Here is a 57,671-nt window from a genome sequence, read left to right as displayed (position 1 = left end):
CGCCGGCAGCGACACCACCATCGTCAGCCCGCCGCCCGGGGTGTCCTCGGCGACCAGCGTGCCGCCCATCGCCTCGGTCAGGCCCCGCGCGACGGCGAGGCCGAGACCCACGCCCTGCCCGCGCGGGGAGTCGCCGAGCCGCTGGAACGGCGCGAACACCCGCTCCCGGTCGGCCGCCGGGACGCCGGGCCCGCGGTCGGCGACGCGCAGCTCCACCCGGTCGCCGAGCGCGTCGGCGCGCACGGTCACCGGCCCGGTGGGGGCGTGGCGCACCGCGTTGCCGGCCAGGTTGGCCACCACCCGCTCGAGCAGCCCCGGGTCGGCGAGCGCGGGCGGCAGGTCGGCCGGCCACCCGCACGTCACCCGCGAGCGGTCCTCCAGCTCGTCCAGCGCCCGGGCGACGACGGCGGGCAGGTCGGTCGGCGCGAGCGCGGGGCTGACCACGCCGGCCTGGAGGCGGCTCATGTCGAGCAGGTCGTCGACGAGCGCGGTCAGCCGGTCGGCCGACTCGTCCACCGTCTCCACCAGCTCCGCGCGGTCGTCGTCGGTGAGCGCGAGCCCGCTGCGCAGCGCCGAGGACGCCGCCTTGATCCCGGCCAGCGGCGTGCGCAGGTCGTGGCTCACCGCGGTCAGGAGCGCGCGCCGCATCCCGTCGCCGGCGGCCAGCCGGTCGGCCTCGGCCGCCTGCGCGGCGAGCCGGCCCTGCTGCAGCGCCACCGCCGCCTGCTCGGCGACGGCGACCAGCAGCCGCCGGTCGGCCGCGGGCAGCACCCGCCCGCACCAGCGCAGCACCAGCCCGTCGGTCACGGCGACCTCGTCGACGGCGGTCCCCTCCGGCCGGCCGCACGTGCCCACGACCGAGCCGCGCTCGACCATCGTCACCGACGCCAGCCCGAAGCCCTCGCGGATCCGCTCCAGCAGGGAGGGCAGGCCGCCGTCGCCCTCCAGCACCGCCCGGGACAGCGACGCGAGCATCGCCGTCTCCGCGCGGGAGCGCGCCGCCGCCGTGGCCCGCCGGGCCGAGCGGTCGACCACCGTGGCCACCGCGACCGCCACGACGAGGCCGCCGCCGAGCGCCAGCACGTCGTCCGGGCTCGTCACGGTCAGCCGGCCGGTGGGGGAGACGAAGAACCAGTTCTCCGCGAGCCCGCCGAGCACCGCCGCGACGAGGGCCGGCCACAGCCCGCCGACCAGCGCCACCGCGAGCACGAGCAGCAGGAAGGCGAGCAGCACCAGCGGCAGCGACACCGCGCTCCCGGCGGCCAGGCACAGCGCGGTCAGCACCGGCACGCCGGCGAGCGCCAGCGCCGCGCCGAGCCACCGGCGGCGCGCCGTCAGGGCGCCGGTCAGCGGCGGCAGCCGCCAGCCGCGGGACCCGGCGGCGGCGTGCGTCACGATGTGGACGTCGATGTCGCCGGCGTCGGTGACCACCGACCCGCCGATGCCGCGGCGCAGCGCCCGCGCCCACCGCGAGCGCCGCGAGGTGCCGACGACGAGCTGGGTGGCGTCGGCGCCGCGGGCGAACTCCAGCAGCGCTGCCGCGACGTCGTCGCCGACCACCTGGTGCCAGCTGCCGCCGAGGCTCTCGGTGAGCTCGCGCAGGCCGCGCAGCGCCGTCGGCGAGGCGCCGGTGAGCCCGTCGGTGGCGACGACGTGGACGGCGAGCAGCTCCCCGCCCGAGCGGCGGGCCACCCGCGCGGCCCGGCGCACCAGCGTCTCGCTCTCCGGCCCGCCGGTCAGCGCGACGACGACCCGCTCCCGGGCCTCCCACACGGCGTCGATGGCGTGCTCCGCGCGGTAGCGGCGCAGCCCCTCGTCGACCCGGTCGGCCAACCACAGCAGCGCCAGCTCGCGCAGCGCGGTCAGGTTGCCGACCCGGAAGTAGTTGCCGAGCGCCGCGTCGACCCGCTCGGCCGGGTAGACGTTGCCGTGCGCCATGCGCCGCCGCAGCGCCTCCGGCGACATGTCGACCAGCTCCACCTGGTCGGCGCGGCGCACCACCGCGTCGGGCACCGTCTCCTGCTGCACGACGCCGGTGATCGACGCGACGACGTCGGTGAGGCTCTCCAGGTGCTGCACGTTCACCGTGGTCAGCACGCTGACGCCGGCGGCCAGCAGCTCCTCGACGTCCTGCCAGCGCTTCTCGTGCCGCGAGCCGGGCGCGTTGGTGTGCGCCAGCTCGTCGACGACGACCACCTCGGGGCGGCGGGCGAGCACCGCGTCGACGTCGAGCTCCTCCAGCACGACGCCGCGGTGCGCCACCCGCCGGCGGGGGAGCACCTCCAGGCCCGCGAGCTGCTCGGCGGTGCGCGGCCGGCCGTGCGTCTCGACCAACCCGACGACGACGTCCGCGCCCCGCTCTGCCCGGCGGTGCGCCTCGCCGAGCACGGCGAAGGTCTTGCCCACGCCGGGCGCCGCGCCCAGGTAGACCCGCAACGTCCCGCGACTCACGGCGCCCATGATCACCCTCGACGGCGGGGGAGCGGCGCCGGCCGGCGTCAGGATCGCGTCAAGACCGCGACCCGGGACCCTGCGATGCTGCCCCGCGTGACCCGGGCGAGCGAGGACTCCAACCGGCGGATGCTGCGGGCGCGCGACGAGATGGACCGCTCCTACGCCGAGCCGCTCGACGTCCCGACGCTGGCCCGGATCGCGCACGTCACCGAGGCGCACTTCATCCGCACCTTCAAGGCCACCTTCGGCGAGACGCCCAACCGCTACCTGCAGCGCCGCCGCGTCGAGCGGGCGATGTTCCTGCTGCGCACCACCGACCGCAGCGTCACGGACGTCTGCATGGCCGTCGGGTTCGCCAGCCTCGGCACGTTCAGCCGGGTGTTCGCGGAGATCGTGGGCGAGCCGCCGAGCGTGTACCGGCGGCGCGGCCCGCTCGCGCCGGTGCCGAGCTGCTTCGGCATGCGCTGGCTGCGGCCGAGCGAGAGGACAGCAGTTCCGGAGAAGCCCGGCGACGACGCCCGCCCCTAGCGTCCTGCCCATGCTGACCTCCATCTCGATCACCTCCCTCTACGTCCTCGACCAGGACCAGGCGCTGGACTTCTACGTCGGCAAGCTCGGCTTCCAGGTGCAGACCGACCAGCAGTTCGGCCCGATGCGCTTCCTCACCGTCGCGCTGCCCGGCGACCCCGGCCACGCCGTCCTCCTCGAGCTGCCCGCCCCGCCGTCGATCAGCCCGGAGATCGCCGAGACCGTGCGCGACCTGGTCACCAAGGGCGCCGGCGGCGGGCACCTGTTCTTCACCACCGACGACGCGCACAAGACCCACGCCACGCTCAAGGAGCGGGGCGTCGACCTGCCGGAGGAGCCGGTCGTGCAGCCCTACGGCATCGACTTCGGCCTGCGCGACCCGTTCGGCAACTCCGTCCGCATCGCGCAGATGACGCCGCCGCCCGGCGCCTGAGGCCCGCCGGCCGGGCCCGTCAGGACGCCGTCAAGGTCCGCGGGCCCGGCCGTCAAGGAGCCGTCAACGAACGGCGGTCCCCCTCCGGCGCGCTCCTAGCGTCGCCGCCCGGTGCGGACGACGACGGGTCGCCCGCTCGGACCGGATCGGGGGATCGACGTCGTGGGCGACGTGCTCCACATCGCGCTGACACTGGCCGTCTTCGGCCTGCTGGCGCTCGCGCTGCGCGGACTGGAACGCCGGTGACCGGGGCCGGGGTCGAGGCCTGGGTCGGCCTGGCCGTGGCGGCCGGGCTGGTCCTCTACCTGCTGGCCGCCCTGCTCTTCCCGGAGCGGTTCTGATGGGCGGCACCGCGGCCGGCTGGCTGCAGGTGGCGCTCCTGGGCGCCGCGCTGGTGCTCGCGCACCGGCCGCTGGGCGACTGGATGGCCCGCGTCTTCACCAGCGAGACGCACGGGCGGGCCGAGCGGCTGGTGTACCGGGCGGTGGGCGTCGACCCCGCGGCCGAGCAGCGCTGGCCGGTGTACGCGCGCAGCGTGCTCGCGTTCTCCGCGGCCGGCGTCCTGCTCCTCTACGGCCTGCAGCGGGTGCAGCAGTGGCTGCCGCTGGACAACGGCATGGCCGCGGTGGAGCCGTCGTCGGCCTGGAACACCGCGGTCAGCTTCGTCACCAACACGAACTGGCAGGGCTACGCCGGCGAGTCGACCATGGGCTCCCTGGTCCAGATGGCCGGCCTGGCCGTGCAGAACTTCGTGTCCGCCGCCGTCGGCATCGCGGTCGCCGTCGCCCTGGTGCGCGGCTTCGCCCGCACCCGCACCGACCGGCTGGGCAACGCCTGGGTGGACGTCACCCGCGCCGTCGGCCGCCTGCTGCTGCCGCTGTCGGTCGTCGGCGCGCTCGTGCTCGTGCTCGGCGGCGTGGTGCAGGACCTCTCGGCGGGCAGCGAGGCGGTGACGCTGGCCGGTGCGACCCAGCACCTCCCGAGCGGGCCGGTGGCCTCGCAGGAGGTCATCAAGCAGCTCGGCACCAATGGCGGCGGCTTCTTCAACGCCAACTCCGCGCACCCCTTCGAGGGCCCGGCCGCCTGGACCTCGCTGTTCTCGGTCTTCCTCATGCTGGTGATCCCGTTCAGCCTGCCGCGCACCTTCGGCCGGATGGTCGGCGACCGGCGGCAGGGCCTGGCGATCGTCGGCGTCATGGCCGGGCTGGCCGCCGCCTCGCTGGCGCTGACCACCTGGGCGCAGGCCCGGGCCGGCGGCGCCGCGCTGCAGCTGGCCGGCGCGGCCGCCGAGGGCCAGGAGGTGCGCTTCGGCGGGCCGCTGTCGGCGCTCTTCGGCGCGGCCACCACGCTGACCTCCACCGGGGCGGTCACCTCGCTTCACGACTCCTGGACGCCGGCCGGCGGTGGGCTCGTGCTGTTCAACATGATGCTCGGGGAGATCGCGCCCGGAGGGGTCGGCTCCGGGCTCTACGGCATGCTCGTGCTCGCCATCGTCGCCGTGTTCGTCGCGGGCCTCATGGTCGGGCGCACGCCGGAGTACCTCGGCAAGAAGCTCGGCCGCCGCGAGATGACCCTCGCCTCGCTGTACATCCTCGCCACGCCTGCCGTCGTGCTGGTGGGCACCGCGGTCGCGCTCGCCACCGACACCGGTCGTGGCTCGCTGCTCGACGAGGGTCCGCACGGCCTGTCCGAGGCGCTCTACGCCTTCACCTCCGCCGGCAACAACAACGGCTCCGCCTTCGCGGGCCTGTCGGCGAACACGCCCTTCTACAACACGGCGCTGGGCCTCGCGATGGCGTTCGGGCGCTTCCTGCCGATCCTGCTCGTCCTCGCCCTGGCCGGCCGCCTCGCCGCCCAGGGCCGGACCCCGGTCACCGCCGGGACGCTGCCGACGCACGAGCCGCTGTTCGTGGGCCTGCTCGCCGTCACCGTGCTCGTGGTCGTCGGGCTCACCTACTTCCCCGCCCTGTCCCTGGGGCCGTTCGCCGAAGGACTGTCATGACCACCGCACTGGACCGCGCGCCGGTCCGCACCCCCGGGCCGCGCGCGCCGCGGCGCTCCCGGATCGAGTGGGGGCCCGCCCTGGCCGGGGCGGTGCGCAAGCTGGACCCGCGGGCGCTGGTCCGCCAGCCCGTCGTCTTCGTCGTCTGGGTCGGCTCGGTGTTCTCCACCGTGCTGGCCGTCCTCGACCCCTCGGTGTTCGGCTGGCTGGTCACCGTCTGGCTGTGGCTCACGGTGCTGTTCGCCAACACCGCCGAGGCGGTCGCCGAGGGGCGCGGCAAGGCCCAGGCGGCCACGCTGCGCAAGGCCCGCACCACGACCGTCGCGCACCTCCTCGACGGCACGGAGGTGGCCGCGGCCGACCTGCGCCCGGGCGTGCGCGTGGTCGTCACCGCCGGGCAGGTCGTCCCCGGTGACGGCGACGTCGTCGAGGGGATCGCCAGCGTCGACGAGTCGGCCGTCACCGGCGAGTCCGCGCCGGTCATCCGCGAGTCCGGCGGCGACCGCTCGGCGGTCACCGGCGGCACCACGGTGCTGTCGGACCGGATCGTCGTGGAGATCACCAGCCGGCCGGGGGAGACCTTCGTCGACCGGATGATCGCCCTGGTCGAGGGCGCGCAGCGGCAGCGGACGCCGAACGAGATCGCGCTGGACATCCTGCTCAGCGCCCTGACGATCGCCTTCCTGCTCGCCGTCGTCACCCTGCAGCCGCTGGCGCTGTACAGCGGGGCCGGGCAGTCGGTGACCGTGCTCATCGCGCTCGTCGTCTGCCTGATCCCCACGACGATCGGGGCGCTGCTGTCGGCCATCGGCATCGCCGGGATGGACCGGCTGGTGCAGCGCAACGTGCTCGCGACGAGCGGGCGCGCGGTCGAGGCCGCCGGCGACGTGGACACCCTGCTGCTCGACAAGACCGGCACCATCACCTTCGGCAACCGGCAGGCGGCGGAGTTCGTCCCGGCCGCCGGCGTGACCGAGGAGGAGATGGCCGACGCCGCGCAGCTCGCCTCGCTGGCCGACGAGACCCCCGAGGGGCGCAGCGTCGTCGTCCTGGCCAAGACGCGGTACGGGCTGCGCGGCCGCGACGACCTCCCGGGCGCGGTGTTCGTGCCGTTCACCGCGCAGACCCGGATGAGCGGCGTGGACCTGCCCGACGGCCGGCAGCTGCGCAAGGGCGCGGCCGGCGCGGTGACGGCGTGGGTGCGCGCGCTCGGCGGCGTCGTGCCGCCCGGGGTCGGCGAGGTCGTCGACGGCGTCTCCGCCTCGGGCGGCACCCCGCTCGTCCTGGCCGAGGACGGCCCCGGCGGCGCCCGCGTCCTCGGCGTCGTCCACCTCAAGGACGTCGTCAAGGACGGCATGCGCGAGCGGTTCGCCGAGCTGCGCCGCATGGGGATCCGCACGGTGATGATCACCGGCGACAACGAGCGGACCGCCCGGGCGATCGCCGCGGAGGCCGGCATCGACGACGTCCTCGCCGAGGCCACCCCCGAGGACAAGCTGGCCCTGATCAGGCGGGAGCAGGAGGGCGGCCGGCTGGTCGCCATGACCGGCGACGGCACCAACGACGCCCCCGCGCTCGCCCAGGCCGACGTCGGCGTCGCGATGAACACCGGGACGACCGCGGCCAAGGAGGCCGGCAACATGGTCGACCTCGACTCCGACCCGACGAAGCTCATCGAGATCGTCGCGATCGGCAAGCAGCTGCTCGTCACCCGCGGATCGCTGACCACCTTCTCCATCGCTAACGACCTGGCGAAGTACTTCGCGATCGTCCCGGCGATGTTCGCGGGCGCCTTCCCGGGCCTCGACGCCCTCAACGTGATGCGGCTGGCCTCGCCGGAGTCGGCGATCCTCTCCGCCGTCGTGTTCAACGCGCTGGTGATCGTGGCGCTGGTGCCGCTGGCGCTGCGCGGCGTCCGGTACCGGCCGGCCTCGGCCGAGGCGGTCCTGCGCCGCAACCTGCTGGTCTACGGCGTCGGCGGCGTGGTCGCGCCCTTCGCCGGGATCAAGCTCGTCGACCTGCTCGTCTCCCTCGTCCCCGGGATCGCCTGATGTCCCCCCGCGTGCTCCTCGCCGCCGTCCGTGCCCTGCTCGTCGCCACCGTCGTCCTCGGCCTGGCCTACCCCCTGCTGGTCACCGGGATCGCCCAGCTGGTCGCCCCCGGCCGCGCCGGCGGCTCCCTCGTGACCGTCGACGGCGAGGTCGTCGGCTCCGCGCTCGTCGGCCAGGCGACCACCGACGCCGACGGCGACCCGCTGCCGCAGTACTTCCAGGCCCGCCCGTCGGTCTCCGGGTACGACGGCGCCGCCTCCGGCGGGTCCAACCTCGGCCCGAACGCGCCCGAGCTCGTCGCGCTGGTGCAGGAGCGGCGCGCCGCGGTGGCCGCGCTCGAGGGCGTCGACCCGGCCGACGTGCCGCCCGACGCACTGACCGCCTCCGCCTCCGGCCTCGACCCCGACATCTCGCCGGCGTACGCCGCGATCCAGGTGCGGCGGGTGGCCGAGGCCCGCGGCGTCCCGGCGGAGGAGGTGCAGGCGCTGGTCGAGGCCGCCACCGCCGGGCGCGACCTCGGCTTCATCGGGGCGCCGCACGTCCGGGTCCTGCAGCTCAACCTCGCGTTGGACCGGGAGTTCGGCCGGGTCTAGCGTCCGGTGTGACCGCCGCCACCGCCCCGAGGGGAGGCCGCCCGTGCCGCTGAGCCGGAGGTCGTTCCTCGCCGGGGCGGTGGCCGCGCCGGCGCTGGCGGCCGCCGCCGGGGCCCTCGGCGGCTGCGCCGGCACGGTGGTGCAGCCCGGCGACCTGTCCCGGCTGCGGGTGATGGCGCCGGCGAGCCCGGGCGGCGGCTGGGACACGACCGCCCGCGTGCTGCAGCGGGTGATCCAGAGCAGCGGCCTGGCCCGCAACGTGCAGGTGTTCAACGTCGAGGGCGCCGGCGGCACGATCGGCCTCGGCCAGCTGTCGCGGGAGACCGACGACGCGCTGCTCATGATGATGGGCCTGGTCATGGTGGGCGCCGTCGACACCAACGACTCCGCCACCCGCCTGACCGACGTCACCCCGATCGCCCGGCTGATCGGCGAGACCGAGCTGATCGTGGCGCCGCCGGACGCGCCCTACACCGACATCCAGGGCTTCGTGGAGGCCTGGGCGGCCGACCCGGCGGGCACCCCGATCGCCGGCGGCTCGGCCGGCGGCACCGACCAGATCCTCGCCGGCCTGCTCGCGCAGGCGGCCGGCATCGACCCCGCCCAGGTCAACTACATCGCCTACTCCGGCGGCGGCGAGTCCCTGGCGGCCCTGCTCGGCGGGCAGGTCGCCGCCGGCATCTCCGGCACCGCCGACTACGGCGAGCAGGTGCGCACCGGCGACCTCGTCGGCCTCGCCGTGTCGACGGCGGAGCGCTCCCAGCAGGTGCCCGACGTCCCCACGCTGGTCGAGTCCGGCTTCGACGTCGAGGTCGACAACTGGCGCGGCCTCATGGCCCGGCCCGGGATGTCCGCGGGCGCCCGCGAGGACCTGATCGCCCTCGTCCAGGACACCCACGACACCGAGGAGTGGGCGCAGGCGCTGGAGGACAACGGCTGGGACGACCTGCTGCTGACCGGCGACGAGTACGGCGAGTTCCTCGCCGAGGAGGAGCAGCGGGTGCTGGCGATCCTGCGGGAGATCGGGCTGGTCCAGTGAGTGTGTCGCCCGACCCGGACGTCTCGACCACCGACGCCACCGGGTCGCACGCCGCGGCCGAGCACCGGCACCCGCCGCGGCCGCGCACGGGGATCAGCCGCGGCGAGCTGGCCATGGTGGTGCTGCTGGGGGCGCTGGGCGTCTACCTGCTGCTCGACGCCGCGAACATCGCCGTCCCGGGCTCCGCGAACACCATCGGCCCGCGCTTCTTCCCTTACCTCGTCGGCGGCGTCGTGCTGGCCACCGCGCTCGCGCTCGGGTTCCGGGTGCTGCGCGGCGACCGGGGGCCCTCCGACGAGAGCGAGGACATCGACCCCGACGCCCCGACGTCGTGGGCGAACGTGGGCGTCGTCGTCGTCGGCTTCCTCGCCCACGCGCTGCTCATCAACGTCGTCGGCTGGCCGCTGGCGGTCACGCTGATGTTCGCGCTGGTGGCCTGGGCGCTCGGGGCCCGCGGCGTCGTCCGGCCGCTGCTCACCGGCGGCGTGCTGTCGGTCGTCGTCTGGCTGGTGTTCGTCAAGGCGCTCGACGTCGCGCTGCCCGGCGGGATCCTGCTCGAGCTCGCGACGGACTGGTTCTGATGGGCGCCCTCGGCGACCTGGCCGGCGGTCTCGCCGACGCCCTCGCCCCGGTCAACCTGCTCTTCGCGCTGCTCGGGGTGCTGCTCGGCACGGCGGTCGGCGTGCTCCCCGGCATCGGCCCGGCCATGACCGTCGCGCTGCTGCTGCCGATCACCTACGCGCTGGAGCCCACGGCGGCGCTGATCCTGTTCGCCGGCATCTACTACGGCGGCATGTACGGCGGGTCGACGACGTCGATCCTGCTCAACACCCCCGGCGAGTCGAGCTCGATCATGACCGCGCTCGAGGGCAACGCGATGGCCAAGTCCGGCCGCGGGGCCGCCGCGCTGGCCACCGCCGCGCTCGGCTCGTTCGTCGCCGGCACGATCGCCACGCTGCTGCTGGCCCTCGTCGCGCCGACCGTCGTCGACCTGGTCATCGGCATCACCGCCGCCGACTACTTCGCCCTCACCGTGCTGGCGTTCGTCGCCGTGGCCACCGTGCTCGGCTCGTCGCCGCTGCGCGGGCTGGCCTCCCTCGGCGTCGGCCTGTACCTCGGCCTCGTCGGCACCGACGTGCTCACCGGGCAGGAGCGGTTCACCCTCGGCATCCCGCAGCTGTCCGACGGCATCGACGTCGTCGTGGTCGCCGTCGCGCTGTTCGCCGTGGGGGAGGCGCTGTACGTCGCGTCCCGGCTGCGCCGGGGCCCGGTGCAGGTGATGGCCGCCTCCGGGCCCTGGTTCACCCGCCGCGACCTGCGCCGCTCGGTGGGCCCGTGGCTGCGCGGGACGGCGCTGGGCTTCCCGCTGGGCGCGCTGCCCGCCGGTGGGGCGGAGATCCCGACGTTCCTCTCCTACGCCACCGAGCGGAAGCTCACCAAGCACCCCGAGGAGTTCGGCCGCGGCGCCATCGAGGGCGTCGCCGGGCCCGAGGCGGCCAACAACGCCGCCGCCGCGGGCGTGCTGGTGCCGCTGCTCACCCTCGGCCTGCCCACCTCGGCCACCGCGGCGATCATCCTGGTCGCGTTCCAGAGCTACGGCATCCAGCCCGGGCCGACGCTGCTGTCCACCGAGTCCACCCTGGTCTGGACGCTCATCGCGGCGCTGCTCGTCGGCAACCTCATGCTGCTGGTCCTCAACCTGCCGCTGGCCCGCGTGTGGGTGCAGGTGCTGCGCGTCCCGCGGCCCTACCTCTACGCCGGGATCCTGCTGTTCGCCTCGCTCGGCTGCTACGCGGTCAACGCCGACCCGCTGGACCTGGTGCTGCTGCTGGTGCTCGGCCTGCTCGGCTTCGCCATGCGCCGCTACGGGTGGCCGGTGGCGCCGGCGATCGTCGGGCTCATCCTCGGCCCGGTCGCCGAGACCAACCTGCGTCGCGCGCTGGCCATCAGCAGCGGCGACCTCGGTGTGCTGCTCGACACCTGGTTCAGCCGGATCGTGCTCGGCCTGGCCCTGGCGGCCCTCGTCGTGCCGATCGTGCTCCGCGCGGTCCGCGGCCGGCGGGCCACGCCGGAGGAGGTCCAGGCGGGGGAGGGGCTGCGGCACCGCGAGAGCGTCGGCGCGGGCCCCGGTGAGGAGGAGCGGTGACCCAGCAGCAGCCGGTGGTCGTGGTGGGGCACGTCCCCACCCCGCGCGGGCGCGCCGCGCTCGAGCACGCCCTCGCGGAGGCCGAGCGGCGCGGCGCGCGGCTGGTGGTGGTCAACAGCAGCCGCGGCGACGCCCTCGTCGACGAGGAGTACCTGCAGGGCGACCCGCTGCGCCGGCTGCACGACGAGCTCACCGTCTCCGGCGTCCCCTTCGAGCTGCGCCAGCCGGTCGGCCGCGACGTCGCCGAGGAGCTGGCCGACGCCGTCGCCGAGACCGCCGCGGAGGTGCTGGTCATCGGCCTGCGCCGGCGCAGCGCCGTCGGGAAGCTGCTGATGGGCAGCGCGGCGCAGCGGATCCTGCTCACCGTCGAGTGCCCGGTCCTCGCCGTGAAGGGACCGCCCGCGACCACCACTTGAGCGGAACCGGCCCCGGGCCGTATCGTCCGTGTGACGGACGTCACGCCGTCGGACCGGCGTGGCGGTGCCTCGACGAGGGAGACGCCCATGAGCGCGCTCACGCCCGACTGCGACCCCGACCTCGCGCACTGCGGCCAGCCCCGGTCCGGGCACGGCATGACCTCCACGCTCGTGCTCGTCGGCCTGGTCACCCTCGGCACCCTCGCCGTCACCGGCGGGTCGGTGCCCGGGGTCGTGGCGTTCGTGGCCGGCGGCGTCGGGGTGATGGCGGCCGTGGCGCTCGCCGCCCGCGTCGTCCGCCTGGGCCAGCGCGCCGTCGCCGCCGTGCACCTGCCCGCGCTGCACCGGTCACGCCCCGTCGGCTGAGCCTCCTGCCCGGCCGCCTCCGCCTGACCGCCCCCGCCTGACCGCCCCCGTCCGACCGTCCCGCCTGGCGCCCGGCCGGGCCGGGCGGCAGGCTGCGCCCGTGACCGCACCCACCTACACCGAGGCAGCCGACGGCGTCCGCCTCGCCGAGCGCCGCTGGACCCCCGACGGCGAGGTCCGCGCCGTGCTGCAGGTCGTCCACGGCCTGTCCGAGCACGCCGGCCGCTACGCGCGGCTCGCCGCCGCGCTCACCGCCCGCGGCATCGCCGTCGGCGCGCTCGACCAGCGCGGCCACGGGCTCACCGCCGCCTCCACCGGCCCGGGCGGCTTCGGTCCCGGCGCGGGCAGCGACGCCGTCCTCGACGACGTCCGCGACCTCGGTGCCCGGCTGGCCGCCGACCACCCCGGCGTCCCGCGGTTCCTGCTCGGCCACTCGCTCGGCTCGGTCGTCGCGCTGGCCTCCGCCGAGCGCGACGGCGACGTCCTCGACGGGCTCGTGCTCTCCGGGCCGATCGGCGTCGCGCCCCACTTCGCCGCCGCCGCCGAGCAGCTGCGGGCCGCCGTCGCCGCCGGGTCGGGGGAGCAGCCGATGGACGCCCTGACCGCCTTCAACGCGCCGTTCGAGCCCGCCCGCACGCCGTACGACTGGCTGTCCCGCGACCCCGCCGAGGTGGACGCCTACCTGGCCGACCCGCTCTGCGGCGACGACGTCCCGCCCACGTACGCCTACGGCGCGGAGATGTTCGCGCTGGCCGCGCGCGTGGCCAGCGAGGAGGCCGTCGCCGGGCTGCCCGACGGGCTGCCGGTGCTGCTGCTGGCCGGGCAGCGCGACCCGGTGGGCGGGGAGGACGCCGCCCAGGTGGCCGCGCTCGCCGACCTCGTGCGCGGCCGCGGGCACGACGTGGACCTGCGCGTCTACCCCGACGCCCGCCACGAGGTGTTCAACGAGACCAACCGGGACGAGGTGACCGCCGACCTGCTCGCCTGGCTCGAGGCGCGCCTGGCCTGAGCGGGAGGAGCCGAATCACACCGGTGGAGTTCCCCGGCAGACCGTCGGCGTGTCCACCTAGTGTGGAGGTGTGCCCGACCCGTCCACCTACCGACCGGCGGTCGGCTCGATCCCGGAGAGCCCGGGGGTCTACAAGTTCCGCGACCCCAACGGGCGGGTCATCTACGTCGGCAAGGCCAAGAGCCTGCGGCAGCGGCTGAACAGCTACTTCGCCGACGTCGCCGGGCTGCACCCGCGCACCCGGCAGATGGTCACGACGGCGGCCGGCGTGGAGTGGACCGTCGTCGGCACCGAGGTCGAGGCCCTCCAGCTCGAGTACAACTGGATCAAGGAGTTCGACCCCCGCTTCAACGTCCGCTACCGCGACGACAAGAGCTACCCGTCGCTGGCCGTGACGCTGAACGAGGAGTACCCGCGGCTGCAGGTGATGCGCGGGCCGAAGAAGAAGGGCGTCCGCTACTTCGGCCCCTACGCCCACGCCTGGGCCATCCGCGAGACCCTCGACACGCTCACCCGCGTCTTCCCCGCCCGCACCTGCTCCAACGGCGTCTTCAAGCGCGCCGGGCAGATCGGCCGGCCCTGCCTGCTCGGCTACATCGGCAAGTGCGCCGCCCCCTGCGTGGGCCGGGTCAGCGCCGAGGAGCACCGCGCGATCGTCGACGACTTCTGCGACTTCATGGCCGGCCGCACCGACCTCATGGTCAAGCGCCTCGAGCGCGAGATGGCCGAGGCCGCCGAGGCGATGGAGTACGAGCGGGCCGCCCGGCTGCGCGACGACCTCGGCGCGCTCAGGCGGGCCCTGGAGAAGCAGGCCGTCGTCCTCGGCGACGGCACCGACGCCGACGTCGTCGCCTTCGCGCAGGACGAGCTCGAGGCCGCCGTCCAGGTCTTCCACGTCCGCGGCGGCCGGGTGCGCGGGCAGCGCGGCTGGATCATCGACAAGGTCGAGGAGGTCACCACCGGCGAGCTGGTGGAGCAGTTCCTCCTGCAGGTCTACGGCGGCGTCGACGAGCAGACGGGGGTCACCGAGGGCGGCGAGACGGTGCCCCGGGAGGTGCTCGTCCCCGAGCTGCCCGACGACGCCGACGTCTACGAGGAGTTGCTCACCGAGCTCCGCGGCTCTCGGGTGTCGCTGCGGGTGCCGCAGCGCGGCGACAAGCGCAGCCTGCTGGAGACCGTCGAGCGCAACGCCAAGGAGGCCTTCGCCCGGCACCGGGTGAAGCGCTCCAGCGACCTCACCGCCCGGTCCCTCGCGCTCTCGGAGCTGCAGGAGGCGCTCGAGCTGCCCGAGGCGCCGCTGCGCATCGAGTGCATCGACGTCAGCCACGTGCAGCAGACCAACGTCGTCGCCTCGATGGTGGTGTTCGAGGACGGGCTGGCGAAGAAGTCCGACTACCGGCGGTTCTCCGTCAAGCACGGCACCGACGACACCGCGGCCATGGCCGAGGTCGTCCGCCGCCGCTTCGCCCGGCACCTGGAGGAGGAGGCCGACCGCCGCGACGAGCAGGGCGTCGCCGCCGAGGAGGGCCGGCCCCGCCGGTTCGCCTACCCGCCGAACCTGCTCGTCGTCGACGGCGGCGCCCCGCAGGTGGCCGCCGCGGCCCGGTCGCTGGACGAGCTCGGCATCGTCGACGTCGCCGTGTGCGGGCTGGCCAAGCGCATGGAGGAGGTGTGGCTGCCCGGCGAGTCGGACCCGGTGATCCTGCCGCGCACCTCCGAGGCGCTGTACCTGCTGCAGCGGGTGCGCGACGAGGCCCACCGGTTCGCGATCACCTACCACCGGCAGAAGCGGTCCGTCAGCATGCTGGTCTCGCTGTTGGACGACGTCCCGGGTCTCGGGGAGACGCGGCGGAAGGCGCTGATGAAGCAGTTCGGGTCGCTCAAGCGGCTGCGCGCGGCCACGGTCGACGAGCTCGTGGCCGTGCCCGGCATCGGCCGGCGCACCGCCGAGGCGGTGCTGGCGGCGGTGGCCGAGCCCGCCGGGGGGAAGACCGCCGACGACGCCGCGGCCGACGACGCCGGGGCGGACGCCGCGCCGGCCGAGGTGGTCGTGGAGAGCACCACGGCGCCCGCCGGCCCGGCCGATCGGGGCACGCCCGGCCCCGGGGCCGGCGCCACCGCCGAGGTCGGCCGGGTCGCCTCGTGAGCGAGCAGCAGCCGACCGGACCGGACGTCCCGGCGCCGACCGGCGAGACGGCCCCGCGCGAGGGCCAGGCCGGCCCGCAGGCCGACGTCCCCGCCGGCCTCGACGCCGCCAGCACCGAGACACCGCCCGTCGAGGTCGTCGTCGTCACCGGCCTGTCCGGCGCCGGCAAGAACAGCGCCGGGCGGGTGCTGGAGGACCTCGGCTGGTACGTCGTCGACAACCTGCCGCCGGCGCTGCTGCTGCCGATGGTCGAGCTCGGTGCGCGCGGCGACGTCCGCCGGTTCGCCGCCGTCGTCGACGTCCGCAGCCGGGCCTTCTCCAGCGACCTGCTGGAGGCCATCCGGGTGCTCGCCGAGGCCGGACACCGGCCGCGCGTGGTGTACGTGCACGCCCGCGACGAGGTGCTCGTGCGGCGCTACGAGTCCAACCGGCGCGAGCACCCGCTGCAGGGCTCGGGCCGGATCCTCGACGGCATCACCGCCGAGCGGGCGCTGGTCGCGGGCATCGCCGGAGAGGCCGACCTGTGGGTCGACACCAGCGACCTCAACGTGCACCAGTTGCGGGCGACGCTGGAGAACGCCTTCGCCCGCGAGGGCCGCACCCCGCCGCTGACGGCGACCGTGCTGAGCTTCGGCTTCAAGTACGGCCTGCCGCTGGACGCCGACCTCGTCGTCGACGCCCGGTTCCTGCCCAACCCGCACTGGCTGCCCGAGCTGCGCCCGCACACCGGCCAGGACCCCGACGTGCGCGACTACGTGCTCGGCCAGTCCGACGCCGGGCCGTTCCTCGACCGCTACACCGAGGTGCTGCGGCTGCTCATCCCCGGCTACCGGCGCGAGGGCAAGCGCTACCTGACGCTGGCGGTCGGCTGCACCGGCGGCAAGCACCGCAGCGTCGCCATCGCCGAGGAGTTCGCCCGCCGGCTGGCCGCCGACGGCATCGACGCGGTCGCGCGCCACCGCGACCTGGGCCGCGAGTAGTGGCGGGGGACAGCACGGCGCCCGGGTCCGGCGGCCCGAGGGTCGTCGCCTTCGGCGGCGGCCACGGCCTCGCGGCGGCGCTCGCCGCCTGGCGCCGGATCACCCCCGAGCTGACGGCCGTGGTCACCGTCGCCGACGACGGCGGCTCGTCCGGCCGGATCCGCCGCGAGATGCCCGTGCTGCCGCCCGGCGACCTGCGCATGGCGCTCGCGGCGCTGGCCGACGACGACCGCGCCGAGATGGCCCGGCTGCTGCAGCACCGCCTCGGCGGCACCGGCGTGCTCGCCGGGCACCCCGTGGGCAACCTCGTGCTCACCGGGCTGGTCGAGCTCCACGGCGGCGACACCGTGCGCGCCCTCGACACCGTCTGCGAGCTGCTCGGCGCCCGCGGCCGGGTGCTGCCGATGGCCGACGTGCCGCTCGACCTCGTCGCCCGGGTGGAGACCGTCGACCCCGACGACCCCGCGCGCACCCGCACGATCCGCGGCCAGGTGGCGATCGCCGGCACGCCGGGCCGGGTGCGCGACATCCTCGTCTCCCCGTCCGACCCGCCGGTGCACCCCGACGTGCTCGCCGCCATCGCCGCGGCCGACGTCGTGTCGCTGGGCCCCGGCTCCTGGTACACCTCGGTGCTGCCGCACCTGCTCGTGCCGCGGCTGCGCGCCGCGCTGGCGGCCAGCAGCGCCCGGGTGGTGGTCGTGCTCAACCTGGAGCCGCAGCCGGGGGAGACCGACGGCTTCTCGCCGGAGGAGCACCTGCGCGTGCTGCAGGCGCATCTCGGCGGAGTGGCGCTGCACACCGTGATCGCGGATGTTGACTCAGTGGTTGACCGCTGTGGTCTCCTGTCTGCGGCGCGCGCGTGCGGCGCCGAGCTCGTGCTGGCCCCGGTCGCCGAGCACGGTGGCGCACCCCGCCACGACCCCGCGCGGCTGGCGGCAGCGCTGGCCCCGGTGGTCGTCGCGGGGGACGGGGTAGGGGTCCCGGCCGGTGCGCCGGGACCGGATGGACCCGGACCGTTCGAGGGGGAGAGGTGACGCCGAGCATGGCGCCGCAGCAGAGGGGGTGGTCGTCGTGGCGATGACGGCCATGGTCAAGGACGAGCTGTCGCGGGTGGAGTGCACACGCACCTCCGAGCGCAAGGCCGAGGTCACGGCGCTGCTGCGCTTCTCCGGGGGGCTGCACATCGTGGGCGGCCGGGTGGTGATCGAGGCGGAGCTGGACACCGGCTCGGTCGCCCGCCGGCTGCGCCGCGACATCAGCGAGGTGTACGGCTACACCAGCGGGGTCAGCGTGCTCGCCGGCGGCAACATCCGCCGCGGGGTGCGGTACCTGGTCCGCATCGCCAAGCACGGCGAGGGCCTGGCCCGCCAGACCGGGCTGGTCGACCAGCGCGGCCGGCCGGTGCGCGGCCTGCCGCCGTCGGTGGTGTCGGGCAGCATCAACGACGCCGAGGCCGCCTGGCGCGGCGCGTTCCTGGCGCACGGCTCGCTCACCGAGCCGGGCCGCTCGTCCTCGCTCGAGGTCACCTGCCCGGGCCCGGAGGCCGCGATGGCGCTGGTCGGCGCCGCCCGCCGGCTCGGCATCGCCGCCAAGGCCCGCGAGGTGCGCGGGGCCGACCGCGTGGTCGTCCGCGACGGCGACGCGATCAGCGCGCTGCTCACCCGCATGGGCGCCCACGACGCGGTGCTGGCCTGGGAGGAGCGGCGGATGCGGCGCGAGGTCCGCGCCACCGCCAACCGGCTGGCCAACTTCGACGACGCCAACCTGCGCCGCTCGGCGCGGGCGGCGGTCGCGGCCAGCGCGCGGGTCGAGCGGGCGATGGAGATCCTCGCCGGCGACGCCCCCGAGCACCTGCTGGTCGCCGGCCGGCTGAGGCTCGAGCACGGCCAGGCCTCGCTGGAGGAGCTCGGCCAGCGGGCCGACCCGCCGATGACCAAGGACGCCGTTGCCGGGCGCATAAGGCGTCTCCTGGCGATGGCCGACAAGCGGGCCAAGGACCTCGGCATCCCCGACACGGAGTCGGTCGTCACCGACGACATGCTCGCCCAGTAACGCGAGCCCGCACGTCCCGACGGGGCGCCCTCCGCCGCGGCGGGGGGCGCCCCGTCGTCACTCCCGGGGGTGAGGCCCCGCCCGCCCCGCTGCAGGCCACGCCCGCTGCCGCCGATGCGCGGGGGAGAGGCCGCCGTCCCCGGCGTGCCCGGTACGGGAGCGGAGGCGGCATGACCGCGGGGAGCTGGGCCGTCGTCTTCGGCTGCGCCACGCTGGTCGCCGTCGGCACCGCGGTGCTGGCCTGGCGCCGGCGGCGGCGCACCCCCGCGGCGACCGCGCTCGCGGCCACCATGACCGGCGTCGCCGCCTGGTCCGCCGCCGACGCGCTGGTCTACACGCTCGGCACCGAGACCGTGCACCGCCTCTACCCGCCGGTCCTGCTCGCCTCCGTCGGGCTGGTCGTCGTCGGCACCTGGGTGCTGGCCCGGACCGTCGCCGACCCGTCCTGGCGCCCGGCCCGCCGGACGGCGCTGCTGCTCGCGGTCGAGCCGCTGATCCTCGTCGTGGCCGCCGCGCTGCCGGCCACCCGGGACCTGGTGATGGCCGACCTGAGCGCGGCCGACGGCGCCCGGGAGTCCCGGGTGACCTTCGGGCCGCTGTTCCTGGCCCACACCGCCTACTCCTACGTCCTCGTCGCCGTCGCCTACACGCACCTGGTCCGCTGCTTCCGCCGCGTCACCGGGGTCCTGCGGCGGCAGGTCGCCGTCCTGCTCGGTTCGGCGGTGCTCTCCACCGTGGGCAACGTGGTGTCGGTCGGCTCGCAGCTCGACGGGGCCGGCAGCGACCTCACCCCGCTGTTCTTCCTGCTCACCGGGCTGGTCGACTGCTGGGCCATCTTCCGCGGCGGCCTGCTCCGCCTGGTGCCCGTCGCCCGTGACCAGGTCGTCGACACCGTCCCCGACGCCGTGCTCGTGGTCGACCCCGCCGGCCTGCTCATCGACGTCAACCCGGCCGCCGACCGGATGCTGCACGAGCTGCGGCCCGAGCTCGAGGGCGAGCTGGTCGGCCGGCCCCTCCACGACGTCGCCGGCCCCCGGGCGGTCGGGGTGCTGCTCAGCACCGAGCGCCGCGACGGCCACCGCGTCGCCGAGGTCCGGCCGGGCGTGTGGCTCGACGTCCGCGACTCCGCCGTCAGCGACCCGCGGGGGCGGCCGCTCGGCCGCATCCTCGTCGTCCGCGACGTCAGCGAGCAGCAGGAGCGCCAGGCCGCCGTCGAGCGGCTCAACCGGCAGCTCGCCGAGCAGGTGGAGGTCATCGAGCGGCTGCGCGCCGAGCTCGCCGAGGAGGCCGTCCGCGACCCGCTCACCGGCCTGCACAACCGCCGCCACCTCGACCGTGCGCTCGGCGCGGGCCTCGCCGCCCGTCCGCGCACCGGCGAGCTGTCGGTCCTGGTCGTCGACGTCGACCACTTCAAGCGGGTCAACGACCGCCTCGGCCACGCCGCGGGCGACGCCGTGCTCACCGCCGTCGCCGGCACGCTCGCCGGCGCCGTCCGCGAGGGCGACACCGCCGCCCGGCTCGGCGGCGAGGAGTTCGTGCTCGTGCTGCCCGGCGCCGGCCGGGAGCAGGCGCTGGCCCGCGCCGAGCGGATCCGCCGCACCGTGGCCGCCACCCCGCACGACGTCGACGGCGGGCCGGTCACGGTCACCGTCAGCATCGGCGTCGCCGTCTGCCCCGCCGACGGCGCGAGCGCGGCCACCCTGCTCGAGGCCGCCGACCGCGCGCTCTACACGGCCAAGGCCACCGGCCGCGACCGCGTCGTCGCCGCCGGCCCCGCCGCGTTCGTCCCCGCGCCGGCGTCACCCGCGGACGGCGGGGCGCAGCTCGTTCCCGGAGGCTGAGACTCGTCCGGACACCCGCGTGCCGTGGCCGATAGGGTCGTCGCCGACGGAGCCGCGCGCCGCGCGGCCGACGCACGCGACGGTGCCGGACGGCACCGCGGATCCGTGGAGGTCAGCAGTGACGGTACGGGTGGGGATCAACGGGTTCGGCCGGATCGGCCGCAACTTCTGGCGGGCGGCCGCGGCCAGCGGCAAGGACATCGAGATCGTGGCGGTCAACGACCTGACCAGCAACGAGGTCCTCGCCCACCTCCTCAAGTACGACAGCATCCTGGGCGTCCTCGGCGAGGACGTCGCCGCCGACGGCGAGGGCATCAAGATCGGTGGCAGCACCATGAAGGTGCTGTCCGAGCGCGACCCGGCCAACCTGCCGTGGGGCGACCTGGGCGTCGACGTCGTCGTCGAGTCCACCGGCTTCTTCACCAAGGCCGACGACGCCCGCAAGCACGTCGACGCGGGCGGGGCCAAGAAGGTCGTCATCTCGGCGCCGGCCACCGGCGACGACCTGACCATCGTCATGGGCGTCAACCACGACAAGTACGACGGCAGCCAGACGATCATCAGCAACGCGTCCTGCACCACGAACTGCCTCGCGCCGCTGGCCAAGGTGCTCAACGACAGCTTCGGCATCGAGCGCGGCCTGATGACCACGATCCACGCCTACACCGCCGACCAGAACCTGCAGGACGGCCCGCACAAGGACCTGCGCCGCGCCCGCGCCGCCGCCCTCAACATGGTGCCCACCAGCACCGGCGCGGCGAAGGCCATCGGCCTGGTGCTGCCGGAGCTCAAGGGCAAGCTCGACGGTTACGCCGTCCGCGTCCCGGTGCCCACCGGCTCGGCCACCGACCTCACCGTGCAGCTGTCCCGCGAGGTGCCGGCCGACGAGATCGACGCCGCCTACCGGGAGGCCGCCGCGGGCCCGCTCGCCGGCATCCTCAAGTACACCGACGCGCCGATCGTCTCCTCCGACATCGTCACCGACCCGGCCAGCTGCATCTACGACAGCCAGCTGACCAAGGTCTTCGGCCCGATGGCCAAGGTGCTCGGCTGGTACGACAACGAGTGGGGCTACTCCAACCGCCTGGTCGACTCCGTCGAGCTCGTGGGCCGCTCCCTCTGATGGCACGCTCCCTCGACGACCTGCTCGCCGAGGGGGTCTCGGGTCGGCGCGTGCTCGTGCGCGCCGACCTGAACGTGCCCCTCGACAAGCAGACCCGGGCGATCACCGACGACGGGCGCATCCGGGCCAGCCTGCCGACGCTGCAGGCGCTGCGCGAGGCCGGCGCCCGCGTCGTCGTCGCGGCGCACCTCGGCCGGCCCAAGGGCGCGCCCGACCCGCAGTACTCGCTGGCCCCGGTCGCCGCGCGGCTCGGCGAGCTGCTCGGCGCCGAGGTCCCGCTGGCCGCCGACGTCGCCGGCGACGACGCCGTCGCGCGGGCCGGTGCCCTCGGCGACGGCGACGTCCTCCTGCTGGAGAACGTGCGCTTCGAGGCCGCCGAGACGAGCAAGGACGACGCCGAGCGCGGCGCGCTGGCCGACCGGCTCGCCGCGCTGGCCGACGTCTACGTCGACGACGCGTTCGGCGCGGTGCACCGGAAGCACGCGTCGGTGTACGACGTCGCGCTGCGGCTGCCGCACGTGGCCGGCCGGCTGGTCGCCGCCGAGCTCGAGGTGCTCACCCGGCTGACCACCGACCCCGAGCGGCCCTACGTGGTCGTGCTCGGCGGCTCCAAGGTCAGCGACAAGCTCGCGGTCATCGAGGCGCTGCTGCCGAAGGTCGACCGGCTGCTCGTCGGCGGCGGGATGTGCTTCACCTTCCTCGCCGCGCAGGGCCACGGCGTCGGCACCTCGCTGCTGGAGGCCGACCAGGTCGACACCTGCCGCCGGCTGCTCGCCGAGGCGGGCGAGCGCATCGTGCTGCCCGTCGACGTCGTCGCGGCCAGCGCGTTCAGCGCCGACGCCGAGACCTCCGTCGTCGAGGTGGACGCCATCCCCGGCGACCGGATGGGCCTCGACGTCGGCCCGCGCACCGTCGAGGCGTTCGGCCGCGAGCTCGCCGACGCGCGCACGGTGTTCTGGAACGGCCCGATGGGCGTGTTCGAGCTGGCGCCGTTCCAGGCCGGCACCCGCGGCGTCGCCGAGGCCGTGGCCGCCGTCGACGGGCTGTCGGTGGTCGGCGGCGGGGACTCCGCGGCCGCCGTCCGGCAGCTCGGCCTCGACGAGTCCGCCTACGGGCACATCAGCACCGGCGGCGGCGCGTCCCTGGAGTACCTCGAGGGCCGGGAGCTCCCGGGCCTCACGGTGCTCGCCGACCGGGGCGAGGGCTGATGGCGCGATGGCAGCAGCCGGCCCCGCGCCGGGAGGGCCGCCGCCCGCTCATCGCGGGCAACTGGAAGATGCACATGACGCACCTGGAGGCCATCGGCCTGGTGCAGAAGCTCGTCTTCAGCCTCACCGAGCAGGAGCTCGACGCCGCCGAGGTCGTCGTGCTCCCGCCGTTCACCGCGCTGCGCAGCGTGCAGACGCTGGTCAACGGCGACCAGCTCGCGATCGGCTACGGCGCGCAGGACCTCTCGGCGAACGACTCCGGCGCCTACACCGGCGAGGTCAGCGGCGCGATGCTCGCCGCGCTGGCCTGCGGCTTCGTCGTCGTCGGCCACTCCGAGCGGCGCGCGCTGCACGGCGAGGACGACGCCACGGTGGCCGCCAAGGTGCGGGCCGCGCTGCGGCACGGCCTCACGCCGATCCTGTGCGTGGGGGAGGGCCTCGACGTCCGCCGCGCCGGCCAGCACGTCCCGCACACCACCGCCCAGCTCGACGCCGCCCTCGAGGGGTTGGACGCCGGGCAGGTGGAGCAGGTCGTCGTCGCGTACGAGCCCGTGTGGGCCATCGGGACCGGCGAGGTCGCCACCCCCGACGACGCCCAGGAGGTGTGCGCCGCACTCCGGTCGCGCCTCGACGGGCGTTTCGGAGCGGCCACGGCCGCCGTCGTCCGTATCCTCTACGGCGGGTCGGTGAAGGCCGCCAACACGGCCGGGATCCTGGCCGGGCCGGACGTCGACGGTGCACTCGTCGGAGGCGCGAGCCTCGACGCCGACGAGTTCGCGCGGATCTGTCGGACCGCCGCCGGGAGCAGCTGAGCAGCAGCCCCGGCGGCCGAGCGGGGGTGGGGTGGGTGGGCAGCACGCTGCAGCGACCGCCCCGGTCCTCCCGGCTGCCGGGGTGGCTCACCGGCACCGCCGGCCGCGTCCTCGGCCTGGCGCTGGTCGTCCTCCTCGTGGTCGCCGTCGCGGTCAGCTGCAGCGGCGGCGGGGACGGCGACGCCGGCGTCCCCGTCCTCGGTGACGGGCCCGACGCCGGCGTGCAGGACGTGCGCTCGCCGTCGGAGGAGACCGGCGGCACCCTGCGCGTGGTCGCGGGGGAGATCGACAGCCTCGACCCCCAGCGCTCCTACCGGCCGGGCGTGTGGAACCTCATGCGGCTCTACGCCCGCACGCTGGTCACCTACTCCTCCGAGCCCGGCGCCACCGCCGACCTCGCGCCCGACCTCGCCACCGACCTCGGCAGCACCCCCGACGGCGGCCTGACCTGGACGTTCACCCTCCGGCAGGGCGCGCGGTTCGAGAACGGCCGGGCGATCACCTCCCGCGACGTCAAGTACGGCATCGAGCGGTCCTTCGCCTCCGACGTCATCGTCGGCGGGCCCACCTACACCGTCGAGCTGCTCGACGACCCGGCCAACCCCTATGCGGGGCCCTACCAGGACGAGGACCCGGCGAAGCTCTCGCTGGCCGCGATCGAGACCCCCGACGACGCGACGATCGTCTTCCGGCTGCGCACCGCCCGCCCCGACTTCCCCTACGTCCTGGCGCTGCCCTCGAGCAGCCCGGTGCCGATCGAGAACGACACGGGCGCGGCCTACGGCGCCGACCCCGTCTCCTCCGGCCCGTACGCGGTCACCACCGTCGACGCCGAGACCGGCATCGTGCTCGACCGCAACCCGCAGTGGGACCCGGCCACCGACGAGGTGCGCACCGCGCTGCCCGACCGCGTCGTGGTCCGCACCGGGCTGTCGAGCCTGGAGCGCGACCAGGCCCTGCTCGCCGGCTCCGCCGACCTGGACATCTCCGGCTCGGGCGTCCACCTCGCCACCGGCGCGCGGCTCGCCGAGGGGGCCGGGGGAGAGGTGCCGCTGACCGACCGGGTCGACGACGTCCCCAGCGGCGCCGTCCGGCTGCTGGCGCTGCCCACCGACGTCGCCCCGATGACCGACCCGAACTGCCGCGCCGCGGTGGCCGCCGCGATCGACCGCACCGCCGTGCAGGAGGTCGCCGGCGGCCCGGAGCGCGCGGTGCGCACCTCCCGGCTGTGGCCGGCCGCGCTGCCCGCCGGCCCCGAGGAGGAGGACCCGGGCGCCGACGTCGCCGCGGCGCGCGAGGCCCTGGCCGCCTGCGGGCAGCCCGAGGGCTTCAGCACCGTGCTCGCGGTGCCCGACGCGGAGGCCAGCGTGGCGGTGGCCGAGACCGTCGCGACCCAGCTCGCCGAGGTCGGCATCACCGCCGAGGTGCGCCCGCTGCCGGCGGCCAGCTTCTACGCCACCGACGTCGGCAGCCCCGACAACGTGGCGCGCAACGGCTACGGCATCGTGCTGGCCACCTGGACCGCCGACTTCCCGACGCCGGGCTCGTTCCTCGTGCCGCTGGTCGACGGCCGCTCGGTGAGCCTGGTCGGCAACACCAACTACGCGCGGCTCACCGACCCGGCGCTGTCGGCCGCCGTCGACGCCGCCCGCGCCGCGTCCGACCCGGCGGCCGACCCCGCGGCCGCCGCCACCGCCTGGCGCGACGTCGCCACGGCCGCCCGGGCCACCGGCGCCTACGTGCCGCTCGTGGAGTCCCGCGTGCAGCTGCTGGCGGGCCAGCGGCTGCGCAACGCCGTCGTCATGCGCCCCTACGTCGGCTACGACCTGGCCACCGCGGGCGTGCGCTGATCGGAGGCCGGGAGGCCACCGGTTACGCTGGTGCCATGGTCGAGCTCGTCCTCAACGTGCTGCTGGTCCTCACCAGCGTGCTGCTCGTGGTGCTGATCCTGCTGCACCGGGGCAAGGGCGGCGGCCTGTCCTCGATGTTCGGCGGCGCCGTCTCCTCCCAGCTGGCCGGCTCCTCGGTGGTCGAGAAGAACCTCAACCGCCTGACGGTCTTCACCGGCGTCATCTGGGTGGTCTGCATCGTGACCCTGGGGATCCTGCTCAAGGTCTGAGGCCCCGGGCCCCACCTCCGCCGCGAAATCGTGATCGAGGGAACACCCCCGAGGCCATAGACTGCCCGGGCGGTGCGTCCCGCACCGCGTGCAGCACGGTCCTGAGGGGGGCGCTCGTGGCTGGTGGGAACGCGATCCGGGGTACGCGGGTCGGTGCGGGTCCGATGGGAGAGGCCGAGCGCGGCGAGGCAGCGCCGCGACTGCGGATCGGCTACTGGTGCAGCCAGGGCCACGAGACGCGGGTGGCCTTCGCCGCCGACGCCGAGGTGCCCGAGCTGTGGGACTGCCCGCGCTGCGGCCTCCCCGCCGGCCAGGACTCGGCGGCGCCGCCCCCGGCGCCGCGCACCGAGCCCTACAAGACCCACCTCGCCTACGTGCGCGAGCGGCGCAGCGACGCCGACGGCGACGCCCTCCTCGAGGAGGCCCTCGCCAAGCTCCGGGCGCGCCGCGGCGCCTGAGCCCCGGCCCGGCGCCGCCCGCCGGCGGCGCCGGGCCCCCGTTCCTACTCCCCGGCTCCGGGGAGCTGCCCGGCCGCGCCGGCGTCGAGCAGCCAGCGCGTGGCCTGCCGCCCGCGGACGCCCGCGGCCGGGACCTCGCTGCGGTCGGCGCCGCCCAGGGCCCGCGCCACCGCCTCCGCCTTGCCCTCCCCGGACACCAGCAGCCAGACCTCCTCGGCGGTGCTGATCGCGGAGAAGCCCAGGCTCACCCGGGTCGGCGGCGGCTTCGGGCAGTCGCGCACCGCCACCACCGGCCGCTCATCGGCGACGGCGGGGGCGCCGGGGAAGATCGACGCCACGTGGCCCTCGGGGCCCATCCCCAGCAGCAGCACGTCGAAGCGCGGCAGCGGGCCGTCGGCGCCGGCGTCGCGGGCGGCATCGGCCAGCGTCCCGGCGTACCACTCGGCCGCCTCCTCGGGCTCGGCGAAGCCGGCGTCGGAGGCGGGCATCGCGTGCACCCGGCCGGCGGGCACGCCGACCCGGTCGAGCAGCGCCTCGCGGGCGCCCTTCTCGTTGCGCTCGTCGTCGTCGGCGGGGACGAAGCGCTCGTCGCCCCACCAGACGTCGACGGCGGTCCAGTCCACGTCCTGACCGGGCGCGGGCTCCTGCGCCAGCTCCGCCACGTGCCGCAGCACCGCGGTGCCCACGCCGCCGCCGGTGAGCACGACCGACGCCGTCCCGTGCACCGCCTGGGCGGCGGCCAGCCGCGCCACCAGCGCCGAGGCCGCGGCCCGCGCCAGCATCTCGGCGTCCGGTTCGACCACGACGTCGGGCACCGGGCCCTCGGTGGTCTCCGCCAGCCGCTCGACGATCCGGTCGCCGGGGGTCAGCGTCACCGGACCGCCCCGGACTCGGACTCCTCGGGCTGCTCCGGCCGGCTCTCGGGCGCCGTCGGGTCGGGGACGTCGTGCTCGCCGTGCTCGGCCACCTCGTCCGCGCCCTCGGAGTCGGCCGGGACGGTCGGCGCCTCGCCGTGCGGGCTGCCGTCGCCGACCTGCGCGGCCGGGGCGGCGGCGCCGTGCGGCTCCGCCGGGTCGACCCAGACGTGCGAGCGCACCGACGCGCGGCCGGCCAACCCCCCGACGCCGGTGGTGACCTCCAGCGCCTCGGCGTAGGGCTCGTCGGGGTCCAGGCGCCGCAGCTCCTCGCCGAGCAGGTCGCCCAGCGAGCGGTCGGGCAGCGCCATCGTGGCGTCGGAGCGGTAGGGCTGGCTGATCACCGCGCCGCCGCGGCGGTCGGCGTGCACCCGCACCTCCTCGTCCTGGTCGAGCTGCAGCACCACCGAGTCGATGCCGCTCGGGCCCGAGTGACGGGCGGACGGGACGACCTCCAGCCGGGCGCCCGCCCGCGACTCGACCCAGCCGGCCAGCAGCTGGGCGGTGGCCGCGCCCGGATCGCCCTCGATCCGGCCGCCGAGCACCCGGATGGCGTCGCCGCGGCGGCCGTGGACGGAGTCCAGCGCCGAGGTGAGCGTGGCGCGCCAGCCGGTGGCGCGCGTCCAGGCCAGGTCGGTGTCACCCGGGGCGTAGTCCTGCGCCCGGGTGCGCAGCGCGGCGAGCTGGTCGGCCGCCGAGGCGCTGTCGGTGATCCGCCGGTCGGCGATCACGGCGAGCGCGTCGGTGGTCAGCCGCGACGGCGGGTCGCTGTGCCACCAGGTGACCACCGGGGCGTCGGCGGCCAGCAGCGGCAGCACGACCGACTCCGCGTGCAGCGCGAGCCGGCCGTACATGCGCATGACCACGGCCTCGCCGGGGCCCAGGCGCCCGCCGATCGTCACCTCGGCGTCCAGGCGGGGGACCGGCGCGTCGATCTGCCGGCGCACCACGACCAGGATCCGGCAGGGGTGCTGCTCGGACGCCCCGGCCGCGGCCTCCTCGGCCTCGGCGACCCGGGCCTCGTCGGCGACGACGACCAGGGTCAGCGCGACGCCGGAGAGCACCGCGCCGCCGGTCCGCCGCTGGGCGGCCAGCTCCTTCACCACGGCCGAGCCGGTGGTGTCCCACAGGGTCGTCACGGGGTTCCCTCCTGTCGGGTGCCGCTCACGGACGCCGCCACCGGCGGCCCTCGGCGGCGAGCATGTCGTCGGCCGCGCGCGGCCCCCACTCGCCGGCCCGGTAGGGCTCCGGCGTGGTCCCGGCCCAGAACTCCTCGAGCGGGTCGATGACCGCCCAGGAGGCCTCGACCTCGGCGTTGCGCGGGAACAGCGTCGCGTCGCCCAGCAGCACGTCGAGCAGCAGCCGCTCGTAGGCCTCGGGGCTGGTCTCGGTGAACTGCTCGCCGTAGAGGAAGTCCATGGACACGTCCCGGACCTCCATCACGCTGCCGGGCACCTTCGAGCCGAACTTGAGGGTCACGCCCTCGTCGGGCTGCACGCGCACGACGAGCTGGTTGTTGCCCAGCTCCTCGGTGTCGGTGTCGGCGAAGGGCAGGTGCGGGGCCCGCTTGAACACCAGCGCGATCTCGGTGACCCGGCGCGGCAGCCGCTTGCCGGTACGCAGGTAGAACGGGACGCCGGCCCAGCGGCGGGTCTCCACGCCGAGGCGGACGGCGGCGTAGGTCTCGGTGAGCGACTCGCCGTCGACCCCCTCCTCCTGCCGGTAGCCCTTGGCCCGCTGCCCGGCCAGCCAGCCCTGCTCGTACTGGCCGCGCACGGCGAAGCGGCGCATGTCCTCGGGCAGCGACACCGCGCGCAGCACCTTGAGCTTCTCGGTGCGGATCTCGTCGGCGGAGAACTCGACCGGCTCCTCCATGGCGGTGAGCGCCAGGAGCTGGAGCAGGTGGTTCTGCAGCACGTCGCGGGCGGCGCCGGTCTTCTCGTAGAAGCCCGCACGGCCGCCGATGCCGACGTCCTCGGCCATGGTGATCTGCACCGAGTCGACGTGGTGGCCGTTCCAGACCGGCTCGAACAGCTCGTTGGCGAACCGCAGCGCCATCAGGTTCTGGACGGTCTCCTTGCCCAGGTAGTGGTCGATGCGGAAGACGTCCTCGGCGCTGAACACCGAGTCGACCAGCTCGTTGAGCTCGCGGCTGGAGGCGAGGTCGGTGCCGAAGGGCTTCTCGACGACGACGCGGCGCCACCGGTCCGGCGTGCTCTCGGCCATGCCGGTGCGCTCCATCTGCTTGAGCACGACCGGGAACATCGCCGGCGGGATGGAGAGGTAGAACGCGGCGTTGCCGCCGATGCCGTGGCTGCTCTCGAGGTCGCCGAGCGCGGCGGCGAGCTCGTCGAAGGCGTTGTCGTCGTCGAAGGAGCCCTGCACGAAGCGGACGCTGCCCGCCAGGCGCTCCCACACCTCCTCCCGCCACGGGGTGCGGGCGGCGTTGCGGGCGGCGTCGCGGGCGAGCTCGGCGAAGTCCTGGTCGCCCCAGTCCCGGCGGGCGAAGCCGAGCAGGGCGAAGTTGGTGGGGAGCAGGCCGCGGTTGGCCAGGTCGTACACCGCGGGGAGGAGCTTCTTGCGGGCCAGGTCGCCGGTGATGCCGAAGACGACGAGCGCGCAGGGCTCCGGGACGCGGGGCAGCCGCCGGTCCCGCGGGTCGCGCAGCGGGTTGGGGATCATGTGCCCTCCTGTGGGGGACGCAGCCGCCCGGCCGGCACCGCTGTGCCGGCCGGGCGGACTGTCAGCCGAGCGCGTCGAAGGAGTCTGCGTCGAGGGGGTGCTGGGACAGCAGCGTCACGCCTTGTCCTCGAGCTCGCTCTTCACCGAGGCGGTGAGCTCGTCCCAGGAGTCGACGAACTTCTGCACGCCCTCCTCCTCGAGGACGCGGAAGACGTCGTCGAGGTCCACGCCGGCGTCCGCGACGGACTTCATGACCGCGGCCGCGTCGTCGTAGGTCTGCTGCACCGGGGTGCCCGCGGCGCCGTGGTCGGCGTACGCCTGCAGCGTCTTCTCCGGCATCGTGTTGACGGTGCCGGGGGCGATGAGCTCGCTGACGTAGAGGGTGTCCGGGAGGGACGGGTCCTTGACGCCGGTCGAGGCCCACAGCGGCCGCTGCGGGCGGGCGCCCTTGGCCTCCAGGGCCTTCCAGCGGTCGGAGGAGAAGACCTCCTCGTAGGCCTGGTAGGCCAGCTGGGCGTTGGCGAGCGCCGCCTTGCCCTTGAGCTGGTCGGCACCGGCCTTCTCCAGCCGCTTGTCGATCTCGGTGTCCACGCGGGAGACGAAGAACGACGCCACCGAGGCGATCTGGGTCAGGTCGGCGTCGGCGTCGTCGGCCAGCCGCTGCTCCAGGCCGGAGAGGTAGGCGTCCATGACGGCGCGGTACCGCTCGAGGCTGAAGATGAGGGTGACGTTGACGCTGATGCCCCGGGCGATCGACGTCGTGATGGCCGCCAGGCCCGCCTCGGTGGCCGGGATCTTGATGAACAGGTTCGGCCGGTCGACGAGCCACCACAGGTGGGCCGCCTCCGCGGCCGTCGCGTCGGTGTCGTGGGCCAGGCCCGGCGCCACCTCCAGCGACACGCGGCCGTCGCCGGGCTGCCGCTGGGCGACCGGGGCGAGCAGGTCGCAGGCGTCGCGGACGTCGGCGGCGGTGATGGTCCGCAGCGCCTCCTCGACGCTGACCTTGCGCACGGCGAGGGCGTGCACCTGGTCGTCGTAGGAGTCCGACCCGCTGATCGCCGCGGCGAAGATCGTCGGGTTGGTGGTGACGCCGACGACGGAGCGCTCGTCGACCAGCGACTGCAGGTTGCCGCTGCGGATGCGGTCGCGCGAGAGGTCGTCGAGCCAGACGGCGACGCCCGCCTGCGACAGCTGCGCCAGGTTCTCGTTCTGTGCCATGTCAGTGCCTTCCGTTGGAACCGGGCCGGGGCCTCAGCGGTCGCCGGTGGGGTGGGGGAGCCCGCCGGTGGCTGCAACCGGGCCGGCGGGGACGGCGTTCCCGGAACGGGCGGCCTCCATGCTCTCCCGGGCGGCGGCGACGACGGCCTCGTCGGTCAGGCCGAACTCCTCGTAGAGCACCGAGTACGCCGCGCTGGCGCCGTAGTGGGTCAGGCCCACGATGCGGCCGGCGTCACCGACGAACTCGCGCCAGCCCAGCGGCACGCCGGCCTCGACGCTGACGCGGGCGCGGACCGAGGGGGGGAGCACCTCGTCCTTGTACGCCTGGTCCTGGTCGGCGAACCACTCGACGCACGGCACGCTGACCACGCGGGTCGGGACGCCGTCGGCCTCCAGCCGCTCCCGGGCGGCGACGGCGATCTGCACCTCCGAGCCGGTGCCCAGCAGGATCACCTCGGGCTGCCCGTTCGAGGCGTCGGCCAGCACGTAGGCGCCGCGCGCGGTGCCCTCCGCGGAGGCGAACTCGCCCCGGTCGAACACCGGCAGGTTCTGCCGCGACAGCAGGATGCCGGCGGGCCGGTCGTTGTTCTCGAGGATCGTGCGCCAGGCGACCGAGACCTCGTTGGCGTCGGCCGGGCGGACGACGTCGAGGCCCGGGATCGCGCGCAGCGCGGCGAAGTGCTCGATCGGCTGGTGGGTCGGGCCGTCCTCGCCCAGGCCGATCGAGTCGTGCGTCCACACGTAGGTGACCGGCAGCTGCATGAGCGCGGCCAGGCGGACGGCGCCGCGCATGTAGTCGCTGAAGGTGAGGAACGTGCCGCCGTAGACGCGGGTGCCGCCGTGCAGCGCGATGCCGTTCATGATCGCGCCCATGGCGTGCTCGCGGACGCCGAAGTGCAGGGTGCGCCCGTAGGGGCCGCCGCTCCACATCTTGGTCTGGCGGTCGGCGGGCAGGAACGACGGCTCGCCCTCGACGGCGGTGTTGTTGCTCTCCGCGAGGTCGGCCGAGCCGCCCCACAGCTCCGGCAGCGCCGGGTAGAGCGCGGCGAGCACCTTGCCCGAGGCCTTGCGGGTGGCCACGCCCTTGGGGTCGGCGTCGAAGGTGGGCAGCACGTCGGCCCAGCCCTCGGGCAGCCGGCGCTCGCGCATGCGGGCCAGCAGGTCGGCGCCCTCCGGGTTGGCCTGCGCCCAGGCGTCGAAGCGCTGCTGCCACTCGGCGTGCGCCTGCCGGCCCTTCTCGACGACGGAGCGGGCGTGGGTGAGGACGTCGTCGTCGACCTGGAAGGTGCGCTCGGGGTCGAAGCCGAGGACCTCCTTGGTGGCGCGCACCTCGTCGTCGCCGAGCGCCGAGCCGTGGGAGGCGCCGGTGTTCTGCTTGTTGGGCGCGGGCCAGGCGATGATCGTCCGCAGCACGATGATCGACGGGCGCGAGGTCTCGGCCTTGGCCGCGGCGAACGCGGCGTCGATCGCGGCCAGGTCCTCGCCGTCGTCGACGCGCTGGACGTGCCAGCCGTAGGCCTCGTAGCGCTTGCCGACGTCCTCGGTGAAGGCGACGGTCGTGTCGTCCTCGATGGAGATCCGGTTGTCGTCGTAGACGAGGACCAGGTTGCCGAGCTGCTGGGTGCCGGCCAGCGACGAGGCCTCGCCGCTGACGCCCTCCTCCAGGTCGCCGTCGGAGGCGAACGCCCAGATGGTGTGGTCGAACAGGCTCTCGCCCTCGGGGGCGTCGGGGTCGAGCAGGCCGCGCTCGCGGCGGGCGGCCATGGCCATGCCGACGGCGTTGCCCACGCCCTGGCCGAGCGGGCCGGTGGTGGTCTCGACACCGGGGGTGTGGTTGACCTCCGGGTGGCCCGGGGTCTTCGAGCCCCAGGTGCGCAGCGCCTGCAGGTCCTCGACCTCCAGGCCGTAGCCGGACAGGAACAGCTGCACGTAGAGGGTCAGGCTGGAGTGGCCCATCGAGAGCACGAAGCGGTCGCGGGCGACCCAGTTCGGGTCGGTCGGGTCGTGCTGCAGCCACTTGTGGAAGAGCAGGTAGGCGGTGGGCGCCATGCTCATCGCGGTGCCGGGGTGGCCGTTGCCGACCTTCTGCACCGCGTCCATCGCGAGGACGCGCGCGGTGTCGATCGCCCGGCGGTCGAGGTCGCCGAGGTCCTCCGGCAGCGTGGGGTGCGGCTGGCGCGGGTCGCCGGTGGGCGAGTCGGTGGCGGCCTCGGCCGGGGCCTCGGACTCCGTGCTCCTGGTGTCGCTGCTCATGTCGGGCGCTGTCTCCTCGAGGATCGGCCGTTGCGGGGCCGTCCGGGGACCGGTGTCCCGTGCTCCCGGGCGGGCGACGCGGGCGCGGTGGTCGGCTGGGCCCGGGTGTCCCCGGGGCGGCGATGGCCCGAGACCCTCCGTCGTCGGCGACGGCCCTACCCGCTGTCCGCGCGGCGTCAACGTGATCAGACCCTAGTCATCCCGCCCGGTCCAGGGCGTGCCCGAGGGCTACAGTGGGTCCGTTCATCCACGGTTTGAAGGGACCCCCGTGCTGTCTTCGTGCCCGGTGGTGCCCTGCCGCCCGTGCGCGCACGCGGTCGAGGCCACCAGGTGACGGCGCTCGCCGAGCGACCGGCCGTCTCCGCCCGCCGGCTCTCCGGCCTGGTGGGTGCCTACGTCGCGCTGACCAAGCCCAAGCTCGTCGAGCTGCTGCTCGTCACCACGCTGCCGGCGATGATGATGGCCGCCGACGGCTGGCCGTCCTGGCGGCTCGTGGGCGCCACGATGGTCGGCGGGATGTTCGCCGCGGGCGCGGCCAACACGTTCAACTGCTGGTACGACCGCGACATCGACCGGCTCATGTCGCGCACCGCGAACCGGCCCATCCCGTCGGGTGTGGTGTCGCCGCGGGCGGCGCTGGTGTTCGGCCTGGTGCTCGCCGCGGCGTCGCTGACCCTGCTGTGGGTGGCCACCACGCCGCTGGCCACCGCGCTGGCCGCCGTCGCGATCCTGGCCTACTCCGTCGTCTACACGATGGTGCTCAAGCGCCGGACCCGGCACAACACGGTGTTCGGGGCGTTCCCGGGCGCGGCACCGGTGCTCATCGGCTGGGCCGCGGTGACCGGCTCGCTCGACTGGCCGGCGCTGGCCTTCTTCGCCGTCGTCTTCTGCTGGCAGATGCCGCACTTCTGGGCGCTGGCCAGCCGTTTCCGCGAGGACTACGCCCGCGCGGGCGTCCCGATGCTGTCGGTGGTCGCGGGGCCGGAGAGCGTCGGCCGGCAGTCGGTCGCGTGGGCCTGGGCGACCCTCGGCGCCACCCTGCTCATGGGGTCGATCACGCCGGTCCTCGACTGGGCCTTCGCCATCGGCGGCGGGCTGCTCGGCGCCTGGTACGTGGCCGAGTCCCACCAGTGGCTCGACCGCATCCGCGCCGGTGTGCCCGACCGGCCGATGAAGCTGTTCTCGGTGTCGATCACGCACATGACGCTGCTGTCGATCGCCATCGCCATCGACGTCCTCGTCTGACTTCCCGCTCAGCCGCGAGCCCGGACCCGCCTGGGGTCCGGGCTCGCTGGCTACCGGGCCCCGTCGTGTCCCGGTTCGCGGCGCGTCTGAATCCGGTCACGAGCCGTGCCGCCGTGCCGGGGACCGCGGGCACGACGGCGGCGGCGGCGCCCGGAGGCCCGGCGGGGGAGTAGACCGGCCCTCCGGTGCGCGGCGGTTCGGGGTGACGACCCGTCACCCCGCCGCGCCGCGGGGGACCGCCTCGGGAGAGGGGACCACCGTGGGGACTCCACGACGCGTGATCGGTGCCGGCGCCGCACTGCTGCTCCTGGGGGTGGCCGCGCCCGGCGCGGCAGGCGCGGCACCGCCGGCCGCCACGGTCCAGCCCCAGCTGCTCGTGACCGGCCTGGACGGCGGCGGCTCGGGCAGCGCGATCGGCCCGGGCGGCGACCTCTATGTCACCGAACCCGCCTCCGGCGAGCTGACCCGCATCGACCGCCGCACCGGCGCGACCACTCCGGTCGCGGACTGCCTGCCGCCCCTGCTGCCGGAGGTCGGCCCGGGCGGGGCCATGGACGTCGACTTCCTGGGCGGCACCGCCTACGTCCTGGTCACGCTCGTCGGCGCCGACCTCGGCGGGGACGACGTCGTCGGCGTGTACCGCGTCGACGGCCCGCACACCTGCACCGTCGTCGCCGACATCGGCACCTGGTCGCAGGCGAACCCACCGGAGGGCTTCGAGATCGAGGTCCCCACCGGCGTCCAGTACGCGATGGAGTCCTGGCACGGCGGCTTCCTCGTCACCGACGGACACCACAACCGGGTGCTGCACGTGACCCTCGACGGCGGCGTCAGGGAGGTACTGGCCCTCGGCAACGTCGTCCCGACGGGCCTGTCCGCCTCCGGGCACCGGGTCCTGCTCGCGCTGGCCGGGCCGATCCCGCACCTGCCGGAGAACGGCCGGGTGGTCGCCTTCCGGCCGGGGGACGACGACGTCCGCGAGGTCGCCTCGGGCGGGCGGCTGCTGGTCGACGTCGAGCGCGGCCGGGGCGGCGTCCTCGCCCTGTCGCAGGGCGAGTTCACCGAGGGCAACATCGAGGGCTCACCGGCCGACCCGGATACCGGGCAGCTGCTGCGGGTCACCCGGGACGGCGGCCTCGCGCCGGTGGCCGGGCCGTTCGACCGACCGACGTCGATGGAGGTCGTCGGCCGGACCGCCTACGTCGTCACGCTGGACGGCGAGGTCTGGACCGCGCGCCTGCACGGCTGACGCCGGGAAGCGAGGTGCGCCGGGAGGTCGTCATCCGGGGTGCGGTGACGACCGCCCGGCGCTCCTCACCGGCCCGGCGGGTCGGCGGGCGGCGGCTCAGCGGGCGGCCGGGACCTGGGCGGAGGGGGCGTCCAGGGGCTGCTCGCTGGCCGGGCCGCGGACCGACCAGACCAGCCGCGCCGTGAACACCGTGGTCAGCACCGCGCCGAGCATGTGCAGCAGCACGAGCGCCACCGGCAGGTGCGTGAAGTACTGGACGAAGCCGACGACGCCCTGCAGCAGCTGCACGACCAGCAAGTCGCGCGCGGCCCGGCGCACGCGGCCCGGGGCGTCGGTGGCGTACAGGGCCACGAGCAGGGCGATGGTCAGGCCGACGAGCAGGAACACCGCGTCGGCGTGCAGCTGGCTCACGGTCTCCGGGTCGAAGCCCATCCGGTCGCCGGTCGGCACGTCGTCGTCGTCGACGTCGCCGCTGTGCGGCCCGGAGCCGGTGACGATCGTGCCGAGCACCAGCACGACGCCGGTGACCGCGGCGATCCCGCCCACCAGCAGGGCGAAGGGGCGGCGCACCAGCGGCTGCCCCACGCCGGGCTCCCGGGAGCGCAGCCACAGCACCGTCGCCAGCGCCACGAGCACGGTCGACACGAGGAAGTGGACGGCGACCGTCCACGGGTTCAGCCCGGTCAGCACCGTGACGCCGCCGATCGCCGCCTGCACCGGGATGCCGAGGAAGGTGAGCACCGCCAGCGGGCGCAGGTCGCGCCGGACCGAGCGCCACACCGCGACCAGCGTGGCCACCGCGACGGCGGTCAGCACGAAGGTGAGCAGCCGGTTGCCGAACTCGATCAGGCCGTGGCCGGCCATCTCCGGCGTCGTGACGAAGCTCTCCTCGGTGCACCGCGGCCAGGTGGGGCAGCCGAGGCCCGATCCGGTCAGCCGGACCACCCCGCCGGTGACGACGATCGCGCCGTTGGCGACCACGTTCGCCAGCGCCAGGCGGCTGATGACGGCGGGGGAGAACGAGCGGGGCAGGACCTGCACGGCCCGATGCTAGCCGCGCCGGGCGGGCCGCCCGGTTCGCTCAGGGCGGAGCGGAGCGGGGAAGCGGCGGGCCCGCGCTCGCGCTGGACAGGACGCAGGCGGCGGGGACGCCGTCCTGGTGTCGGTGCGCCGGTACCGGTACCGCCTCCGCGGGTACCGGAGCCCCACCGACCTCCCCGACTCCCCTTGGACGTGAGGTATGACCAGCCCGTTCTTCCCGGGCCCCTACGGGAGCCCGTTCGACGACTTCTTCTCCCGGTACCTCGGCGGCGAGCAGCGCGCGCCGCGGCAGCGGGTCGACATCACGCAGTTCCTCAGCCAGCAGGCCCGCGAGCTGGTGAACGCCGCGGCGCACCAGGCCGTGGCCACCGGCAGCGCCGACCTCGACACCGAGCACCTGCTGTGGGCGATGACCGCCGACGAGACCACCCGCACCCTGCTGGCGCGCTCGGGCACCGACCCCGACCGGCTGCGCGCCGCCCTCGACGAGCAGCTGCGCCGCGGCGAGCCCCTCGACGAGGCGCCCTCGCTCACCCCGGCCGCCAAGCGGGCGCTGCTCGACGCGCACCGCGTCTCGCGCGCCCTCGGCTCGACCTACATCGGCCCGGAGCACCTGCTGTTCGCCCTCGCGGTGAACCCCGAGTCGCCCGGCGGGCGGGTGCTGCGCGAGCGCGGCGTCACCCCCGAGGCGCTGCAGCAGGCGGCCACCGGCGGCGGCGCCCCCGGCGGCGGGCGGCCCGGCCAGGGCGGGGCGGGGCCGTCGGCACCGTCGAGCACCCCGACCCTCGACGAGTACGGCCGCGACCTCACCGCCATGGCCCGCAACGGCCAGATCGACCCGGTGATCGGCCGCGAGTCCGAGATCGAGCAGACCGTCGAGGTCCTCTCCCGGCGCCGCAAGAACAACCCGGTGCTCATCGGCGAGGCCGGCGTCGGCAAGACCGCGATCGTCGAGGGCATCGCCGCCCAGATCGTCGAGGGCGACGTGCCCGAGACGCTGCGTGGCAAGCGCCTCGTCGAGCTCGACCTCACCGGCCTGGTGGCCGGCACCCGCTACCGCGGCGACTTCGAGGAGCGGCTCAAGAAGGTCATGGACGAGATCCGCGAGCACTCCGACGAGGTGATCGTCTTCATCGACGAGCTGCACACCGTCGTCGGCGCGGGCGCGTCCGAGGGCTCCGGCGGCGCGGGCAACATGCTCAAGCCGGCGCTGGCCCGCGGCGAGCTGCACATCGTCGGCGCGACGACGCTCGACGAGTACCGGCGCAACATCGAGAAGGACGCCGCGCTCGAGCGCCGCTTCCAGCCGATCCTCGTGTCCGAGCCCACGGTCGAGGACACGGTGCAGATCCTCTGCGGCCTGCGGGACCGCTACGAGGCCCACCACCAGGTGCGCTTCACCGACGACGCCGTCCGGGCCGCCGTCGAGCTGTCCGACCGCTACGTGACCGACCGGCACCTGCCGGACAAGGCGATCGACCTCATCGACCAGGCCGGAGCCCGGGTGCGCCGGCGGGTCAAGACCCCGCCGACCGACCTGCGCGGCCTCGAGCAGGAGGTGGACCGGCTGCAGCGGGAGAAGGACCAGGCGGTCGCGGCCGAGCAGTACGAGCGCGCCTCCGAGCTGCGCGACCAGCTCACAGCGGCGCAGGCCCGCCTCGAGGAGGCGCGCGGCGGCGGGCAGCCCGGCGTGCCCGAGGTCGGCGTCGACGACATCGCCGAGGTCGTCTCGCGGCAGACCGGCATCCCGGTCGCCCAGCTGACCCAGGAGGAGATGCAGCGGCTGCTCGCCCTGGAGGAGCACCTGCACCAGCGGGTGGTCGGCCAGGACGACGCCGTGGCCGTCGTCTCCGAGGCGGTCCGGCGCTCCCGCGTCGGCCTCGGCGACCCCGACCGGCCGATCGGCAGCTTCCTGTTCCTCGGCCCCACCGGCGTCGGCAAGACCGAGCTGGCCCGGGCCCTGGCCGAGGCGCTGTTCGGCGACGAGGACCGGATGGTCCGGCTGGACATGAGCGAGTTCCAGGAGCGGCACACCGTCAGCCGCCTGGTCGGCTCCCCGCCCGGCTACGTCGGCTACGAGGACGCCGGCCAGCTCACCGAGGCGGTCCGCCGCCGGCCCTACTCGGTGGTGCTGCTCGACGAGATCGAGAAGGCGCACCCCGACGTCTTCAACACCCTGCTGCAGGTGCTCGACGACGGCCGGCTCACCGACTCGCAGGGCCGCACGGTCGACTTCACGAACACCGTGCTGGTCATGACCAGCAACCTGGGGTCGGAGCTGATCCAGGGCCGCAACGCCCCGCTCGGCTTCGGCACCGGGGACGCCGCGGCGGCCGACGCCGGGCTGCGCGAGCGGCTCATGCGGCGGCTGCGGGAGTCCTTCCGGCCGGAGTTCCTCAACCGGATCGACGAGATCGTGGTCTTCCAGCAGCTGGAGAGCGAGCAGCTGCAGCAGATCACCCGGCTGCTGCTCGACGAGACGCGGCGCCGGCTGGCGGCCCAGGACATCGCGGTCGAGTTCACCGACGACGCCGTCGCCTGGATCGCCGACCGCGGGTACGAGCCGCAGTTCGGCGCCCGCCCGCTGCGCCGGGCCATCCAGCGCGAGGTCGACAACGCCCTCGCCCGGCTGCTGCTCGACGGCCGCGTCGGCCCCGGCCGGACCGTCGTCGTCGACGCCCGGGACGGCGCGCTCGACCTCCGCGTCGAGGAGGCGGCCGTCCCGGCCGGCCAGGCCTGACGACCCGCTGGTGATCTGCCTCACCCGGCCCCTGACCTGCGCGGTCAGGGGCCGGGTGACTTAGGGCGGCCTTCCTTGCGGGCGTCCGGAAATAGGACACAATCGTGTTGTGGAAACCAGCGCGGGACAGGCGGGGGCGGTGCGGGCCGACGACGTCCGCACCCGTGACCGCGTGACCGCGCTGCTGCTCGAGCACGGTCCGCAGACCGCGAGCGAGCTGGCCGCGCGGCTAGGCGTGAGCGCCGCCGCCGTCCGTCGTCACCTCGACGCGCTCGCCGCCCGCGGGCGCGTGGAGGAGCGGGCGGCGCCCGGCACGCAGCGGGGGAGGGGCCGGCCCGCCCGGCGCTTCCACCTCACCGACGCCGGCCGCTCGGGCTTCGCGCACGCCTACGACGACCTGGCGCTCACCGCGCTGCGGTACGTCGCCGCCTCGGGCGGGCCCGACGCCGTCCGCGCCGTGGCCGAGGCCCAGCTCGCGGGCCTGGAGCGGCGGGCCTCCGACGCCGTCGCCCGCACCAGCGGGGCGCCGGTCGAGCGGGCCCGGGCCCTGGCCGGGGCGCTGACCGCCGAGGGCTACGCTGCCTCGGCCTCCGCGATCGCCAGCGGCGGGCAGCTGTGCCAGCACCACTGCCCGGTGGCGCACGTGGCCGCGGAGTTCCCGCAGCTGTGCGAGGCCGAGACCGCGGTGATCGGCCGGCTCGTGGGTACCCACGTGCAGCGGCTGGCGACGATCGCCCACGGCGACGGCGTCTGCACCACCCACATCCCCGGGCCGCCCCACGGCGTCCGGGACCACACCCGCGCGGGGAACAGATCGATCCCCGCGAGCCCTGTACCCGGTGAGCGAGCAGCGCGGGTCCCGCGCACCGCCCCGTCCACCAGCACCGCACGCAGCACCCCCACGAGCGACCGGGAGAGGACGCCCGCATGACCAGCACCCAGCAGCCGGTGACCGGCACGCCGCTGACGCAGGACGAGCAGATCGAGCAGCTCGGCCGCTACCAGTACGGCTGGGCCGACGCCGACGTCGCCGGGGCCTCCGCCCGCCGCGGCCTGGACGAGGACGTCGTCCGGGACATCTCGGCGCGCAAGAACGAGCCCGAGTGGATGCTCGAGCGCCGCCTCAAGGCGCTCAAGCTCTTCGACCGCAAGCCGATGCCCGACTGGGGCTCGGACCTGTCGGGGATCGACTTCCAGAACATCAAGTACTTCGTGCGCTCGACCGAGGCCCAGGCGACCTCGTGGGACGAGCTGCCCGAGGACATCAAGAACACCTACGACAAGCTGGGCATCCCCGAGGCGGAGAAGCAGCGGCTGATCGCCGGCGTCGCGGCCCAGTACGAGTCCGAGGTCGTCTACCACAAGATCCGCGAGGACCTCGAGGAGCAGGGCGTCCTCTTCCTGGACACCGACACCGCCCTCAAGGAGCACGAGGACCTCTTCAAGGAGTACTTCGGCTCGGTCATCCCGTCCGGCGACAACAAGTTCGCCGCGCTGAACACCGCGACCTGGTCCGGTGGCTCGTTCATCTACGTGCCGAAGGGCGTGCACGTCGAGATCCCGCTGCAGGCCTACTTCCGGATCAACACCGAGAACATGGGCCAGTTCGAGCGGACGCTGATCATCGTCGACGAGGGCGCCTACGTGCACTACGTCGAGGGCTGCACCGCGCCGATCTACAAGTCGGACTCGCTGCACTCCGCGGTCGTCGAGATCATCGTCAAGAAGAACGCGCGCTGCCGGTACACGACCATCCAGAACTGGTCGAACAACGTCTACAACCTGGTCACCAAGCGGGCGATCGCCCACGAGGGCGCGACCATGGAGTGGATCGACGGCAACCTCGGCTCCAAGGTCACCATGAAGTACCCGGCCGTCTGGATGACCGGCGAGCACGCCAAGGGCGAGGTCCTGTCCATCGCCTTCGCGGGCGAGGGCCAGCACCAGGACGCCGGCGCCAAGATGGTGCACGCGGCCCCCAACACCTCCTCGACCATCGTGTCGAAGTCGGTGGCCCGCGGCGGCGGCCGCACCTCCTACCGCGGCCTCGTGCAGATCGACGAGGGCGCCCACGGCTCGAAGTCGACGGTCAAGTGCGACGCGCTGCTCGTCGACACCATCAGCCGGTCGGACACCTACCCCTACGTCGACGTCCGCGAGGACGACGTCGCCATGGGCCACGAGGCGACCGTCTCCCGGGTCAGCGAGGACCAGCTCTTCTACCTGATGAGCCGCGGCCTGTCCGAGGACGAGGCGATGGCGATGGTCGTGCGCGGCTTCGTCGAGCCGATCGCCCGCGAGCTGCCCATGGAGTACGCCCTCGAGCTCAACCGGCTCATCGAGCTGCAGATGGAAGGTGCCGTCGGCTGATGACCGACCCGAACACCCCCAGCACCACCGGTCTGACCACGGAGTCCGCCACCCTCGCCGGCGAGCTGTTCGGCGAGGGGGTGGGCACCCAGGCGGGCCCGCCGGCGGTCCCCGCGGCCGGCACCGGCACCGCCGGGCAGGCCGCCCCCGGGGCGCACTCGCACGGCGGCACCACCCCGACCGGCTCGCCGGCCGAGCGCTTCACCTCGACCGACCCCGACGCCTTCGGCGCGGTCACCGGCCGCGAGGAGGAGTGGCGGTTCACCCCGATGCGCCGCGTCCGCGCGCTGCTCGACGGCGCCGCGTCCGACGCGCACCTGGCCTGGACGACCGACCTGCCCGAGGGCGCCGAGCTCACCAGCGTCGACGCCGACGACCCGCTGCTCAAGGGCCTGCCCGAGCCGGTCGACCGGCTCGCCGCGCTCGCCCGCCAGCGCAGCGGTGGTGCCGCGGTGGTCCGGGTGGCCGCCGAGGCGCAGCTCGACCGCCCGCTCACCCTGGGCCTGGCCGGCACCGGGTCCGACGACGTCGTGTGGGGCCAGCTCGTCGTCGAGGTCGGCGCGTTCGCGAAGGCGACCGTCGTCCTCGACCACACGGGCCTCGCCCGCTACGCCGGCGGCGTGTCCGTGCTCGTCGGCGACGGCGCGCAGGTGACCGTCGTGTCCGTGCAGGACTGGGCGCCCGGCGCGGTGCACGGCGGCCAGTTCGACGCCGTCGTCGGCCGCGACGCGAGCTACAAGCAGGTCGTGGTCACCCTCGGCGGCGACCTCGTCCGGCTGGTCAGCAACGTCCAGTACGCCGGCCCCGGCGGCACCGCGGAGCTCTTCGGCGTCTACTTCTCCGACGAGACGCAGCACCAGGAGCACCGGCTCTGGGTCGACCACGCCGTCCCGAACTGCACCAGCAACGTGCTCTACAAGGGCGCGCTGCAGGGCGAGGGCGCGCGCACGGTGTGGGTCGGCGACGTCCGGATCCGCCCGGCGGCCACCGGCACCGACACCTACGAGCTCAACCGCAACCTGGTGCTCACCGACGGCGCCCGCGCCGACTCGGTGCCCAACCTGGAGATCGAGACCGGCGAGATCGTCGGCGCCGGCCACGCCAGCGCCACGGGCCGGTTCGACGACGAGCAGCTGTTCTACCTCTGCTCGCGCGGCATCGACGCCGAGACCGCCCGCCGCCTGGTCGTGCGCGGCTTCTTCGCCGACGTCGTCCAGCACATCGGCGTCGACGCGCTGCAGGACCGGCTCATGCGCTCCATCGAGACGCGCCTGGGCGCCCTGCCCGGCCTCGACGAGCAGCCGGTCGAGGTGGCCTGACCGATGGCGTTCGAGCGGGTCTGCGGCCTCTCCGAGGTCCCCGAGGACGGCGCGCTGCGCGTCGAGCTCGCCGACGTCGACGTCGCCGTCGTCCGGTTCGAGGGGCAGGTCTACGCGCTGCAGGACCTCTGCTCCCACGCCGAGGTGCCCCTGTCCGAGGGCGACGTCGAGACCTTCGACGGCGCCCCCACGATCGAGTGCTGGCTGCACGGGTCCTGCTTCGACCTGCGCACCGGCGAGCCCACCAACCTGCCGGCCACCGAGCCGGTCGACGTCTACCCGGTGCGCGTGGAGGGGGAGGACGTGCTCGTCGACATCGACGCCGACGGCCGCCTGCCCCTGGCGTCCGGCAACTGAGGAGCGAGAGAAGAAGTGTCGGTTCTGGAGATCCGCGACCTGCACGTCACGGTCGGTGAGGGCGACGACGCCAAGGAGATCCTCCGCGGCGTCGACCTGACCGTCCGGTCGGGCGAGACCCACGCGATCATGGGCCCCAACGGGTCGGGCAAGTCCACGCTCGCCTACTCGATCGCCGGGCACCCGAAGTACACGATCACCGGCGGCACGGTGACCCTCGACGGCGAGGACGTCCTCGCGATGAGCGTCGACGAGCGCGCCCGCGCCGGCCTGTTCCTGGCCATGCAGTACCCGGTCGAGGTCCCCGGCGTCTCGGTGTCGAACTTCCTGCGCACCGCCGCCACCGCCGTCAAGGGCGAGGCGCCGAAGCTGCGCACCTGGGTCAAGGACGTCCGCGACGAGATGTCGGCCCTGGAGATGGACCCGGCGTTCGCCGAGCGCAACGTCAACGAGGGCTTCTCCGGCGGTGAGAAGAAGCGCCACGAGATCCTGCAGATGCGGCTGCTCAAGCCGAAGATGGCGATCCTCGACGAGACCGACTCCGGCCTCGACGTCGACGCCCTGCGCGTCGTCTCCGAGGGCGTCAACCGCACCCGCGCCGAGGGCGAGGTCGGCGTCCTGCTGATCACCCACTACACGCGGATCCTGCGCTACATCCAGCCGGACTTCGTGCACGTGTTCGTGGGCGGCCGCGTCGTCGACGAGGGCGGCAAGGAGCTGGCCGACAAGCTCGAGGCCGAGGGTTACGCGGCCTACGTGAAGGACTCGAAGGAGACCGCGAAGGCATGACCCAGACCGTCTCGCGTCCCGGTGCCGGGGCGCACACGCCCCTGCCACTGGACGTCGAGGCGATCCGGGCGGACTTCCCGATCCTGTCGCGCACCGTGCGCGACGGGAAGCGGCTGGTCTACCTCGACTCCGGGGCCACCTCGCAGAAGCCCCGCAGCGTCCTCGACGCCGAGCGGGACTTCTACGAGAACCACAACGCCGCCCCGCACCGCGGCGCCCACCAGCTCGCCGAGGAGGCCACCGGCCTCTACGAGGCGGCCCGGGCGAAGATCGCCGGGTTCATCGGCGCCGCCGTCGAGGAGGTCGTGTTCACCCGCAACACGACCGACGCGGTCAACACCGTCGCGTACGCGCTGTCCAACGCCGCCACGGCCAAGGAGCCGTCCTTCCGCCGGTACGCCGTCGGCCAGGGCGACGAGATCGTCGTGACCGAGATGGAGCACCACGCGAACCTGGTGCCCTGGCAGCAGCTGTGCGAGCGCACCGGCGCCACCCTGCGGTGGCTCGGGCTCACCGACGACGGCCGGCTCGACCTCTCCGACCTCGACACCGTGGTCACCGAGCGGACCAAGCTGGTCGCGGTCACCCAGCAGTCGAACATCCTCGGCACGATCAACCCGCTCGAGCCGATCGTGGCCCGGGCGCGGGAGGTCGGCGCGCTGGTGCTGGTCGACGGCGCCCAGTCGGTGCCGCACCAGCCGGTCGACGTCGCCGCGCTCGGCGCGGACTTCCTCGTGTTCTCCGGCCACAAGATGCTCGGGCCCACCGGCGTCGGCGTGCTGTGGGGCCGCTACGACGTCCTCGACGCGCTGCCGCCGTTCATGACGGGCGGCTCGATGATCGAGGTCGTGCGCATGGAGGGCAGCACCTTCATGCCGCCGCCGCAGCGCTTCGAGGCCGGCGTCCCGATGACCGCGCAGGTCGTGGGCCTCGGTGCCGCCGTCGACTACCTGCAGGCGCTCGGCATGGAGAAGGTGCAGGCGCACGAGGAGGCGCTCACCGCCTACGCCCTCGAGCAGCTGCAGGCGATCCCGGGCGTCACGGTGATCGGCCCGCCGGACACCGTCGCCCGCGGCGGCGCGGTCTCCTTCACCGTGGAGGGCATCCACCCGCACGACGTCGGCCAGGTCCTCGACGACCTCGGCATCGCCGTCCGGGTGGGCCACCACTGCGCGTGGCCGGTGGTCCGCCGCTACGGCGTGCCGGCCACCACCCGGGCCACCTTCTACGTGCACACCGGCTACGACGACGTCGACGCGCTGGTGGAAGGTGTGCGGGCCGCGCAGCGTTTCTTCGGAGTGACGCCGGAGGAGGCAACCGCCTGATGCAGCTGCAGTCGATGTACCAGGACATCATCCTGGACCACTACCGGAACCCCCACGGGCGCGGGCTGCGCGACCCGTTCGAGGCCGAGGTGCACCACGTCAACCCGACCTGCGGGGACGAGGTGACGCTGCGGGTGCACCTCGACGGCGAGACGATCGCCGACGTGTCCTACGAGGGCATGGGCTGCTCCATCAGCCAGGCCTCGGTCTCGGCGATGTACGACCTCGTCGTCGGCCGGTCGGTCACCGACGCACTCGCCACCGGCGACTCGTTCATGACGCTCATGCAGTCCAAGGGCGACACCACCGTGGCCGAGGGCCTGGAGGACGAGCTCGAGGACGCGATCGCCTTCGCCGGGGTGTCGAAGTACCCCGCCCGCATCAAGTGCGCCCTGATGAGCTGGATGGCCCTCAAGGACGCCTCGGCCCGCGCGCTGGCCGCGACCCCCGCTGGAGGACAGGCATGAGCGAGACCACCGAGCCCACCACCGGGCTCCCCACCGAGCCCGCCGCCGGATCCACCGCCGACGCGACCCCGGAGCTGCCGCCGTACAAGTCGGCGCTGCTGGAGGACGTCGAGGAGGCCATGCGTGACGTCGTCGACCCCGAGCTGGGTGTCAACGTCGTCGACCTGGGCCTCGTCTACGGCATCGACGTCGACGACGACAACGTGGCGATCCTGGACATGACGCTGACCTCGGCGGCCTGCCCGCTGACCGACGTCATCGAGGACCAGGCGCGCCAGGCGCTCACCGGCGGCCCCGGCCCCGGCCTCGTCGACGACATCCGGATCAACTGGGTCTGGATGCCGCCGTGGGGCCCGGACAAGATCACCGACGACGGGCGCGAGCAGCTGCGCGCGCTCGGCTTCCGGGTCTGAACGGCAGCCTCGCCGATCTCCTCACTCGTCTCGCCGGCGGGGACGACCCGCCGGCCGACGCGAGCGTCGTGACACTGCCCGCGCCCCCCGGGGCGCGGGCAGTCGTCGTCGGCGGGACGGCGTGGCACGTGGTGGCCGCCGACGTCGACCCGGACTGGGTGACCGCGCGGACGGCGCACGACCCGCTCGCCGCGCCGCTGGGCGCCCGGTTCCTCGCCGCGCTGGCGGACCGCACCGGCGTCGAGCCGGGCGTGGTCGACGCGGTCCTGGTGGCGCCTGCGCCGGCCGCCGCGGGGCCGGGGATCGAGCTGGTGCCGGCCGAGGTCGACCACCCGCGCGTGGACCGGGCGCTGTTGCACCGCACCGACGTGCGCGCGTGGACGACGCCCGACGGGTGCGCCGTGCTGGTGCTCGGCCGCGGGGTGGCCCGGCGGTGGGAGGTCAGCGTGGAGGTCGACCCGGCCGCCCGCGGGCGCGGGCTGGGCACCGCGCTGGTGGCCGCCGCGCCGTCACTGGTGCCCGGCGGGGCGCCGCTGTGGGCGCAGGTGGCGCCGGCCAACACCGCCTCGCTGCGCGCCTTCCTCGGCGCGGGCTACCGGCCGGTGGGCGCGGAGTGCCTGTTCGGCTCTTGATCCTCAGCGCATCTCCGACAGCCGCGCCCCGAAGCCCGCGACCGGCCGCAGCTCTCGCCGCGCGCCGAGCGCCAGCAGCACCGCGCCCACCGCGAGCGCGGCCACGACCGGCAGCGGCAGCGCGAGGACGGCGAGCCCCGCGGCCAGCGCCACCGCGGTGACCGCGCCGGTGAGCAGGGGCGCCCGCACCGCCGTGCGGGCGCCGAGCGCCATGGCGACCGCCGCGGCCACCAGCACGAGCACCGGCCGCAGCGCGCCCGGCGCGAGGACCGCCGCGACCGTCGACGGCGCGGCCGCCACCACCAGGCCCGGGCCCCACGCCGGCCAGGACGGCCCGTCGAGCAGCCGCGGGCCGGCGGCCAGCCACAGCCCCGCGGCGGCCGGCAGGGTCCAGGCCTCGAGCGCGGGCGCGCCGGTCAGCGCGGCTCCGGTCCACGCGGCGGCCACCAGCTCCGCCGCGCCCGTGCGCCAGACCGCCCGCTCCTCCCGCTCGTCCCCCCGCGCGCGGGTGAGGAACGCCGCCCAGCCGCAGGTCAGCGCGCCCTGCACGGCCAGGTACACGGCGAGCGCGCCCCAGTCGGCGCCGACGGCGACCACGACGAGGGCGGCCGCCGCCGCGAGCGCGCCGACCGTGCCGGTGGGCCCGCGCAGGTCGGCGGCCATGCCGGGGCGCGCCGCCAGCGTGACGGCGTAGAGGCCGGTCAGCGCCGCCGCGGAGGCGCCCGGGGACAGCAGCCCCGCCGGGATCGCCAGCAGCGCGGCCCCCGCCAGGCACGCGACTGCCGAGGGCACCGCCTGCGGGCGCTCGTCGCGGCGCACCGCGGCGACCCCGGCGGCGGGCAGCGCGGTGAGCACCAGGAGCACGACCAGCGCCTGCCACCGCGCGGCCGCGACCAGCTGGGCCACCGCCGCCACCACGAGGACGCCCCCGGCGGCGTACGCGGCGGGCAGCAGCAGCCCGCGGCGCCAGCCGGTCAGCAGCGCGGCGGCGACGCTCATCAGCAGCACGCCGAGCCAGCCGGCCAGCGGCAGCGGCACGGGGCCGTCGGTGGACAGCGCCGCCGCGACCGCCCCGCCCGCGACCAGCCCGCTGACCACCGGCACCAGCCGCGGCGGCCCGAGCAGCGGCTCGACCGCCCGCTCCAGCCGGACCGGCAGGAGCGCGGCCGCCGTGGCGACGGTGAGCGCGGCCGACACCCAGCGGGCCGGGCCCTCCGCGCCGGCCGCGGTGACCAGCCCGCCGGTCACCCCCGCGGCGAACCACGGCGCGGTGGTGACCAGGGCGACGCGGGCCAGCGGCCGCCGCGCGGTGAGGGCGACCGCGAGCCCGGCCAGCGTGACGCCGAGCAGCAGCGCGGTGCGGGGCACCCCGGCGGGCGCCAGGTCCACCGAGCGGAGGGCGGCCACCTGCACGGCGGCCCACGCCGCGAGCGGCCAGCTCAGCGGGTGGGGGAGCAGCACCCGCAGGCAGACGAACACGCCCGCCACGACCAGCGCCCCGAGCGGGCCGCCGTCCAGCGGCCGGTCGCCGGACGCGGCGCCGGTGAGGGCCAGCGCCGCGGCGGCCGCCGCGCAGGCCTCCTCCGTGCTGCGCAGCCGCGCGCGGGCGGCCCAGGCCGAGGCGCACCCGGCGACCAGGGCCAGCAGCAGCAGGCCGAGGCGGGCGGCCCCACCGGCCAGCGACGGGCCGGCCAGGCCGGCCGCCACGAGCAGCACCACCCCCACGCCGAGGAGGACCTGCGGCGGGCGCAGCCGGGACTCCAGGGACGGGGCAGCGGGGCCTCCGGCCGCGGGTGCTGACCCTGCGGCCACGGGGGCGGGCGGGCCGGCGTAGGGGAGCGGTGGCGGCGGTGCGCCGGTCATCGCCGTCCCCCTCCGCTCGCCCTGCGCTCCCCACGCTAGGGGCAGGTCAGCGCATCTGCGCGACCCAGGCCACCGCCTCCCGCGCCTGCTGGCGGCGCCGCTCGTAGGTGGCGCCGACGACGAGGAGCAGCAGCCCCGCGGTGGCCAGCGTGACCCAGCGGGGGACCAGCGGCGCGTAGGGCGCCAGCCGGCCGAGCACCACCAGGACCAGCGCCCCGGCCCCCACGAGGAAGGGTGCCTGCCGGTGGGTGAGCGCGCCGCCGACGGTCAGCCCGGCCGCGGCGGCCACCACCAGCGCCAGGCGGAGCGCCGTCGGCTCGTCGACCACCACCACCGCCGACGGCAGCAGCGCGACGGCCACCGCCGGGCCCTCGGCCGCCCACGAGGCGGCGCCGGTGCGCAGCGCCGGGACGGCGAGGAGCAGCAGTCCCGCGGCGGCGGGCAGCGTGTAGACCTCCGGCGTGGTGATCTCGGCGCCCGCCGCGGCGATCCAGCCGGCCGCGACCAGGTCGGCCACCGCCAGCACGGCCACCGGGCGGCGCCGCGCGACGACCGCGTAGCAGCCCGCCGCCGCGCCGACGACGGCGAGGTCGACCGCCGTCTGCCCCCAGGCGCCGGCCTCCACGGTGACCAGGCCCGCGACCGCGCCGGCCAGCATCCCGGTGACCGCCGCGGCCCACTCCTCGGGGTGCCCGGCGCGCAGCGCGGCGACCGCGAAGGCGGCGGCGCCGACGAGCGCGACCAGCAGCGCGGCGGGCACCGCGCCGAGCAGGCCGCCCTCCCACGCGACCAGCGCGGCGAGGGCCGGGGTGGCGAGCGCGGCCGCCGTGGCGGCCGGCCGGAGCGCCGGCCGCAGCACCGCGGCCAGGCCGGCCGGCACCGCCGCGGCGAGCACGAGCAGCGCGAGGGGCGCGTTCTGGCCCCCGTCGGCCAGCACCGCGGCGCCGCCACCGGCCAGCACGGCGCCGGCCGCCGGCAGCGCGCCCGCGAGCGGGCCGGTCACCGAGGCCGGCGCCGCCGCGGTGAGCAGCACCAGGCCGAGCCCGCCGGCCAGCACGGTGCCCACGAGGCCGGCGCCGGTGAGCGAGCCGGTCAGCGCGAGGGCCGCGACGCCCGCCGCGACCGGAGCCGTGACGTCCGGCTCCGGCAGGCGCGGTGCGAGTCGCGGCTCGCGCAGCAGGGCGACCGCGCCACCCGCGGCGAGGGCGAGGGCCGCGGTGGCGGTCCACGAGTCGGCCGGGTCGCCGGACCAGGCCAGCGGGACGCCGAGCAGGACACCCGCCGCGGCGACGAGAGCGGCGAGCACGGTGGCGACCCGGTGCAGTTCCAGGCGCAGGACCAGCAGCAGGGCGACGTCGAGCAGCGCCGTGCCGAGCAGCACGGCGACCGCCGCGGGCGCCTCGCCCAGCCCGCCGGGCAGCAGCAGCCAGCCGGCCGGCTGGACCGCGAGCAGCGCGACGAGCGGCCACGTGACGGTGCTGCGGGTGGCCCGGCCGGCGGCCAGGGCGACCGCCGCGACGGCGACGCACGACAGCCCGGCCCACAGCCGCAGCGGCACCGCGTCGGCGCCGCCCAGCCCCAGCGCGTGCGCGGCGGCCAGGTCGACGGCGAGCAGCGCCGAGCCGGCGGCGGCCAGCGCCTCCTCGGTGGCCCGCAGCCCGCGCCGCGCCGCCCACGCCGACGTCGCCACCGCGGCCGCGGTGACCGTGGCCATCACCGCGGCCTGGAAGCCGACGCCCAGCCGGGTCCAGGCGACCGCGACGAACGCCACGCCCGCCGCGACCACCAGCAGGGCGCCCAGGCCGAGCAGCACCTGCTGCGGACTGAGCCGGCGCCGCGGGGGAGGAGGTGCCAGGGGGCCCGCCGCGGCCGGGACGTGCGGCGGGAGGTGCGGGGGCGCCGGGGGGAACGGCACCGGCGGGACGGGTCCCGGCCGGCGGACGGCCGGGAACACGACCGGCGGCGGCGCCGTCACGGGCGGCGGCACCGGCGCGGGCGTCGTCGCCGGGCGGGCCGACGCGCGCAGCGTGGCGAGCAGCGCGTCCCGCTCGCGGGCGAACTCGTCGATCGTGGCACCCATCCGGGCCACCACCGTGGCAGCCTGCGCCACCGCCGGCAGCCCGCAGACGGGGCACGCCGCGGGCGCCGGGACGGCCGGGGTGCCGCAGACGGGACAGGGCGGTGCCCAGGTCGGCGTGCTCATGCCCGGATGGTGACCTGCTCCCGGCGTCCGCGGAACCGATCTCACCCCGGCTGTGGACACGGAGAGCTGCTGTGGACGTCACCCGGCAATCCGCTCGGGATCCGTCCGCGGAGCGCCTACCCTGGGATCAGTGATCACGACGACCGGCCTGGAGCTGCGCGCCGGCGCCCGCATCCTGCTGAGCGACATCAGCCTGCGGGTGCAGGCCGGCGACCGCATCGGCCTGGTCGGGCGCAACGGCGCCGGCAAGACCACCACGCTCACCACGCTCTCCGGCGAGCGGCTGCCGCACGCGGGCAAGGTGGACGTCACCGGCGAGATCGGCTACCTGCCGCAGGACCCGCGCAGCGGCGACCTCGACATCACCGCCACCGACCGGGTGCTCTCCGGCCGCGGCCTCGACAGCCTCAAGGCGCAGCTGGTCAAGGCCCAGGTGGCCATGGCCGAGCCCGCCGACGACGCCGAGCGCGACCGCGCGGTGCGCCGCTACGGCCGGCTCGAGGACCAGTTCGCCGCGCTCGGCGGGTACGCCGCGGAGAGCGACGCCGCCCGCATCTGCACCGCGCTCGGCCTGCCCGACCGGGTCATGGGCCAGCCGCTGCGCACCCTGTCCGGCGGCCAGCGGCGCCGCGTCGAGCTCGCCCGCATCCTGTTCTCCGACGCCGAGACGCTGCTCCTCGACGAGCCGACCAACCACCTCGACGCCGACTCGATCGCCTGGCTCAAGACGTTCCTCGCCTCGCACAAGGGCGGCCTGATCGTCATCAGCCACGACGTCGAGCTGCTGGACGCCGTCGTCAACAAGGTGTGGCACCTCGACGCCAACCGGGCCACGGTCGACGTCTACAACCTGGGCTGGAAGGCCTACCTCGCCCAGCGCGAGACCGACGAGCGCCGTCGCAAGCAGGAGCGCGCCAACACCGAGCGCAAGATCGACGCGCTCAGCGCGCAGGCGGACAAGATGCGCGCCAAGGCCACCAAGGCCAAGGCCGCGCAGAGCATGGACAAGCGGGCCGCGCGGCTGGCCTCCGGCCTGGAGGCGGTGCGCCAGCAGGACCGGGTGGCCAAGCTGCGGTTCCCGACGCCGTCGCCGTGCGGGAAGACGCCGCTCACCGCCCAGGGCCTGTCCAAGACCTACGGCTCGCTCGAGGTGTTCGCCGACGTCGACCTCGCCGTCGACCGGGGCACGCGGGTCGTCGTCCTCGGCCTCAACGGCGCCGGGAAGACGACGCTGCTGCGGATGCTGGCCGGCACCGAGATGCCCGACACCGGCGAGGTCCGGCCCGGGCACGGCCTGCGCGTCGGCTACTACGCGCAGGAGCACGAGACCCTCGACATGGACCGGTCGCTGCTGGAGAACATGCGCTCGGCCGCGCCAGACAGCACCGACACCGAGCTGCGGCGGATCCTCGGCGCCTTCCTCTTCTCCGGCGACACCGTCGACCAGCGGACGGGCACCCTGTCCGGCGGTGAGCGCACCCGGCTGGCCATGGCGACGCTCGTCGTCTCCGGCGCCAACGTGCTGCTGCTCGACGAGCCGACCAACAACCTCGACCCGGCCAGCCGCGAGCAGGTGCTCGAGGCGCTGCGCACCTACACCGGCGCGATCGTGCTGGTCACCCACGACGAGGGCGCCGTCCGCGCGCTCGACCCGGACAAGGTGATCCTGCTGCCCGACGGCACCGAGGACGCCTGGAGCGAGGACCTCGCCGACCTCGTCGAGTTGGCGTAGCACCTCGTCGGCCTACCGGCCGACACCGCGGCCACGTGCCGTCCCCCTGGTGCGTGGAGCCCTGCCACGGCGTCCCGGTCGGGAGCCTCCGGCCCCGCGACCGGTCCGCCGTCCTGCGCAGGGGCGGCTCGCCGGGGAAGTTGTCATTCGCGTGGCCGGGTCGCCGGGGCTGGGTGATCATCAGTCCGGGAGGCCGGCGTCACGGGGACGGCGGCACCACGCGGACCAGCACCGGGCACGCCGGCTCCGGCCGGCGCGACGGCGGCGACGGAGGGGAGTCATGGCCGACTCGAGCACGGCGGACCTCGGCAAGGGCAAGCGGATCACCGGGGGCGACCGCACGTCCCTCGCGGACGAGCTGAAGAAGCGCTACGACGGCGGGGAGAGCATCCGCTCCCTGGCCACCTCGACCAACCGGTCCTACGGGTTCGTGCACCGGCTCCTGTCGGAGTCCGGTGCCACCCTGCGGAGCCGTGGCGGCGCCAACCGGAACAGCAAGAAGACCGCGTGACGGCGGCCGACGCCGACGGCTGGGTCCGCACCCGCCGGGACGGCGCCGTCCTCACCGTCACGCTCGACCGGCCCGACCAGCTCAACGCCCAGACGCCGGCCACGTGGGCGGCGCTCCGGGCGGTCGGCGACTCCCTCGACGACGACGTCCGCGTCGTCGTCGTGCGGGGCGAGGGCCGCTCCTTCTCCGCCGGGCTCGACCGCAGCCTGTTCAGCACCGACCCGTCGACGCCCGGTGGGCTCGGCCAGCTCAGCGGGCTGGGCGCCGACGGGGCGCAGGAGCGCATCCGGGGGTACCAGGCCGGCTTCCGCTGGCTGCGGTCACCCGGGATCGTGTCGATCGCGGCGGTGCAGGGCCACGCGATCGGGGCGGGCGCGCAGCTGGCGCTGGCCTGCGACCTGCGGGTGCTCACCGACGACGCCTCGATCCGGCTCCCCGAGGCGACGCTGGGGCTCGTGCCCGACCTGACCGGCACCAGCACGCTGGCCGAGCTCGTCGGCTACGCGCGGGCGCTGGAGGTGTGCGTGACCGGGCGGCCGGTGCCGGCGGCGGAGGCGCTGTCGTGGGGGCTGGCGAACGCCGTCGTCCCCGCGGCGGAGCTCGACGGCGCGGTGGCCACCCTGGCCGCGGCGGTCACCGCCCCGCCGGCGGGCGCCGTCCGGGAGACCGCGGCGCTGGTGCGCGCGGCGGTCCGCAACGACCCGGACACCCAGGACGCCGCCGAGCGGGCGGCCCAGGTGCGCCGGCTCACCGAGCTCGCCGGCGGCTGAGCGACCGGAACAGCGGGGGACCGGTGGCTGTTGACGCTGCCGCCGGTCCCCCGTCCCCGGCAGAGGAGGTCACCGCATGAGCAGTCCCATGACCTCCATGGCGGCGATGCGGTCGTTCCGCCGCGACCCGTCGGTCACCTCGCGCGAGCTGCCCAAGGGCACCGTCCGCCGCATCCTCGGCATCGCCCGGCCCTACCGCCGGGAGCTCACCGGGTTCCTGCTGCTGGTGGTGCTGTCCTCGGTCATCGGCGTGGTCACCCCGCTGCTGGCCGGCGACATCGTCAACCGCATCGCCCGGCTCGACGGCACCGCGGGCGGCGTCGTGCGGATCGCCCTGTTCATCGCCGGTCTCGCCGTCGTCGACGCGTTCATCTCGGTGGCCACCCGCTGGTATTCCGCGCGGATCGGCGAGGGCGTCATCTACGACCTGCGCGCCCGCGTCTTCGAGCACGTGCAGCGCATGCCGGTCGCGTTCTTCACCCGCACGCAGACCGGCGCGCTGGTCAGCCGCCTGAACAACGACGTCGTCGGGGCGCAGCAGGCGTTCACCTCGACCCTGTCCGGCGTCGTGTCCAACGTGATCGGCCTGGTGCTCACCGCCGGCGTCATGTTCACGCTGTCGTGGCAGATCACCCTGCTGTCGCTGGTCATGGTGCCGCTGTTCGTGCTGCCCGCCCGCCGCATCGGCCGGCGGCTGCAGGAGATCACCCGGGAGTCCTACGGGCTCAACGCGTCGATGAACGCGACGATGACCGAGCGGTTCAACGTCGCGGGCGCCCTGCTGGTCAAGCTGTTCGGCCGGCCCGACGCCGAGGCCGAGAGCTTCCGCGGCCGCGCCGCCCGGGTGCGCGACATCGGCGTCCTGTCGGCCATGTACGGCCGCACCTTCTTCACCGCGCTCACCCTCGTCGCGGCGCTGGCCACCGCGCTGGTCTACGGCCTCGGCGGCTGGCTGGCGTTCGACGGGTCGCTGTCGCCGGGCGACGTCGTCGCGCTGGCCCTGCTGCTGTCGCGGCTGTACGGGCCGCTGACCGCGCTGTCCAACGTCCGGGTCGACGTGATGAGCGCGATGGTCAGCTTCGACCGCGTCTTCGAGGTGCTCGACCTGCCGCCGATGATCGCCGAGGCGCCCGACGCCGTCCCGGTGCCCGCCGAGGACCGGTCGGTCGAGTTCGACGGCGTCTCGTTCAGCTACCCGGCCGCCGCCGACGTGTCGCTGGCGTCGCTGGAGGACGTGTCGCTGCCCGAGCACGGCGGGCCGACGGCGGTGCTGCACGACGTGTCCTTCCGCGTCGAGCCCGGGCAGATGGTCGCGCTGGTCGGGCACTCCGGAGCCGGGAAGTCGACGGTCGTCAACCTGGTGCCGCGGCTCTACGACGTCACCGGCGGTGCCGTGCGGGTCGGCGGGGTCGACGTCCGGCAGGCCACGCTGGCCTCGCTGCGCGACGCGATCGGCGTCGTCAGCCAGGACGCGCACCTGTTCCACGACACCATCCGCGCCAACCTGCTCTACGCCCGGCCCGACGCGACCGAGGAGCAGCTGTGGTCGGCGCTCACCGGCGCGCGGATCGCCGCGCTGGTGGCCTCGCTGCCCGACGGCCTGGACACCGTCGTCGGCGACCGCGGCTACCGGCTCTCGGGCGGGGAGAAGCAGCGGCTCGCGATCGCCCGGGTGCTGCTCAAGGCGCCGGGGATCGTCATCCTCGACGAGGCGACCGCGCACCTGGACAGCGAGTCGGAGGTGGCGGTGCAGCACGCGCTCGACACCGCGCTGGCCGGCCGGACGTCGCTGGTCATCGCCCACCGGCTGTCCACGATCCGCAGCGCCGACCAGATCCTCGTGGTCGACGACGGTCGCGTCGTGGAGTCGGGCACTCACGAGGAGTTGCTGGCGCTCGGGCGGCGCTACGCCGACCTCTACCGGACGCAGTTCGCCGACGGCGAGCGTCGAACGGTCCCCGTCGCGTAGCAACTAGCGTTCCTCCTGCCCCAGCTGCACCAGGAGGAGTTCCGTGACGTCCGCCCACCCGCACGACGCCCAGATCCGCGCGCTCTACGCCGCGTTCATCGAGGGCTGGAACCAGCGCAGCGGGGCGGCGGTCGCCGCGGTGTTCGCCGACGACGGCGACATGGTCGGCTACGACGGCACCACGGTGGGCGGCCGGCTGTCGATCGCGTCGGACCTGCGGCGCGTCTTCGGCAGCCACCCGACCGCCCGGTACGTGGCGCTGGTCCGGTCGGTGCGCGCGGTGGCCGGCGGCGTCGCGGTGCTGCAGGCGCACGCCGGGATGATCCCGCCCGGCGAGGACGACATCGACCCGGGGCTGCACAGCATCCACACGCTGGTCGCCGTCGACGAGGGCGGCGGGCGCTGGAAGACGACGCTGTTCCAGGCGACGCCGGCCGCCTGGCTGGGCCGCCGCGACGCCCGCGACGCCCTCACCGCCGAGCTGCGCGGGCTGCTGGCCGCCCCGCGGTGAGCGTGCTCGTGCGGGCCGCCGACCTGCTGGCCGGCCCGCGCCCGGTGCTGCTCGACGTCCGCTGGGCGCTCGGTGACCCGCACGGCCGCGAGCGCTACCGGACCGGTCACCTGCCGGGCGCGGTGTTCGTCGACCTGGACACCGAGCTGGCCGCGCCGGCCTCCGCCGCGGAGGGCCGGCACCCGCTGCCGGCGCTCGCCGACCTGCAGGCCGCGGCCCGGCGGTGGGGCATCCGCTCCGGCGGCGCCGTCGTCGCCTACGACGCCACCGGCGGGCTCGCCGCGGCGCGGGCCTGGTGGCTGCTGCGCTGGGGCGGGCTGGCCGACGTGCGGCTGCTCGACGGCGGTCTCGATGCGTGGGGAGCCGCGGGCGGAGAGCTGGAGACCGGCGACGTCGTCCCGGAGCCCGGCGACGTGGTGCTGACCGGCGGCGGCATGCCCACGCTGACCGCCGACGAGGCGGCCGCGCTGCCCGCCTCCGGCGGCGTGCTGCTCGACGCCCGCGCCCCCGAGCGCTACCGCGGCGAGGTGGAGCCGGTGGACCCGCGGGCCGGGCACGTGCCCGGCGCGGTGAGCGCGCCGACCGCGGCGAACCTGGCGCCCGACGGGACCTTCCGCGCCGACCTCGCCGGCCGGTTCGCCGCGCTCGGGGTGCGGCCGGGGACCCGGGTCGGCGTCTACTGCGGCTCGGGCGTCACCGCCGCCCACGAGGTGGCCGCGCTCGCGGAGGCCGGGATCGAGGCGGCGCTGTGGCCGGGCTCGTGGTCGCAGTGGTCGGCCGATCCGTCCCGCCCCGCGGCGACGGGGCCCGATCCCGGCTGAGAGCGCCGCCCGGGTCGGGGCCGGCTACTCGGGCTCGCCGAGGAGGGCCTCGAGCGCCGGGCGCATGAGCCGCTCGATGTCCTCGGGCGCGGCGTCGCCGAGCCCGGGCAGCTCCAGGGCGTAGCGGCCCAGCGCCATGCCGGCGATGCACGACATCAGCAGGGCCGCCTTGAGCTCGGCGTCGGGCCCGCCGATCGTGCGCGACAGGTCGCCGATGACCGCGCACATCACCTCGTCCCGCATGATGCGCTTCGCCTCGTGGTGGGTGAGGAAGTTGCGCAGGAGCGTGACGGCGGCCTCGCGGTCCGGCGTGGACTCGAACTTGGCCAGCAGGTCCCGCAGGACGGCGGCCGGGATCTCCGCGCGCGGCGCCGTGCGGGCCGTCCCCCCGGTGTGGGCGCCCTCCATCGCCGCGGCGAAGAGGCCCTCCTTGTTGCCGAAGTACTGCATCACCAGGGCGGGGTCGACTCCCGCCAGGCCGGCGACGGCACGGATCGTCGT

Annotated in this window: 52 protein-coding genes (2 of these 52 cut by a window edge); 42 read left to right on the top strand and 10 right to left on the bottom strand. The window is 75.5% G+C overall.

What is annotated here, in order from left to right; translation table 11 throughout:
• Window positions 1-2,460: the 5' portion of a sensor histidine kinase gene (locus tag BUE37_RS11625; RefSeq protein ID WP_073420296.1), read on the bottom strand. 30 nt of this gene lie to the left of the window's left edge; 2,460 of the gene's 2,490 nt are visible here — the first part of the coding sequence; it begins with the start codon at window positions 2,458-2,460; its stop codon lies beyond the left edge, outside the window.
• Between the two features lie 87 nt (window positions 2,461-2,547).
• Between BUE37_RS11625 and BUE37_RS11620 the strand changes: the two genes are divergently transcribed.
• The 24 genes from BUE37_RS11620 (at window position 2,548) to BUE37_RS11510 (ending at window position 25,776) form a co-directional block, all read left to right on the top strand.
• Window positions 2,548-2,982, top strand: coding sequence for a helix-turn-helix domain-containing protein (locus BUE37_RS11620; RefSeq protein ID WP_073420776.1), 435 nt, complete (start codon window positions 2,548-2,550; stop codon window positions 2,980-2,982).
• A gap of 10 nt (window positions 2,983-2,992) precedes the next feature.
• Entirely contained in the window at window positions 2,993-3,415 is a 423-nt protein-coding gene (locus tag BUE37_RS11615) for a VOC family protein (RefSeq protein ID WP_073420295.1), read from the top strand.
• Window positions 3,416-3,526: 111 nt separating this feature from the next.
• A complete protein-coding gene (locus BUE37_RS24825; RefSeq protein ID WP_281248080.1) occupies window positions 3,527-3,661 on the top strand; it encodes a hypothetical protein in 135 nt (44 codons plus the stop codon).
• Complete coding sequence (gene kdpF / locus BUE37_RS23825) at window positions 3,658-3,756, top strand: K(+)-transporting ATPase subunit F (protein WP_073420294.1); 99 nt, start codon at window positions 3,658-3,660, stop codon at window positions 3,754-3,756. The genes BUE37_RS24825 and kdpF overlap by 4 nt, the downstream gene beginning before the upstream one ends.
• Complete coding sequence (gene kdpA / locus BUE37_RS11605; RefSeq protein ID WP_073420293.1) at window positions 3,756-5,417, top strand: potassium-transporting ATPase subunit KdpA; 1,662 nt, start codon at window positions 3,756-3,758, stop codon at window positions 5,415-5,417. Before kdpF ends, kdpA begins: the two co-directional genes overlap by 1 nt.
• Window positions 5,414-7,468: a potassium-transporting ATPase subunit KdpB gene (kdpB, locus tag BUE37_RS11600; RefSeq protein ID WP_073420292.1), complete on the top strand. Its 2,055-nt coding sequence runs from the start codon at window positions 5,414-5,416 to the stop codon at window positions 7,466-7,468. Before kdpA ends, kdpB begins: the two co-directional genes overlap by 4 nt.
• Window positions 7,468-8,061, top strand: a complete 594-nt coding sequence (gene kdpC, locus BUE37_RS11595) for a potassium-transporting ATPase subunit KdpC (protein WP_073420291.1) — start codon at window positions 7,468-7,470, stop codon at window positions 8,059-8,061. The genes kdpB and kdpC overlap by 1 nt, the downstream gene beginning before the upstream one ends.
• A 43-nt stretch (window positions 8,062-8,104) precedes the next feature.
• Window positions 8,105-9,100: a Bug family tripartite tricarboxylate transporter substrate binding protein gene (locus tag BUE37_RS11590; protein WP_073420290.1), complete on the top strand. Its 996-nt coding sequence runs from the start codon at window positions 8,105-8,107 to the stop codon at window positions 9,098-9,100.
• A 2-nt stretch (window positions 9,101-9,102) separates the two neighbouring features.
• On the top strand, window positions 9,103-9,681 hold the full coding sequence (locus BUE37_RS11585) for a tripartite tricarboxylate transporter TctB family protein (RefSeq protein ID WP_073420289.1): 579 nt from the start codon (window positions 9,103-9,105) through the stop codon (window positions 9,679-9,681).
• On the top strand, window positions 9,681-11,246 hold the full coding sequence (locus BUE37_RS11580; RefSeq protein ID WP_073420288.1) for a tripartite tricarboxylate transporter permease: 1,566 nt from the start codon (window positions 9,681-9,683) through the stop codon (window positions 11,244-11,246). The genes BUE37_RS11585 and BUE37_RS11580 overlap by 1 nt, the downstream gene beginning before the upstream one ends.
• Complete coding sequence (locus BUE37_RS11575) at window positions 11,243-11,662, top strand: universal stress protein (protein ID WP_245794539.1); 420 nt, start codon at window positions 11,243-11,245, stop codon at window positions 11,660-11,662. Before BUE37_RS11580 ends, BUE37_RS11575 begins: the two co-directional genes overlap by 4 nt.
• An 87-nt stretch (window positions 11,663-11,749) precedes the next feature.
• Window positions 11,750-12,028, top strand: a complete 279-nt coding sequence (locus BUE37_RS11570) for a hypothetical protein (protein WP_073420287.1) — start codon at window positions 11,750-11,752, stop codon at window positions 12,026-12,028.
• A 100-nt stretch (window positions 12,029-12,128) separates the two neighbouring features.
• Entirely contained in the window at window positions 12,129-13,037 is a 909-nt protein-coding gene (locus tag BUE37_RS11565) for an alpha/beta fold hydrolase (RefSeq protein ID WP_073420286.1), read from the top strand.
• Between the two features lie 70 nt (window positions 13,038-13,107).
• Window positions 13,108-15,183: an excinuclease ABC subunit UvrC gene (gene uvrC, locus BUE37_RS11560; RefSeq protein ID WP_073420285.1), complete on the top strand. Its 2,076-nt coding sequence runs from the start codon at window positions 13,108-13,110 to the stop codon at window positions 15,181-15,183.
• The gene (gene rapZ, locus BUE37_RS11555; protein WP_073420284.1) at window positions 15,180-16,163 is read left to right on the top strand and encodes an RNase adapter RapZ; all 984 of its coding nucleotides are present in this window, start codon (window positions 15,180-15,182) and stop codon (window positions 16,161-16,163) included. The genes uvrC and rapZ overlap by 4 nt, the downstream gene beginning before the upstream one ends.
• Complete coding sequence (locus BUE37_RS11550) at window positions 16,163-17,197, top strand: gluconeogenesis factor YvcK family protein (protein WP_083628566.1); 1,035 nt, start codon at window positions 16,163-16,165, stop codon at window positions 17,195-17,197. Before rapZ ends, BUE37_RS11550 begins: the two co-directional genes overlap by 1 nt.
• 43 nt (window positions 17,198-17,240) lie before the next feature.
• Window positions 17,241-18,215 carry a DNA-binding protein WhiA gene (whiA, locus tag BUE37_RS11545; protein WP_425432418.1) on the top strand — a complete coding sequence of 325 codons (975 nt, stop codon included), beginning with the start codon at window positions 17,241-17,243 and terminating at the stop codon, window positions 18,213-18,215.
• 170 nt (window positions 18,216-18,385) lie between these two features.
• Window positions 18,386-20,056: a histidine kinase N-terminal 7TM domain-containing diguanylate cyclase gene (locus BUE37_RS11540; protein ID WP_073420283.1), complete on the top strand. Its 1,671-nt coding sequence runs from the start codon at window positions 18,386-18,388 to the stop codon at window positions 20,054-20,056.
• A 118-nt stretch (window positions 20,057-20,174) separates the two neighbouring features.
• Window positions 20,175-21,179: a type I glyceraldehyde-3-phosphate dehydrogenase gene (gene gap, locus BUE37_RS11535; RefSeq protein ID WP_073420282.1), complete on the top strand. Its 1,005-nt coding sequence runs from the start codon at window positions 20,175-20,177 to the stop codon at window positions 21,177-21,179.
• A complete protein-coding gene (locus tag BUE37_RS11530) occupies window positions 21,179-22,387 on the top strand; it encodes a phosphoglycerate kinase (protein WP_073420281.1) in 1,209 nt (402 codons plus the stop codon). The genes gap and BUE37_RS11530 overlap by 1 nt, the downstream gene beginning before the upstream one ends.
• Window positions 22,387-23,199 (top strand): triose-phosphate isomerase, encoded by an 813-nt coding sequence (tpiA, locus tag BUE37_RS11525; protein ID WP_073420280.1) that lies wholly within the window; start codon window positions 22,387-22,389, stop codon window positions 23,197-23,199. Before BUE37_RS11530 ends, tpiA begins: the two co-directional genes overlap by 1 nt.
• 35 nt (window positions 23,200-23,234) lie before the next feature.
• Window positions 23,235-25,049 (top strand): ABC transporter substrate-binding protein, encoded by a 1,815-nt coding sequence (locus BUE37_RS11520; RefSeq protein WP_073420279.1) that lies wholly within the window; start codon window positions 23,235-23,237, stop codon window positions 25,047-25,049.
• Window positions 25,050-25,084: 35 nt separating this feature from the next.
• Window positions 25,085-25,318 carry a preprotein translocase subunit SecG gene (secG, locus tag BUE37_RS11515; RefSeq protein ID WP_073420278.1) on the top strand — a complete coding sequence of 78 codons (234 nt, stop codon included), beginning with the start codon at window positions 25,085-25,087 and terminating at the stop codon, window positions 25,316-25,318.
• Window positions 25,319-25,434: 116 nt separating this feature from the next.
• A complete protein-coding gene (locus tag BUE37_RS11510; RefSeq protein WP_073420277.1) occupies window positions 25,435-25,776 on the top strand; it encodes an RNA polymerase-binding protein RbpA in 342 nt (113 codons plus the stop codon).
• 44 nt (window positions 25,777-25,820) lie between these two features.
• On the opposite strand, the gene pgl is transcribed toward BUE37_RS11510, so the two are convergent.
• The 5 genes from pgl to tkt all read right to left on the bottom strand — a co-directional run bounded on the left by pgl (window position 25,821) and on the right by tkt (window position 32,843).
• Window positions 25,821-26,651 carry a 6-phosphogluconolactonase gene (gene pgl, locus BUE37_RS11505; protein ID WP_217651214.1) on the bottom strand — a complete coding sequence of 277 codons (831 nt, stop codon included), beginning with the start codon at window positions 26,649-26,651 and terminating at the stop codon, window positions 25,821-25,823.
• A complete protein-coding gene (locus BUE37_RS11500; RefSeq protein ID WP_073420276.1) occupies window positions 26,648-27,829 on the bottom strand; it encodes a glucose-6-phosphate dehydrogenase assembly protein OpcA in 1,182 nt (393 codons plus the stop codon). Before BUE37_RS11500 ends, pgl begins: the two co-directional genes overlap by 4 nt.
• 25 nt (window positions 27,830-27,854) lie before the next feature.
• The gene (gene zwf / locus BUE37_RS11495) at window positions 27,855-29,372 is read right to left on the bottom strand and encodes a glucose-6-phosphate dehydrogenase (protein ID WP_073420275.1); all 1,518 of its coding nucleotides are present in this window, start codon (window positions 29,370-29,372) and stop codon (window positions 27,855-27,857) included.
• 114 nt (window positions 29,373-29,486) lie between these two features.
• On the bottom strand, window positions 29,487-30,590 hold the full coding sequence (tal, locus tag BUE37_RS11490) for a transaldolase (protein ID WP_073420274.1): 1,104 nt from the start codon (window positions 30,588-30,590) through the stop codon (window positions 29,487-29,489).
• A gap of 33 nt (window positions 30,591-30,623) precedes the next feature.
• Complete coding sequence (gene tkt / locus BUE37_RS11485) at window positions 30,624-32,843, bottom strand: transketolase (RefSeq protein WP_073420273.1); 2,220 nt, start codon at window positions 32,841-32,843, stop codon at window positions 30,624-30,626.
• 303 nt (window positions 32,844-33,146) lie between these two features.
• Between tkt and BUE37_RS11480 the strand changes: the two genes are divergently transcribed.
• Together BUE37_RS11480 and BUE37_RS11475 are read left to right on the top strand one after the other, a co-directional pair.
• Window positions 33,147-34,088 carry a heme o synthase gene (locus BUE37_RS11480; protein WP_245794535.1) on the top strand — a complete coding sequence of 314 codons (942 nt, stop codon included), beginning with the start codon at window positions 33,147-33,149 and terminating at the stop codon, window positions 34,086-34,088.
• A 277-nt stretch (window positions 34,089-34,365) separates the two neighbouring features.
• Window positions 34,366-35,337, top strand: coding sequence for a hypothetical protein (locus BUE37_RS11475; protein WP_073420271.1), 972 nt, complete (start codon window positions 34,366-34,368; stop codon window positions 35,335-35,337).
• Window positions 35,338-35,433: 96 nt separating this feature from the next.
• Here BUE37_RS11475 and BUE37_RS11470 read toward each other — a convergent pair whose 3' ends face one another.
• Window positions 35,434-36,378 (bottom strand): COX15/CtaA family protein, encoded by a 945-nt coding sequence (locus BUE37_RS11470; protein ID WP_073420270.1) that lies wholly within the window; start codon window positions 36,376-36,378, stop codon window positions 35,434-35,436.
• 199 nt (window positions 36,379-36,577) lie between these two features.
• Between BUE37_RS11470 and BUE37_RS11465 the strand changes: the two genes are divergently transcribed.
• The 10 genes from BUE37_RS11465 (at window position 36,578) to BUE37_RS11420 (ending at window position 46,790) form a co-directional block, all read left to right on the top strand.
• The gene (locus BUE37_RS11465) at window positions 36,578-39,118 is read left to right on the top strand and encodes an ATP-dependent Clp protease ATP-binding subunit (RefSeq protein WP_073420269.1); all 2,541 of its coding nucleotides are present in this window, start codon (window positions 36,578-36,580) and stop codon (window positions 39,116-39,118) included.
• 109 nt (window positions 39,119-39,227) lie between these two features.
• On the top strand, window positions 39,228-40,049 hold the full coding sequence (locus tag BUE37_RS11460) for a helix-turn-helix transcriptional regulator (protein WP_073420268.1): 822 nt from the start codon (window positions 39,228-39,230) through the stop codon (window positions 40,047-40,049).
• Window positions 40,046-41,488: a Fe-S cluster assembly protein SufB gene (gene sufB / locus BUE37_RS11455; RefSeq protein ID WP_073420267.1), complete on the top strand. Its 1,443-nt coding sequence runs from the start codon at window positions 40,046-40,048 to the stop codon at window positions 41,486-41,488. Before BUE37_RS11460 ends, sufB begins: the two co-directional genes overlap by 4 nt.
• Window positions 41,488-42,807: a Fe-S cluster assembly protein SufD gene (gene sufD, locus BUE37_RS11450; RefSeq protein WP_139252930.1), complete on the top strand. Its 1,320-nt coding sequence runs from the start codon at window positions 41,488-41,490 to the stop codon at window positions 42,805-42,807. Before sufB ends, sufD begins: the two co-directional genes overlap by 1 nt.
• Window positions 42,808-42,810: 3 nt before the next feature.
• On the top strand, window positions 42,811-43,164 hold the full coding sequence (locus tag BUE37_RS11445) for a non-heme iron oxygenase ferredoxin subunit (protein WP_073420266.1): 354 nt from the start codon (window positions 42,811-42,813) through the stop codon (window positions 43,162-43,164).
• Between the two features lie 15 nt (window positions 43,165-43,179).
• Window positions 43,180-43,953: a Fe-S cluster assembly ATPase SufC gene (sufC, locus tag BUE37_RS11440; RefSeq protein ID WP_073420265.1), complete on the top strand. Its 774-nt coding sequence runs from the start codon at window positions 43,180-43,182 to the stop codon at window positions 43,951-43,953.
• Window positions 43,950-45,278 carry a cysteine desulfurase gene (locus tag BUE37_RS11435; protein ID WP_073420264.1) on the top strand — a complete coding sequence of 443 codons (1,329 nt, stop codon included), beginning with the start codon at window positions 43,950-43,952 and terminating at the stop codon, window positions 45,276-45,278. The genes sufC and BUE37_RS11435 overlap by 4 nt, the downstream gene beginning before the upstream one ends.
• Window positions 45,278-45,745 (top strand): Fe-S cluster assembly sulfur transfer protein SufU, encoded by a 468-nt coding sequence (sufU, locus tag BUE37_RS11430; protein ID WP_073420263.1) that lies wholly within the window; start codon window positions 45,278-45,280, stop codon window positions 45,743-45,745. Before BUE37_RS11435 ends, sufU begins: the two co-directional genes overlap by 1 nt.
• A complete protein-coding gene (locus tag BUE37_RS11425; RefSeq protein WP_073420262.1) occupies window positions 45,742-46,158 on the top strand; it encodes a metal-sulfur cluster assembly factor in 417 nt (138 codons plus the stop codon). The genes sufU and BUE37_RS11425 overlap by 4 nt, the downstream gene beginning before the upstream one ends.
• 68 nt (window positions 46,159-46,226) lie before the next feature.
• Window positions 46,227-46,790 carry a GNAT family N-acetyltransferase gene (locus BUE37_RS11420; protein ID WP_217651213.1) on the top strand — a complete coding sequence of 188 codons (564 nt, stop codon included), beginning with the start codon at window positions 46,227-46,229 and terminating at the stop codon, window positions 46,788-46,790.
• A 3-nt stretch (window positions 46,791-46,793) separates the two neighbouring features.
• Here BUE37_RS11420 and BUE37_RS11415 read toward each other — a convergent pair whose 3' ends face one another.
• Window positions 46,794-48,515 carry an SCO7613 C-terminal domain-containing membrane protein gene (locus tag BUE37_RS11415; protein WP_073420261.1) on the bottom strand — a complete coding sequence of 574 codons (1,722 nt, stop codon included), beginning with the start codon at window positions 48,513-48,515 and terminating at the stop codon, window positions 46,794-46,796.
• A gap of 184 nt (window positions 48,516-48,699) precedes the next feature.
• Entirely contained in the window at window positions 48,700-50,856 is a 2,157-nt protein-coding gene (locus BUE37_RS11410) for an SCO7613 C-terminal domain-containing membrane protein (RefSeq protein ID WP_073420260.1), read from the bottom strand.
• A gap of 130 nt (window positions 50,857-50,986) precedes the next feature.
• On the opposite strand from BUE37_RS11410, the gene BUE37_RS11405 reads away from it, so the two are divergent.
• The 6 genes from BUE37_RS11405 (at window position 50,987) to BUE37_RS11380 (ending at window position 57,170) form a co-directional block, all read left to right on the top strand.
• Window positions 50,987-52,588 carry an ABC-F family ATP-binding cassette domain-containing protein gene (locus BUE37_RS11405; protein WP_073420259.1) on the top strand — a complete coding sequence of 534 codons (1,602 nt, stop codon included), beginning with the start codon at window positions 50,987-50,989 and terminating at the stop codon, window positions 52,586-52,588.
• Between the two features lie 280 nt (window positions 52,589-52,868).
• Window positions 52,869-53,099, top strand: a complete 231-nt coding sequence (locus tag BUE37_RS11400) for a helix-turn-helix domain-containing protein (RefSeq protein WP_073420258.1) — start codon at window positions 52,869-52,871, stop codon at window positions 53,097-53,099.
• A complete protein-coding gene (locus BUE37_RS11395; RefSeq protein WP_073420257.1) occupies window positions 53,096-53,869 on the top strand; it encodes an enoyl-CoA hydratase/isomerase family protein in 774 nt (257 codons plus the stop codon). Before BUE37_RS11400 ends, BUE37_RS11395 begins: the two co-directional genes overlap by 4 nt.
• Window positions 53,870-53,945: 76 nt before the next feature.
• Complete coding sequence (locus BUE37_RS11390; protein WP_073420256.1) at window positions 53,946-55,838, top strand: ABC transporter ATP-binding protein; 1,893 nt, start codon at window positions 53,946-53,948, stop codon at window positions 55,836-55,838.
• 43 nt (window positions 55,839-55,881) lie between these two features.
• Window positions 55,882-56,349, top strand: a complete 468-nt coding sequence (locus BUE37_RS11385) for an SgcJ/EcaC family oxidoreductase (RefSeq protein ID WP_073420255.1) — start codon at window positions 55,882-55,884, stop codon at window positions 56,347-56,349.
• Window positions 56,346-57,170: a sulfurtransferase gene (locus BUE37_RS11380; RefSeq protein WP_073420254.1), complete on the top strand. Its 825-nt coding sequence runs from the start codon at window positions 56,346-56,348 to the stop codon at window positions 57,168-57,170. Before BUE37_RS11385 ends, BUE37_RS11380 begins: the two co-directional genes overlap by 4 nt.
• 24 nt (window positions 57,171-57,194) lie before the next feature.
• On the opposite strand, the gene BUE37_RS11375 is transcribed toward BUE37_RS11380, so the two are convergent.
• Window positions 57,195-57,671: the 3' portion of a TetR/AcrR family transcriptional regulator gene (locus tag BUE37_RS11375; RefSeq protein ID WP_073420253.1), read on the bottom strand. 111 nt of this gene lie beyond the right edge of the window; the window shows 477 of its 588 coding nt (coding positions 112-588); its start codon lies off the right edge, out of view; its stop codon occupies window positions 57,195-57,197.

Source organism: Geodermatophilus nigrescens (genome assembly GCF_900129495.1).
GTDB classification, from domain to species: Bacteria; Actinomycetota; Actinomycetes; order Mycobacteriales; family Geodermatophilaceae; genus Geodermatophilus; species Geodermatophilus nigrescens.
The sequence above is the reverse complement of the archived record's forward strand: the minus strand, read 5'-3'. Positions and strand labels throughout refer to the sequence as shown.

Excerpts from the sequence above, each read along its gene's own strand:
- BUE37_RS11615 (WP_073420295.1), top strand. The coding sequence starts at position 2,993 with ATGCTGACCTCCATCTCGATCACCTCCCTCTACGTCCTCGACCAGGAC.
- kdpA (WP_073420293.1), top strand. The coding sequence starts at position 3,756 with ATGGGCGGCACCGCGGCCGGCTGGCTGCAGGTGGCGCTCCTGGGCGCC.
- kdpB (WP_073420292.1), top strand. The coding sequence starts at position 5,414 with ATGACCACCGCACTGGACCGCGCGCCGGTCCGCACCCCCGGGCCGCGC.
- kdpC (WP_073420291.1), top strand. The coding sequence starts at position 7,468 with ATGTCCCCCCGCGTGCTCCTCGCCGCCGTCCGTGCCCTGCTCGTCGCC.
- BUE37_RS11580 (WP_073420288.1), top strand. The coding sequence starts at position 9,681 with ATGGGCGCCCTCGGCGACCTGGCCGGCGGTCTCGCCGACGCCCTCGCC.
- BUE37_RS11570 (WP_073420287.1), top strand. The coding sequence starts at position 11,750 with ATGAGCGCGCTCACGCCCGACTGCGACCCCGACCTCGCGCACTGCGGC.
- whiA (WP_425432418.1), top strand. The coding sequence starts at position 17,241 with ATGACGGCCATGGTCAAGGACGAGCTGTCGCGGGTGGAGTGCACACGC.
- BUE37_RS11540 (WP_073420283.1), top strand. The coding sequence starts at position 18,386 with ATGACCGCGGGGAGCTGGGCCGTCGTCTTCGGCTGCGCCACGCTGGTC.
- BUE37_RS11530 (WP_073420281.1), top strand. The coding sequence starts at position 21,179 with ATGGCACGCTCCCTCGACGACCTGCTCGCCGAGGGGGTCTCGGGTCGG.
- tpiA (WP_073420280.1), top strand. The coding sequence starts at position 22,387 with ATGGCGCGATGGCAGCAGCCGGCCCCGCGCCGGGAGGGCCGCCGCCCG.
- secG (WP_073420278.1), top strand. The coding sequence starts at position 25,085 with ATGGTCGAGCTCGTCCTCAACGTGCTGCTGGTCCTCACCAGCGTGCTG.
- zwf (WP_073420275.1), bottom strand. The coding sequence starts at position 29,372 with ATGATCCCCAACCCGCTGCGCGACCCGCGGGACCGGCGGCTGCCCCGC.
- tal (WP_073420274.1), bottom strand. The coding sequence starts at position 30,590 with ATGGCACAGAACGAGAACCTGGCGCAGCTGTCGCAGGCGGGCGTCGCC.
- tkt (WP_073420273.1), bottom strand. The coding sequence starts at position 32,843 with ATGAGCAGCGACACCAGGAGCACGGAGTCCGAGGCCCCGGCCGAGGCC.
- BUE37_RS11465 (WP_073420269.1), top strand. The coding sequence starts at position 36,578 with ATGACCAGCCCGTTCTTCCCGGGCCCCTACGGGAGCCCGTTCGACGAC.
- sufB (WP_073420267.1), top strand. The coding sequence starts at position 40,046 with ATGACCAGCACCCAGCAGCCGGTGACCGGCACGCCGCTGACGCAGGAC.
- sufD (WP_139252930.1), top strand. The coding sequence starts at position 41,488 with ATGACCGACCCGAACACCCCCAGCACCACCGGTCTGACCACGGAGTCC.
- BUE37_RS11445 (WP_073420266.1), top strand. The coding sequence starts at position 42,811 with ATGGCGTTCGAGCGGGTCTGCGGCCTCTCCGAGGTCCCCGAGGACGGC.
- BUE37_RS11435 (WP_073420264.1), top strand. The coding sequence starts at position 43,950 with ATGACCCAGACCGTCTCGCGTCCCGGTGCCGGGGCGCACACGCCCCTG.
- sufU (WP_073420263.1), top strand. The coding sequence starts at position 45,278 with ATGCAGCTGCAGTCGATGTACCAGGACATCATCCTGGACCACTACCGG.
- BUE37_RS11425 (WP_073420262.1), top strand. The coding sequence starts at position 45,742 with ATGAGCGAGACCACCGAGCCCACCACCGGGCTCCCCACCGAGCCCGCC.
- BUE37_RS11410 (WP_073420260.1), bottom strand. The coding sequence starts at position 50,856 with ATGAGCACGCCGACCTGGGCACCGCCCTGTCCCGTCTGCGGCACCCCG.
- BUE37_RS11400 (WP_073420258.1), top strand. The coding sequence starts at position 52,869 with ATGGCCGACTCGAGCACGGCGGACCTCGGCAAGGGCAAGCGGATCACC.
- BUE37_RS11390 (WP_073420256.1), top strand. The coding sequence starts at position 53,946 with ATGAGCAGTCCCATGACCTCCATGGCGGCGATGCGGTCGTTCCGCCGC.